This is a genomic window from Aeromonas sp. MaB10011B, from assembly GCF_017939325.1.
Taxonomy (GTDB): domain Bacteria; phylum Pseudomonadota; class Gammaproteobacteria; order Enterobacterales; family Aeromonadaceae; genus Aeromonas; species Aeromonas caviae.
Genome location: NZ_JAGKRK010000075.1, coordinates 171,226 through 227,171, shown reverse-complemented (window position 1 = coordinate 227,171; position 55,946 = coordinate 171,226). Strand labels below are relative to the sequence as shown.

Sequence of the window (55,946 nt, the reverse complement as noted above, 5' to 3'; positions counted from 1 at the left end):
GACCGTCTGTTGCAAATGACGGTCTCGCCTCAGGCTAGCAAGAAAAACCCGGCGTTGCCGACACACTGGCAAGTTCGCGCAGTGACCTATGAGGTGGCAGGCAAGGAGAAAACGGTCTTTACCTCCCTGCCCGTGGCGCGATTCAGTGCAGCTCAGGTGGCGACCCTGTACCACGAGCGCTGGGAAATCGAGCTGGGATACCGGGATATCAAAAGCGCGATGCAGCACAACGCCATCACGCTGAGAAGCAAGAAAGTGAACTTGGTCTATCAGGAGCTGTGGGGATTGCTGCTTGGATACAATCTGGTCAGGCGGGAGGCCAGCCAGGCCGCCGTAGCCCATCAGCGAGCGCCCAATGAGGTGAGCTTTAAGTTTGCCTGTCAGTTCATCGCGAACCAGATGGCAGTGATGGCGGGCGCGTTATCGCCAGCCCATACGCCACGGAGGTTGGCGGAGTTGCGGGGCTGCATAGGCGTCATGTTCATAGAAAAACGCCCCAGGCCATCGAGACCCAGGGCGGTGAAGATATCAAAGACCCGTTTTCCGGTAAATCGCAATGCGGCTCCGCTTAAGTGAACAGCATTGCGGCCTGGCCGGGGTGTTTGTCATTTCACTTCCACTTCGAATCGGGCCACAACCCGAGCCGGAATGGCTTGCTGATTCTGCTCCGATGGCCGGTAGCGCAGCTGCGCCAGCCCGGAGATGGCGATGAGATCCAGCACGCCGGGCGGCTGGGACTCCAGTACCTCTGGGCTGAACAACGTGCCATTGGAATCGATGAGGTAGCGAAGGGTCACATACCCCTTGACCGGCCTCTTCGCCGGCAGCCCCCCGACCGGGTTAAACCTGATGGCATCCCCCACCAACACCCAGTATTCGGGCAGCGTTTCCCAGGTGACATCCACCGGAGGCCGATTCAGCTTGGCGGTGGGGCTGGCACAGCCCCCGAGCAGGGCCAGGGCGGCCCACAGCAACAACCCTTTCACACGCACTGACATTCCCTCTTCGTTGTATCGCTCGACTCCATGAGCGACGCGCCAGTGTCAGGCAAAGGGGCTCATCCGGGAAGCCCCCATCTGGCAGGCAAAAAAAAAAGCCAACCCCGGAGGGCTGGCCTTGTGATCTCTCACGGCTCAGGCGCGCTTGTCGCTTACCACCAGCCAGAGGGCATGAACCATGCCGGGCAGACCGCCCAGCAGGGTCAGCACTATGTTGATGAGGAAATGGAGGCTGAAGCCTACCTGGATAAAGGCGCAGACCGGGGGGAGAAAGATGGCCAGCAGGATCTTGAGCAGATTGTTCATCGGGATTCCTCGTGTAAACAGCGCTTGGGGTTGGCCTAACCATAAACACCCAAGGCCTCAACTGCAAACCAGACAGGGGATCCGCTCTCCTCCTTTCCGCCAGGCGTTGAGGTCGTGAACCATCTGGTTGCTGCTGCCGCGCCAGAGCAGACCGGGATCCGCCAGGGCCTTCTCGAACCTGCCATCCACCAGCACGTCCAGCAAGGCCACCAGCTCCCGCTGGGCCGGGCTGAGATCGGCCAGCAGATAGCCGGTCCAGCACCAGATGTCCTTGCCGGGGCACTCGGTTCGCACCCGCTTCACCAGCGCCAGCACATGCGGCACGTTGGCGGGGTGGAGCGGATCGCCGCCGGAGAGCGACAGTCCGCGCCGCTTGATGCGGCTGTCGTTGAGATCGTGAATGATGCGATCGCTCATCGCCTCATCGAACGGCTTGCCCCCATCGAGCCGCCAGGTGCTCTGGTTGTAGCAACCGGGGCACTGGTGCTCGCAACCCGACACGAACAGGGTGGCGCGGGTGCCGGGGCCGTTGATCACATCGACCGGGTAGTACTGGTGGTAGTGCATTCGAGTTCTCTGGGTTAACGGCCAACCCCCTCCCAACCTCCCCCTTCGAAAGGGGGAGGAGCTTCTTTGCCCCCTCCCCTGCCAAGGGGAGGGCTGGGGTGGGGTCTGCTCGCTTACATATGCTTGACCCGGCGTTTGACCTCTTCCTGCTTGCCCGCGTTGAAGGGGCGCGCATCCGGGCTGCCGAGATAGCCGCACACCCGGCGGGTCACCGACACCTTGGCCGGGTCATGGTTGCCGCAGCGCGGGCAGGTGAAGCCCTTGGAGGTGCACTCGAACTCGCCGGTGAAGCCGCAGTCGTAGCACTCGTCGATGGGGGTGTTGGTCCCGTAATAGGGCACCTTGTCATAGCTGTAGTCCCAGACGTTCTCCAGCGCCTCCAGGTTGTGCTGGATGTTGGGGTACTCGCCGTAGCAGATGAAGCCGCCGCTGGCGATGGGCGGATAGGGCGCCTCGAAGTCCAACTTGTCGTAGGGGTTCACCTGCTTCTCCACGTCCAGGTGGAAGCTGTTGGTGTAGTAGCCCTTGTCGGTCACCCCGGCCACCACGCCAAACTCCTTGGCATCGATGCGGCAGAAACGGGTGCAGAGGTTCTCGCTCGGGGTGGAGTAGAGGCTGAAGCCGTAGCCGGTCTCCTCCTTCCACTCGTCGGTGGCCGCCTTGAGCCGCGCGATGATGGCGATGGCCTTCTGGCGCAGGGTCTCGCTGTCGAACAGGTGGACGTCGGTGCCATAGAGGGCGTTGATGGTCTCGTGTACCCCGATGTAACCCAGCGAAATGGAGGCGCGGCCATGTTTGAAGATCTCGCTGATGTTGTCATCGGCCTTGAGGCGCACACCGCAGGCCCCCTCCATGTAGAGGATGGGTGCGACCCGGGCCTTGACCCCGTCCAGGCGCTTGATGCGGTACATGAGCGCTGTCTTGGCCACTCGCAGGGCGGCATCCAGTTTGTCCCAGAAGTCCGCTTCATCGCGGGATTTCAGGGCAATGCGCGGCAGGTTGAGGCTCACGACCCCCAAGTTGTTGCGCCCCTCGTGGACCAGCTCGCCATTCTCTTCAAAGGCACCGAGGAAGGAGCGGCACCCCATGGGGGTCTTGAAGGAGCCGGTCACTTTGACCACCTGGTCGTGGTTGAGGATGTCCGGGTACATCCGCTTGGAGGCGCACTCCAGCGCCAGCTGCTTGATGTCGTAGTTGGGATCCCCCTGCTTGTGGTTCAGGCCATCCTTGATGGCGAACACCAGTTTCGGGAAGACGGCGGTCTTCCTGTTCTTGCCAAGGCCGGCGATGCGGTTGCCTAGGATGGCGCGCTGGATGAGGCGCGATTCCCAACTGTCCCCCAGGCCAAAGCCGAAGGTGACGAACGGCGTCTGACCGTTGGCGGTGTGCAGGGTATTGACCTCGTATTCGAGGGACTGGAAGGCGTCGTGGCACTCCTTCTCGGTGCGAGCCATGGCGTAGGCGTCCACATCCTGGATCCCCCACTCCTCGGCCACCTCCCGGTGCTTGTGCCAGCTGATGGTCACATAGGGTGCCAGCACTTCATCGATGCGGTTGATGGTGGTGCCGCCATAGATATGGCTCGCCACCTGGGCGATGATCTGGGCGGTCACCGCGGTGGCGGTGCTGATGGATTTTGGGGTGTCTATCTCCGCGTTGCCCATCTTGAAGCCGTGGGTCAGCATCCCCTGCAGATCGATCAGCATGCAGTTGAACATGGGGAAGAAGGGGGAGTAGTCGAGATCGTGGAAGTGCAGGTCGCCGCTCTCGTGGGCCTGCACCACGTCACGGGGCAGCATGTGACTGATGGCGTAATGCTTGGCGACGATGCCCGCCAGCAGGTCACGCTGGGTCGGGATCACCTTGGAGTCCTTGTTGGCGTTCTCGTTGAGCAGGGCCGCGTTGGTCTGCTCCACCAGGCCGCGGATCTCCTGGGCCAGGCGACCCCGGGCCTCGCGGGCCTGATCACGGTCGTGACGGTATTCGATGTAGGCACGGGCGATGGCCTTGTCGTCGGAGGCCATCAGGTGGTTCTCGACCCGGTTCTGGATCTCGTGGATGTCTACCTCCCCTCGCCCCTCCAGCTCCTGGCTGACAGCGGCGGCAATGCGCTCTGCCAGCGCCGGACTGGCCTGATTGACCGCGGCCGCCGCCCGGCTGACCGCATCGCGGATCAGTTGGCCATTGAATGGTGCACGACATCCATCGCGTTTGATCACTACCGGTTTCATCGATTTTCCCCGTATTGAAAGACCTGGTGGCCACCCTCGGCTCACCCTCGTTGAGTCCCCTTCTCCACGCCCGTCCCCGGCGCAAACAAGGTCAGCCAAGGCTTGAAACACCTGGGCTGACACTGAGAGGGTGACCACTTATGCACAGCTTTATAACACTATATATGGGTATTTTTTTTATGATTAACCCTATATGTGGGGTCTATTAGGCACCAAAGCGGTACCCTGTTTCTTGATCCAGAACAGGTTTTGGAAGGAGTGGGGCAGTTCACGACCAGCGCCAAAAGAGACTATCTCTGTACATCCCAGACGGGATGCGGGCTCCCGCCCGGCAAGGGATAAAAAGAGAGGGGCACGCCTTCCGACAACAATTGACCGAGGCGCCAGAGAGCGGGAGAGCACATACTGGGGAACAGTCTGTCCCTTGCGGAAAACACACGTGACCAAGGTCTTGCTCCTGCTCTCTCTCCTCTCCCTCCCGCTGCTGGCCGCCGAGATCCTGGTGATCAGCAGCTATCACCAAAGCAACCAGTGGGATCAGAGCTACAGTGCCGGCCTCGAGAAACACCTCAAGCAGGCGCATAACCTCGGCTATCTCTATCTGGACACCAAGCGCCAGCCCGGCCAGACCCGTGACGAACTGCTCGCCAAGGGAATGGCCGCCTACCGGACCCATCAGCCGGCGCAGGTGATCCTGGGGGATGACAACGCCATCAACGCCCTCGCCCGACCCATCGCCGCCCGGGGAACGCCCATGGTGTTTCTCGGGATGAACGAGAATCCGCGCTCCAAGGGGCTGGTCGGCCACCCCCTGATCACCGGCGTACTGGAACGCCCCCTGCTCAAGCGCAGCATCAGCGAGATGAGTCAGTTGATGGGAGGGCTGGAGCGTGCCCTGGTGCTGTTTGACGAAAGCGAGGTGTCCCGCACCGCCGTCGCCCACGAGTTCAAGGGGCGAGGCGAGCTGACGATCGGCCAGACCCGGGTCAGCAGCCGCCAGTTCACCGACTACGGACGCTGGCAGGAGGCAGTGCTCGCCAGCCGGGAAAATGGCTATCAGGCGCTCTTCCTCGGCCTCTACCACACTCTCACCGACGCTCAGGGCCAGCATGTAAGCGAGCAACAGGTACTGGCATGGACCAGCGCCAACAGTCCGGTGCCACTGTTCTGCTTCTGGGCCTTTGCAGTGGGCAGGGGAGCCGCCATCGGCGGTCTGGTGCTCGACGGCCACAGCCAGGGAGAGAGAGCCGCCGAACTGGCCAATGCCATCCTCTCGGGCACGGCGCCCGGCGCCCTCTCCCCCCGCGCCGCATCCCGCGGGGAATATCTGTTCAGCAAGAGCGAACTGGCACGCTGGCACCTGACGGCTCCCGATGCCTGGCAGGACAAGGTGAGCTACATCGAGTGAGCCCACCAACGACAAACCCGGCCAGTGGGCCGGGTTTGTCTGCTCAAACGTGCATCCTCAGGGCTGAATGGCCGCCTGCAACTCGGCTTCGGTCCAGATGGTGATCCCCAGCTCCTGGGCCTTGGCGAGCTTGGAGCCTGCCGCCTCCCCCGCTACCAGCACGTCGGTCTTGGCCGACACCGAGCCCGCCACCTTGGCCCCCAGGGCCTGCAGCGCCGCTTTGGCGTCGTTGCGGGACAAGGCGGTGAGGGTGCCAGTCAGCACGAAGGTCTTGCCGGCAAAAGGTTGATCGCTTGCCTCCTTCTTCTCGATGGCCGGCCAGTGGATGCCGGCGGCCAGCAGGGCCTCCAGCACCTCGATGTTGTGGGGCTGGCGCAGGAAGTAGTAGACGTGCTTGGCCACTATGTCTCCCACGTCAGGCACTTCCAGCAACTGCTCCACCGAGGCTGCGCGCAGGGCATCCAGGGTGAGGAAGTGGTTGGCAAGGTTCAAGGCGGTCGCCTCCCCTACTTCGCGGATCCCCAGGGCAAACAGGAAGCGGGGCAGGGTGGTGCTGCGGGCGGCATCGATGGCGGCCACCAGGTTGAGGGCCGATTTTTGCCCCATCCGCTCGAGACCGGCCAGCTGGATGGCGTTGAGGCTGAACAGATCCGCCGGGGTCTTCACCAGCCCCTTGTCCACCAGCTGCTCGACGATCTTGTCGCCGAGACCGTCCACGTCCATGGCGCGGCGGGCGGCGAAGTGCTTGATCGCCTCCTTGCGCTGCGCCTCGCAGAACAGGCCGCCGGAGCAGCGGGCCACCGCCTCCCCTTCCAGCCGCTCCACCGCGGAGCCACACACCGGGCACTGGGTCGGGAACAGGATTTCCCGGGCATCCGCCGGGCGCTGGGCCTCCACCACGGCCACGATCTGCGGGATCACGTCCCCCGCCCGGCGCACGATCACGGTGTCGCCGACCATGACGCCGAGGCGCGCGATCTCGTCCGCATTGTGCAAGGTGGCGTTGGAGACGGTGACGCCGCCGACGAACACGGGTTTGAGCTTGGCGACCGGGGTCACGGCGCCGGTGCGGCCGACCTGGAACTCGACGTTCTCGAGCAGGGTCATCTCCTCCTCCGCCGGGAACTTGTGGGCGGTGGCCCAGCGCGGGGCGCGGGCCACGAAGCCGAGCTCCCCTTGCAGGGCAATGTCGTCCACCTTGTAGACCACGCCGTCGATCTCGTAGGGGAGCTCGCCACGGCGGGCCAGGATGTCGTCATGGAAAGCTTGGCAACCGGCGGCGCCCTCTTTCAGCTTCACCTCGGAGCTGAGCGGCAGGCCCCAGGCCTTGAGCTGCATCAGGCGACCGTAGTGGGAATCCCCTAGGGCGTCGCCCCCAACTCCGACGCCGTAGGCATAAAAACTCAAACGGCGGTTGGCTGTAATTCGAGAGTCCAATTGCCTCAGACTCCCTGCAGCAGCATTACGTGGATTGACAAAAACTTTCTCACCTGACGCTGATGCTCGTTCGTTCAGATCAACAAAATCCTTCTTTCTCATGAAGGCTTCGCCACGAACCTCCAAACGTACAGGCCAATCCTTACCCTGAAGAGCCAGGGGGACAGATCTAATAGTTCGAACATTGTCAGTAATATTCTCCCCAACTCGGCCATCACCACGAGTTGCGGCTTGAACTAATATTCCGTTTTCATACAGCAAGCTAACTGCAAGTCCATCCAGCTTTGGCTCACAACAAAACTTCAAAGTACTAGTCGACTTTAAGCGCCCTTCAATACGATGAACAAAATCATCAAGGTCTTCATTATTAAAGACATTATCCAAACTGAGCATAGGAACTTCATGTGTCACTTGCCGGAACTCAGGCAAAGGTGCACTTCCAACACGTTGACTTGGAGAAGAAGGAGTTCGTAACGAAGGTTGCTGTTTCTCGATATCAAGCAGTTCACGCATCAGACGATCGTATTCGGCGTCCGGTACAGTGGGCTTGTCCAGCACATAGTACTGGTAGCCATAGTCGGTGAGCAGTTCACACAGTTGACGGTGGCGGGAGAGGGTATCGCTCATGGAAGAGTCTCGAAGTGTGATGGAACATTCAGTCTGGGGCACAAATAAAAATGCGGCACCGGGGTACCGCACTTTTCATGGTCAACGCCAGGAGCGCATCAGTCGCGGCTGGCCTCGTAGGCCGCCAGCTCGTGGCGATAGCGGGCGATGTCGTCGTCACTCAGCGGGCTGCGCGAGGCGTCGGTCAGCATGGCATCGAGATCGCTCGCCAGCTGATCCGCGGCCTGCAACATGTGCTCGAACGCGAAGGCCGCGTTGCTGCGCAAGGGCAGCTGCATGAAGAGGGACACACCCGGGGTGCTGAACTGCTCCATCCGGTACGGGTTGAAGGTGCCCGGCTTGACCATGTTGATCATGGAGAAGAGCACTTCGCCCTTGCCGCCGAGATCCTCGTGGCGGTGGAAGATGTCCATCTCGCCAAACTTGAAGCCAAGCGCCAGCAGGGAGGAGAGCAGGGTCGCCCCTTGCAGATCGTGGCCGGGACGCGCCATCAGGTTGATGACATAGACATCCTGCCAGATCTTCTCGACCGGGGCGGGAGCAGGCTCAGGCTCGACCGCGCGGATCGGCTCTTCGTAGACCGGCTCGTCATCGTAGGCGGGCTCTTCATAAGCCGGCTGGGCGTAGCGGGGAGCCTGCTGGGCAACCGGTGCCGGCTCGCGTGCACCGAAGGTCGGCGCCTGGGCATAGGCCGGCTCCACCAGCGGCTCTTCGTCCAGCGGCTGCATCATGGGCTCGCGCTGCGGACGGGAACGGTGTACCGGGGTACGGCGGATCACCTGGGCAGGTTTGCGCACCGGCGCGGCAGGGGCCTCTTCAACAGGGGCGGCAACCGGCTCGTCATAGTCCTCTTCTTCCTCATACACAGGCTGAGGGGGGACAGGGCGAGCGGCAGGCTTGCGCACCACGGGAGGCGGCAGATCGGCGTCGTCATCTTCATCATCGAAGGCGGGAACGGGGGCGACACGGCGGGGTTCGGGCTGACGGGCCTCGTCGCTGCGCAGTTTGGGCTCGGCACGACGGCCACCGCTCACCACACGCACCTGACCGATGCCATCGCTGTCGAAGGCGTCGTTGTCACGCTCACGGGACTTGGACTCCATCCGACCCAGGGGTTTCTCCTTGATCGGTGCCTGACGATTCTTTCTGTTGCTCCACAACCCGTGAATGAGCAATGCCGCGATGGCAATACCGCCCAGGGCAACCAAGATGTAACGCAATTCCTGCATTAGCTGCTTCTCTTTCTAGTTTTGCTCAGCCAAAGCGACGGCTTCACCGATATCGACCGACACTATGCGCGAAACCCCGGGCTCTTGCATCGTGACGCCAACCAGCTGCTCGGCCATCTCCATGGAGACCTTATTATGACTGATGTAAACGAACTGTACTGTGCTCGACATCTCTTTGACAAGAGAACAGAAGCGACCGACGTTCACTTCATCGAGCGGTGCATCCACCTCATCCAGCAGACAAAATGGTGCTGGATTGAGTCTGAAGATGGCGAAAACCAGCGCAAGGGCGGTTAACGCCTTCTCCCCCCCGGAAAGCAGGGCAATGGTAGCATTCTTCTTGCCCGGAGGTCTTGCCATGATGCTCACTCCGGCCTCCAAAAGATCATCCGAGGTCAGCTCAAGCCAGGCACTGCCCCCCCCGAACACTTTTGGGAACAGGGATTTTAAATCTTCATTGACCTTATCGAAAGTGTCGCGGAAGCGTATTTGTGTTTCTTTATCAATTCTTTTAATGGCTTGGCTCAAGGTGTCGAGGGCCTGCTCCAGATCCTGGCACTGATTTTCCAGGTAGCTTGAACGGGTTTTCGCCTCCTCATACTCCTCCAGTGCCGCCAGGTTGATGGCGCCAAGCGCCTCCACCTGCGCCTCCAGCGTCTGGATCTCCTGGCGCAGCTTGCCGCGATCAGCGGCAATCAGCACCGCCTGATCGAGGTCCACCAGGCGCACGCCCAGCTCTTCGAACTGCTCGTGCAGTCCCTGCCTGCGCGTCAGGTTGCGCTCGCGCTCGAGCCGCAGGGTCGCCAGCTTCTCCTGAATTTTCACCAGTTGCTTGTGATCGGTGCTTCTGGCCTGCTCCAGCTCGGTCAGCTGACGATCCAGCTCTGCGAGCCGTTGGTGACAGGCCAGTTGCTGCGCCTCAAGATTGCGCTGCTCGACCAGCAGGGGCGACAGATCCTGACTCGGAGCGGCCCCTGGCTCCTTGAGTTCCGCCAGCTCCAGGCCGAGACGGGCCAGCTCCTGCTCGCGCAGCGTGATGAGCTGGCGCTGGTTCTGCTGCTCCAGTTGCAACCGCTGGCAGGCCGCCTGCTGCTGCTCCCGGCGAAGGCGCGCCTCTTCCAGCGCCCGCTCCGCCCCGCTTACCTGCTCCTGGGCAAGCAGCAGCGCCTCGGCGAGTACCTCCCCCTGCTCCTGCTGCTCGCCAAGGGCCGCTTCATCCTGCTCAAGCCGCTCCCCGGCCGACGCCAGCCGCTGCGCCTCCTCAGCCTGCTCTTTATCGAGCCGGGCCAGCTCTTCCCCCAGCTGGCCCAGGCGCTGCAAGCGCTCCTGGCGCTGCCCCTCGCGCAGACTCCAGGCTTCGCGCAGTTGTTGCCACCGCTGCTCCTGCTCGCGCAGGGTGCGCTGAGCCAGCTCATGCGCTCCATGCTGCTGGGCCCGCGCTGCATCGGCGGCGACAAGCTGCTCGTCGAGTCTGTGCAGCGCCTCCCGGCCCGCGGCCAGCTCGGTGTGCAGCCGCTCACGCTCCCCGAGCAGCGCCAGCGTACCGAGGGCCATGCCCTCCCCCAGATCCGCCCAGTTGGGGCCGAACCAGTCGCCGGCGGGAGTGAGCAGCGACTCACCGGCAGAGAGGCTGTGCAGGCGGGACAGCGCCTCCTCCCTGCTCTCTGCCAGCCAGATGGCATTGAGGAAAGCCGGAATGTGCTCGCCCCCCAGTTGCGCCGCCAGGGTACCGGCCCTGGCTGGCTGAGCCGGGCCAATCCAGAGTCCGGGTTGCGCCAGGTTGCACTCGTCCGCCGGGATTGCGGTGAGCCAGCGGCCGAGCACCTTGTCCAGCCCCCGGGCCCACTCGGGGGGCACCTGCAGCCGATCCGCCAGGGTGGCGCCCGCCATCTGCTCCCCCAGGATCTGATCCAGGGTGGCGAGGCGCGCCTCCAGCTCGCGCAGCAGGCCCTGCTGGCGACCCTGCTCTGCCTTGAGTGCTTCATGGCGCGACACACCGGCCTGCCACGCCGCATCGGCTTCCTCATGGCGGGCGCGGGAGAGCGAGAGTTCCGCCGCCAGGGCATCGAGGGCCGGTTGCAGGTTCTCCCCCTCCCCGCCAAGGGGCCCGGCCTGTTCGTCTTCCAGCTTGAGGCGGGCAAGCCGGGTCTTGGCCTGCAGCTCCTGCAGGCCATTCACCTCGGCGCGGGTCTGGTTGAGCCGCCCCTGCAACTGGCCCAGCTGCTTCTGCCACTGCTGCTGACGCTGGCGCGCCTGCTCGAGCCGATCGCCCGCTGCCGCCCGCACGCTCTGCTGGTCGGTAAGCAACTGCTCACACTGCTCGAGGCGCGCCGACGCCACCTCCCCCTGCAACGTGCTGTCGCTCAGCTGTTCCAGCTGGCCGGCCAGCTGGGCCTTGAGGCCGTCGATACGCTCGCCGAGGGACTGCCGCCTCGCCTGCCAGTCGCGGCCAAGCTCGCTCTGGTGCAGTTGCTGCTGCTCGAGGCGGGCGATGGCTTGCCCGCCGAGGAAAATCTGCTGCTGGCGGCTCGCCTGCTCGGCCTGCGCCTCCTGGCGGGCCACCGACAGGGTGACGTGACGCCCCTCGTCGGCGGTGCGCTTGGCATCGAGTGCCGCCAGCGCCTGCTCGGTCTGGGCCAGTTCGGTCTTGGCTTCGCCAAGACGTGTCTCCAGCGCCCACAGTTCCGAGCCGATCAGCTCCGCACGAGCGGCACGTGATCGACTCTTGAGCTGCTTGTAGCGCTCGGCGGTCTCGGCCTGGGCCTTGAGATGTTCGAGGCGCGAGCCCAGTTCGCTACGGATATCGCCGAGACGTTCCAGGTTCTCCTGGGTATGGCGGATGCGCTGCTCGGTCTCGCGGCGCCGCTCCTTGTAGCGGGAGACCCCGGCGGCCTCTTCCATGAACAGCTTGAGATCGGCGGGGCGGGACTCCACCAGCCGGCTGACGGTGCCCTGTTCGATGATGGCGTAACTGCGAGGCCCAAGGCCGGTGCCGAGGAAAAGATCGGTCACATCCTTGCGGCGGCACTTCTGGCCGTTGATCTGGTAGTGATTGGAGCCGTCGCGCAGCACTTCGCGGCGCACCGAGATCTCGGTAAAGCGGCCGAACTCGCCGGGTACCCGGTTGTGGGGATTGTCGAACACCAGCTCCACCGAGGCGCGGCCATGGGCGCTGCGGTTGATGGAGCCGTTGAAGATGACGTCGGTCATGTTCTCGCCGCGCAGATGGCGGGCGGAGCTCTCCCCCAGCACCCAGCGCACGGCGTCGATGACGTTGGATTTGCCGCAGCCGTTGGGGCCCACCACGGCAGTCATGTCGGCGTTGAGTTCGATGCGGGTCGGCTCGACAAACGACTTGAAACCGGCGAGTTTGATCAATTTCAGACGCATGGCGGCCTATGTGGGTAACGAAATAAAGAGGAGGCGGGCAGGCGACTTTACCAAATCAAAGGCTTGTTTGTAATATGCTGGCACTTTCCCCATTCACTGATGGAGCTCACATGAGCCAATCACCCCACATGGTCAAAGATTCGGTCAGCGGTGCAGACTACTTCCTGCGCGGCTTCTCACTCATCCGCCAGCCCGGCATCCGCACCTTCGTGCTGATCCCCCTGCTGGTCAACTTTGTGCTCTTTGCCGGTGCCTTCTACGCCCTGTTGCTACAACTGGACGGCCTGTTCGCCTGGCTGCACCAGCAGATCCCGAGCTGGCTCTCCTGGCTTGATTACCTGCTCTGGCCCATCGCCCTCATCACCATACTGGTGGTCTTCTCCTTCATCTTCAGTTCGGTGGCCAACTGGATAGCGGCCCCTTTCAACGGCCTGCTGGCAGAGAAGGTGGAACAGATCCTCACCGGTGAAGCCATGAATGACACCGGCATGCTGGATGTGGTGAAAGATGTGCCCCGTACTTTCGGCCGCGAATGGACCAAGCTGAAATACTATCTGCCCAAGGCCATCGGCTGCCTGATCCTCTTCCTGATCCCGGTAGTGGGCCAGACCCTGGCACCCGTGCTCTGGTTCCTGCTCAGCGCCTGGATGATGGCGATCCAGTATGTCGATTATCCGTTCGACAACCACAAGATCGGCTTCATCACCATGCGCGACGCCCTCAAGCAACGTCGTGGAAAGTGCCTGAGCTTCGGCGCCCTGGTGACCCTCTTCTCCGCCATCCCGGTGGTGAATCTCTTCGTGATGCCGGTGGCCATCTGTGGCGCCACCGCCATGTGGGTAGACCAATACCGCAGCGAGCAACTTGGACGCTGAACCGCGTCATCATGATCAAAAGAGGGGGCGAAAGCCCCCTTTTCATTACTTAATCTAATGCATAACTAAGATAGCTTGTCGCCCCAGCGCAGGGTTGTTAGGATGCGGGCCTTTCTCGCACCCTGGGATATCTCATGTTACATGCACTCTTCTTGCTCGGCCTGGTGGCCGAAGGGATGACTGGCGCGCTGGCAGCGGGTCGGCGACGGATGGATCTGTTTGGCGTCGTGATCATCGCCTCGGCGACGGCCATCGGTGGCGGTACCATTCGGGATGTGCTGCTGGGCCACTATCCCCTGCTCTGGGTCGAGCACCCCGAATACGTGCTGCTGGTGGCGGGCGCCGCCATGGCCGGGGTCATCTCGGCCCCGCTGATGCGCTACCTTGGCAAGCTGTTCCTGGCGCTTGATGCCCTGGGGCTCGTGGTCTTCTCCATCTTCGGGGCTGCCCGGGCGCTCGAGATGGGCCACGGGGCCGGCATCGCCTGCATCATGGCCGTGGTGACCGGCGTGTTCGGGGGGGTACTGCGGGACTTGCTGTGCCAGCGTATCCCGCTGGTGTTCAAGCGCGAGCTCTATGCTGCCGTCTCGCTGATCACCGCCGCGCTCTACTGCTTTGCGCTGCACCATGGGCTGCCCAACGACTGGGCCGCTTTCGGTGCCATAGGCACCGGCTTCGTGCTGCGGCTCCTGGCGGTACGCTTCAAGTGGGGACTGCCCACCTTCAACTATCAGTACGCCACCCATTGATCGCGCCAGTTCCTGGCCATATTGCACGGATAACGAGCAACAAAAAAGCGCCATACGGCGCTTTTTTGTTGGGCATCGGCAAGAGAGGAAAGGGTCAGTTGATCCCTTCCGAGCTGAAGAAGGTCGCCTTGTCGGCGATGAAACGCACCTTGATATTCTTGCCTTCCCCTCCCCAGACACAGCTCGTGGTGCCGAGAGCATCGTCGCAACGCTCGGCCTTGCCGAGGATGGCACTCGCTTCGGCATAGCTCATCCCGACTTTCAGCTTGTCGTAGCTCTCGCGGTTGAGCTTGCCGCAACCAGTCAACAACAGGGCGATGAGCCCCCCGATCACAATCTGCTTCATCTTTCTCTCCTCTGGCTGGAGTCCAGAGCCTAGCAGCTTGGTCCCCCTCAATGCCAGCGGCAAAAAGATACAATCGGCACTCAACTCTTGAGACGATCCCGACTCACCAGCTGCGAACGGGACCCGTGTCCAAGTGCACGAAGTTGTCGGAAGGGTAATAACCCACACCGCCCACCTTGAGGTTCAGGGCGGCCTTGCGCAGGTGCGCCAGCTGCACGCCGGGGATGCGCACGTCAACCGCCTGCCCCAGGGTGTGGTAGCTGTGCTTGGCGACGCCGCGACTCTTGCGCCGCTTCTGCTGATTGGTGGCCGGGGAGCGATAACCCGAGATGAGCTGGATTTCGCCGTGGCGTCCCAGCTTGTGTTGCAGCAGAAAGAGCTGATCGAACAGCTTTCTGTCGATGTTGAACACTTCGTTGCGACGGTAGTCACGGAAAATATGGTTGAGCTCCGCCAGCCCGTCGCTCAGATAGTGGCCATCTTCCCAATAACTGGCGCGTACCCGCTCGCCGGTATTGAGGTTGAAGAAACTCAGTTCCCGTCCCGAAGTGCTGCGGCTCGCCAGCGCAGGGAACGACAGCAGGCTGGTCCCCATCAAGCAACCCGCCCCCAGCAGCAGACGGCGTCGGCTTATCTCTTGTCCCAGCATCCGTTGTCCGTCCATCTCATGGTGAAGTCACACAGGTGAATGAATTTGATACAAGGGCCGAAACTACCTGCCAGAAAAAGCGCTGTCAAACCCCATTCACCCATGAAAAAGCCCGGCACGGGCCGGGCTTTTCACTCTGTGGCGAGGATCACAGCAAGCGGCTTTGATAGCTGACTCTGTCGAATCCGTAGATATCGTTGCGCAGTTGCTGACGTCCCTCTTCATCAATCCAGCTGCTCCAGTAGACGGTAAACACCGGGATAGGGTTGCTCAGGGGCAGCCACTTGGTCTGGGTCTCTTTCAGGATGCTGGCCACCTTGTCCGGCTGATAGCGGGAGTCCGCCAGCAGCAACTCCGCCAGATCGTCGGCGTGTTCCACCCGGATGCAACCCGAGCTGAAGGCACGGGCCCCCTGCTCGAACAGCGCCTTGCGCGGGGTGGAGTGGAGATAGATGGCATCGTTGTTGGGCAGATAGAACTTGTAGCGACCCAGGGCATTGTGATCCCCCGGCTTTTGCCGCAACCGGTAAGGGAAACCCGAGGCCAGCGCATGGTGCCAGCCATCTTCGCTGAACTGCACCGGATTGCCCTCGCCGTCGATCACCTCGAACTGTTCGCGATCCAGGTAGGCAGGATCGCGCCCGAGCTTGGGCAGAATGTCCTTGCTCAGGATGGAGCGCGGCACGTGCCAGGCCGGGTTCAGCACGATGGAGCGGATCTCGCTGGCGAGGATGGGGGTGGCCCGCTGCTCCTTGCCGACGATGACCCGACTGGTGAAGACCTCGCTGCCCGACTCCACCACGCTCAGGCGGTAGTCCGGAATGTTGACCAGCACATAGCGACCGGCAAGGTGATCCACCAGATCACGGCGCCACAGGTTGCGTACCAGCAGGCTGGCGCGCACCTCGGGGCCGGTATTGAGCCAGCTGCGGGTCTGACGGCCGATGATGCCGTCGGCGGTCAGGCCGTGGCGGCGCTGGAACTGCTTGATGGCCTGTTCGGTCTCGGGATCGTAGAGGCTGTCCTGGTGAGTCGGGGCACTGTCCCCCAGTTCGTTCAGGATGGAGCGGATCTGGCCGAGCTCGGTCGAGCTCTCCCCCGCCCTCAGGGTCGGCATGGAGAGGGTGGGCCAGTGCTTGGCCATGGGCATGGCCAGCAGCTTGCGCACTTCTTCGCGCACGGCGTCGTATTCCGCCACCTGTGGCCTGAGTTGCCTGACCTGCTCCAGCAGATTGTCTCCCTGGGGAGCATGGACCAGGGGGCGGTTCAGATCCAGCTTGAGGGTCTGCATCTGTTCGCGCGCGACCAGATCCATCCCTCGCCAGGCCTGCTGGAACCGGGCCAGCTTGCCAAAGGCCTCATCGTAGAGGGCACCGCGCCGATCCGCCGGGGTCTTTTGCAACTGCTGCCAGAGGCGGTAGAAATCCGGATGCAGCTGGGCCAACACCGCTTCCTGCAACTGCTGTTCAAGCTCATGACGAGCCTGCTCGGCCACCTCGTTCTGATACCAGTCATGCTGGATGCTGGGACTGGCCACTACCGCCTGTTCCGTGCTGGCATGAACCATGCTGGCCGGCCAGCAGCCCAGCCAGATGAGATTCGCCAATGCCAACCAATACTTCTTACCCATGCTTCTTACCACGCTTGCCTCAAATCGGTTCATTGCGGCCTGTCAGGCGCGACGGTCAGGTCCCCATGATGCGTGAATGCTGGCGACTTTGCTAGCGGACGGAGGTGTAACGACGCCAGATGAGTTCCTGCTCCCCGCTGTCACCGACGGCCACTATCGCCTCGTTGAACCGCGCTACGAATTCCCCGGACAGGGTCTTCTTGCTCAACATGAAAAAGGTGGGCGTCTCATGGATCGCCATGGTGTGGGGGACGACCGCGTCCGACAGCCCCTCTCTCTTCAGACCCCAGGGCGTGGCCAGACTATCCCCGAGAAAACCGTCTATCCGCCCAAGCAGCAGCTTGCGATAGTTTTGCACATCGTTGACCTCGCTCACCTGGTTGCGGTATCGCTGCAGAACCTTGGTGATTTCCGGGCCGTAATAGTAGTCCCTGGTCACACCGAGGCGATGTCCGTGGGCCAGCCAGCTCGCCAGATCCGACTCCTCACCGGCACTGGATTTGCGTACCCAGAGCGATGTCCGGCCCGGGTTGTAGGGGATGGAGAACCAGGCATAACGCGCCCTCTCATCAGCAAAATACGCCTCCATCACGATGTCCAGCCGACCCAGCTCAAGATCGTGCAACCCCCGCTTCCAGGGACGCTCCACATAGACCAGACGACACCCCAGCCGATTCGACACGGCATTGAGGTAGTCGACCGCAAATCCACGCAGTTCCCGACGTGCTCCCTCTTGCTGGTAATAGTGGTATGGGGGCCAGTCATCGAAACCGACGCGAAGGGGGGAGGAGCAGAACGATTGCGCCCACAACGGTTGGAGGGGCAGACAGCAGAGCACAGAGAGAGAGAAGAGTCTCATGGGTCATCCTTGACGACGGGACAGGCCATCTTAATTCTGCCTGGGTGAAATGGCGACAGATCCTGCCACAACAAAGCACAATATCAGCCGTTTGCCTGATGCGCCCCAGGTGGCGGCAGACAGGTTGGCGCCGAAAAAGCCACAATCAAGAAGAGGAAGCAAACGACCCCAAAGCCCCTTGGTAAGCAGGGTGATTGAGGGTTAATATGTGAGCAAATATATTTTTGTGATCCACTATGCTTTTTTTGCAATTGGATTAGCATATGCGCGAAATCTGCCTATCAATCTGTCGGGCGTCGAGTGAGTAATATGACCTACAAAAAGTTCAGTTTTCTGGCTGCCATCCTGGCACTGAGCGGTTTCTACCTTTATACCCTCTATCTGGCCGCTCACCCCAACGTGAGCCTGGCTTACAAGCTCTATTACCTGGAAGGCAAGACCCGTTTCTGGGAGCACAACTCCAGCATGACCTACCAGCCCGGCAACGAACTCAACCTGACCAAGCCGAGCCGCTTCCTCTCAAGCGAAGGCTGGGCCAAGAAGCCCAGCGAGCAAGGCACCGAGCTGAGCGGTCAGGGCGGTCTCTATTTCGTGCTGCCCAAGCAGCAGGCCCAGCCGGAGCAGCTCACCATCCAGGCCAGGATCAACAGCCCCCAGGCTGGCGCCCTGCTCAAGGTGGCGCTGGGTCATGATTTCACCACCACGGTCAAGCTGGCCAAGGCGGGCATCAACGAGATCCGCCTCAGCCTGCCGGGCGACTCCCTGACCGCCGATCCCAAGCGTCCCAACTTCCTGGCGCTCTCCGCCCCGACACCGCTCAACGTCCAGTCCGTGCGACTGACCGTGGCTCAGTGAAGCGGAATGCCCCAAGTATCTGTTCCGTAAAATAATTCTTTCAATAAGGAAGTTCCCATGTCCCGTGCCGATTTTCGACTCTCTCTGGTCGTTCCCGTTTACAACGAGGAAGAGAGCATAGACGCCTTCATCAGCGCGATAGATACCGAACTGGCCCCGCTCAAAGACCAGCTTGAAATCGTGTTCGTCAACGATGGCAGCCGTGACCGCACCCGTGAGGTGGTCGAGCAGGCCATCACCCGGGATCCCCGTGTGACCCTGGTCAACCTGGCCCGCAACTTCGGCAAGGAAGCGGCCATGACCGCAGGCCTGCACCAGGCCAAGGGCGACGCCATCGTCCCCATGGACGTGGACCTGCAGGATCCCCCCTCTCTCATTCTGGAGTTCGTCAAGCTGTGGCAGACCGGCGACTATGACACCGTCTACGGCATCCGGGTGGATCGCAGCGCCGATACCCCGATGAAACGCCTGACCGCCGGTGGCTTCTACCGCTTCTTCAACGCCCTCTCCACCAGCACCAAGCTGCCGGAGAACGCCGGTGACTTCCGCCTCATCGATCGCAAGGTGGTCGAGGCCATCAAGCAGTTGCCGGAGCGCAACCGCTTCATGAAGGGGCTGTTCGCCTGGGCCGGTTTTCGCGCCGTCGGCGTTCCCTACGAGCGCCCGGCCCGCCATGCCGGCGAAACCAAGTTCAACTACTGGAAGCTGTGGAACTTCGCCCTTGACGGCCTGATGAGCTTCTCCAGCTGGCCGCTGCGGGTGTGGAGCTACATCGGGGTCGGTGTCTCCTTCATCGCCTTCCTCTATATCCTCAAGATCATCACCCAGGTGCTCTTCTTCGGTATCGACGTGCCCGGTTACGCCTCCCTGATGTCGGTCATGCTGTTCCTCGGCGGCATCCAGCTGCTGTCGCTGGGCATCATCGGCGAGTACATCGGCCGCATGTTCGTCGAGGTGAAACAGCGCCCCGTCTACCTCATCGAAGGGGTCTACGGCCAGTACGCCAAGCAGGATGAAGAGCAGAAGCAGGAAGTGCCCACCACCAGCAAGAAGGGCGCTGGCAAGAAGGCCGCCGCGAAAGCCGCTGATGATCAGCAGGAGCAGGCGTCTCAATGATCTCCCGCGAGGAATTCTGGCGGCTGGTTCGCTTCGGTTTTGTCGGCGGGGGGGCCACCCTCGTCGATCTGGGTACCTCCATCGCCCTGTTTCATACCTGGCCGGCCATCTCCGAGCACCTGGTCACGACCCTGGCCTTTGCCGTGGCGTTCTGGTTCTCGTTCTTCGGCCATCGCTACATCACCTTCCAGAAACAAGGTGCCGCCAGCAAGTTCCTGCTGGTTGCCCTCTTCTCTCTGGCGGTGCGTAATCTCATCCTGAGCGGTTTGCTGTTTGCCGGTCTCTCCGGCCTGTTGCCGGTGGTGATCGCTACCCTGACCGTCACCGTGCTCACCTACGTTCTCTCCCGTATCTGGGTTTTTGCCTGATGAATGATATGACCAATACCGCCCCGTCAACCGGGGCTGCACTCCCCTATCGCCCGTCACTGCGCATCAGCGGCCGCGACTGGCTGATGATCGTCGCCGCCTTCGTACTGAGCCGGGTGGCGCTCTATGGCATGGGCTATTTCGGCGTCCAGCTCTATGGCGCCACCGACATCGGGCCGCTGCAAGCCTACTGCCAGTTCGACTGCGTCTGGTTCCAGCGCATCATCGAGAATGGCTACGACCTCTATCCACGCTGGCTGAGCAAGGGCAATGCGGCGAACTGGGCCTTCATGCCCCTCTATCCCATGCTGGCCGGCGGTCTCTCCAGCCTGTTTGACATGGAGAGCCTCATCGGTCTGATGCTGGTGGCCAACATCGCCTTCTTCATCAGCCTGCCCCTGATGCTGCTGGTGCTGCGCCAGCTCAAGCTGGGGGACGACACCGCCCGCTTCGGGGTCTGGCTGCTGGCCTTCTCCCCCTTCTCCGCCTATTTCGTCTCCGGCTATACCGAGCCCATGTTCATGGCCTTGATGCTGGGAATGTTCCTGTTCGCCTACCGCGAACAGTGGCTTATGGTCGCCTTCCTCGGCATCTTCATCTCCGCCACCCGCAACCTGGGGGTGATGATGGTATTCCCGGTGTTGATCCTGGCCCTGCAGGCCTACGGCTGGCGCGAGTTCTTCCGCTTCACCGAGCGGGCCTTCAAGGTGGTGTTCACCCTCTGGCTCATTCCCCTCGGCCTCTTCTCCTACATGGTCTATCTCTATCACCTCACCGGGGATGCCCTGGCCTTCAAGCACATCCAGGTGGCCTGGGGCCGCTATATGGACAGCCCCCTGGACTGGTGGCTGAGCGGCTTCGAGCTGGGGGGGCGCAAGGCCTATCTCTCCATCATGGTGATCTTCGGCTGGTGCCTGAATGGCTACCTGTTCAGCCAGAAACGCTGGGCCGAAGCGACCCTGATGTTCATCTGCTGCACCATCCCCCTGATGACCGGCCTCAACGCCATGCCCCGCTACATGTTCGGCCTCTATCCGACCCTGCTGGCCATCGTGCTGCTGGCCCATCGCTGGCCTGCCATCCGCCCTGCGGTGCTCTGCATCAGCGGCATGGTTGCCTCCTTCATTGCGGTGGCCTTCGTCAACTTCAAGTTCTTCACCGTGTGACGCCACCCCGAATGCCTACAAGCCGGTCAACTGACCGGCTTTTTTCATGGCCGCGACACCCAGTTCACACTTTTCCATTCTTGAAAACGTAACCATTTGAACTGACGTCACAAATCGGTATTTTACCGGTCCAAGCCTGCCCCAGCGCGCCCTAGAATGAGTGCCTCAACGGACCCTGCTCCTCACACTCTGCTCAAGGAATGGCTTATGCGTCTCTCTTCGCGCCCCGCTCTTCGCCCATCACCCCTGTGGCTGGCCGTGCTCGCCACACCGCTGTTCATCGGTCAGGCGATGGCGGCCCCCGAGGTCTATCTCCATGTGGATGGCAAACCGGTGGCCGAGGCGCTGACGCTGGACAAGGGCACCGTCACCCTGACCCACAGACTGGACAAGGGGAGCCACCAGATCCGCATCAGCGATGCGGGCAACAGCTGCGGCACCAGCTTCGGGCCAACCGAGGCCAGGCCCCTTCCCTTCGGCACCGCCCAGCCCATGGACAAGTGCAGCAAGGGGACAGACTTCAATCTGAGGGTGATGCTGGCGGGGGACTACGAGTTCACCTTCAACCCCGATACCCCCAGCCTCAAGGTGTTGCGGGCAACCAAAAAGAGCGAGTTCAAACGCCAGCCTCCGGAAGAGCCCTGCATCAGCTGGGATGGCGGCCCGGTCACGACATCACTCAAGGGAGTCTGGCCCGACGGCACCCGGTTGCGGGATGCCTACTCGGGACAGGAAGCCGTGGTCAAAGGCGGCAAAATCATCCTGACACCGAGCAAGGAGAGCGGCGGCCTGCTGCTGCTCGAACCGGTCAAGGCCGCCAAGCCTGCTCCCTTCAGCTGGGATCAGGCGAGCGTCTATTTTCTGCTGACCGACCGCTTCCACAACGGCGATCCCGCCAATGATCACAGCTTCGGTCGTCAGAAGGATGGTCAGGACGAAGTGGCCACCTGGCATGGCGGTGACTTCAAGGGGCTGACCGAGAAGCTCGACTACATCAAGCAACTCGGCATCAACGCCATCTGGATCACCCCCATGGTGGAACAGGTCCACGGCTTCATCGGCGGTGGCGAACAGGGGAACTTCCCCTTCTACGCCTACCACGGCTACTGGGCGCTCGACTTCACCAAAATCGACCCCAACTACGGCGACGAAGAGAGCCTGAAAACTCTGGTGGACGAGGCCCACAAGCGCGGCATGCGGATCATCCTCGACGTGGTGATGAACCACGCAGGCTACGCCACCCTCGCCGACTTGCAGGATCTGGGGCTCACCGATCTCACCCAGAACACCGGCAAGCTGCCGAGTCGCTGGAACGAATGGCGCCCGAGCGGCGGCCTCAACTGGCATGGCTACAACCAGTTCATCGACTACCAGTCATCCCACTGGGACAAGTGGTGGGGCCCTGACTGGGTGCGCGCAGGTCTGCCCGGCTACCCACAACCCGGCACCGACGACGTCACCGGCTCGGTGGCCGGATTGCCGGACTTCCTGACCGAATCCACCAGATCGGTGGGGCTGCCACCGCTGCTCGCTGCCAAAAAAGACACCAGGGCCAAGGCCCTGCCCAACGCCACCGTGACCGATTACCTCATTGCCTGGCACACCGACTGGGTGCGCCGCTTCGGCATCGACGGCTTCCGTGCCGACACCGTCAAGCACCTGGAGCCCGCGGTCTGGGCCAGGCTCAAGCAGGCGGGCACCGACGCGCTCAAGGAGTGGAAGGCCGCCAACCCGGGCAAGGCCCTCGATGACCTTCCCTTCTACATGGTGGGCGAGGTGTGGGATCACGGGGTCGCCAAGGACTTCTGGTACCAGCACGGCTTCGATTCCCTGATCAACTTCGACTACCAGCGTGAATTCGCCCTGCCCCAGGCCCAGTGCATGGCGGGGGCAGAGCCCACCTATGCGAGCTACGCCAGCCGCATCAACCAGGATCCCGAGTTCAACGTGCTGAGCTACATCAGCTCCCACGACACCAAGCTCTTCTTCGGCGACTATCAGGACGTGGCGCTGCAACGGCGGGTGGCCAACAGCTTCATGCTGCTGCCGGGGGGCATCCAGATCTACTATGGCGATGAGTCCGGCCGGGGACTGGCCAAGGATGGCGGCGTGTTCGATCAGAGCGTGCGCTCGGACATGAACTGGCAGGAGCTGGCGAGTGGCGAGAAGGCGGAGCTGGTCAAGCACTGGCAACGGCTCGGCCAGTTCCGTGCCGCCCACCCTGCCATCGCGGCGGGCAGCCACAAGAAGATTTCCGATGTCCCCTATGGCTTCGTGCGGGAGAAAGGAGAAGACAAAGTGGTCGTGGTCTTCGCGGGTCGGCAGAAATAGCGACCTGGCCTGAATAAAAAGGGGAGCCGATGGCTCCCCTTTTTTGTCTTGCAGACGCCCGCATCAATCAGACTGGCGGGCCGCCTTTGGCCACTGCAACCTCGCCCTGAGCAGGGTTTCCTGCCACAGGGGCCAGGCCAGCAAGGCCTGCTGATAGGCGCCAGCCTGACCGGGCAGCGAAATGCCATAGCTTGCCAGTCGATAGGCCATCACCGCATAGAAGGCATCCAGAATGCTCGCCTCGTCGAAATAGAAGGGCCCCCGCGCCTGGGACCAGAGAGTCTGCAACCGGGCCAGCTCGTCGATGACCTCCACCGGCGGTTCACTCTGGGTGGGCGCCCCCAGGAAGAAGGGCAGCAGGGTGCGGATCTGACGAAAACCGGCGTGCAGCTCGGCGCACAGGCTGCGGGCCAGGGCCCGTTCGGCCTTGTCCACCGGATAAAGGTGGCGCTCCGGGCAACACTCGTGGAGATATTCGGCGATGGCCAGAGAGTCGTGAATACGCAGCTCACCGTCGTCGAGCCAGGGCACCAGGCCGGCGGGGGCCGTGCGCTTGAGCCGTTGCAGCTCCTTGGCATCTTCCAGATCGAAGACCTGCTCCTGCCACTTGAGCCCGCTCATGGCCAGCACCAGCGCCGTTCTCATTGCCCAGGTGGAGCCCGTGCCCACCGTCAAAACCAGGGATCCCATCGATTGCCTCCTGCATGGGTTGTTTACTGGCCATCCCGCCGGCCCCGTGGCACGACATCCGATGACCACCTCACATTTGCGTACTGGCGGGTTTGACCCACTTGGGTAGCAGTGCTAGTTTGATTTTTCAAAACAATCAGTTAGCAACAATGTGAGCTATGGACAGCCAATTTACCATCGTCATCGCAGATGACCACCCCCTGTTTCGGGGCGCCCTCTATCAAGCGGTGCACATGGCCATCGACGACGCCAGATTGCTGGAGGCTGACTCCATCGACAGCCTGAGCCACCTGCTCGATGAACATCCCGACGTCGACCTGCTGCTGCTGGATCTCAAGATGCCGGGGGCCAACGGCTTCGAAGGGCTGGCCTATCTGCGCGGACATCACCCGGATCTCCCCATCGTCGTGGTCTCGGCCTCCGAGGATCCCGCCATCATCCAGCAGGTGCTGCGCCTGGGCGCGCTCGGCTTCATTCCCAAGTCCGCCCCCATGAAAGAGCTGGTCAGCGCCCTCAATACGGTGATCGGGGGGGACAACTGGGTGCCCGAGGGGATCTCCCTCCATCCCGAGCCCGGCGAAGGGCCCGATTTCGCCACCAAGCTGGCCAGCCTCACCCCCCAGCAATACAAGGTGCTCATCATGTTGCGGGATGGCAGCCTCAACAAACAGATCGCCTGGGAGCTCAACGTTTCCGAGGCGACCATCAAGGCCCATATCACCGCGATTTTCCGCAAACTCGGGGTCAAGAACCGCACCCAGGCGGTCATCGCCCTCCAGCAGATGGATATCAAGGACAGTTGAGCCCCTTGCCACCATCAGAGCCCATATCACTCCGCCTTCCGCAAACTTGGGGTCAAAAACCCCACCCAGGCGGTCATCGCCCTCCAGCAGATGGATATCAAGGACAGTTGAGCCCCTTGCCACCATCAGAGCCCATGTCACTCCGCCTTCCGCAAACTCGGGGTCAAGCACCGCACCCAGGCAGTCATCGCCCTGCAGCAAATGGGCATCAAGGACGACTGAGCTCGTCCCCGGCTGGCTTGTATCGAGCCAGCCACAACCGCCCCCAGCAGACTCTCTGGCCCCCCGCGGCAGCCGGAAACGGCCTCCCTGCACCATTTGCGGCTCGACAATTAGCACGGTCGTACTTTATGCTGCCAGCCCAGAGAGAGGAGAGCCGGATGAGCAAGGGACGTCTGACCCGCGACACCATTTTGCAGACTGCATTCGAGCAGGCGAGCCAGCAGGGGCTTGAGAGCCTCACCATAGGTTCCCTCGCAACGGCCTGCGAGATGTCAAAAAGCGGTCTGTTCGCCCACTTCCAGTCCCGTGACAACCTGCAGATCGCCGTACTCACCCATTCCGCCGAGGTATTTCGGGAGCGGGTGATCCAACCGGTGCGCCAACAGGGGTACGCCACCCAGCAGGAGAAACTGCTCGCCCTGTTGCAGGCCTGGCTGGCCTGGAACCAGAGTTTTGCCGGCCGCTGCATGTTCCTCGATGCCTGGACCTCCGCCCAGGAGGGTGAGGTCCAGCAGGCGGCACGCGAGCTGGTCCGTTTCTGGCTCGACTACCTGGCACGCCAGGTAGTGCAGGGGCAGGCCAGAGGGGAGTGGCGCAGCGATCTCGACCCCTGGCGCGCCGTCTATCGCCTTTATGGCCTCTATCTCGGGGATCAGGTGTTCCATGCCCTGGGGCTCAGCGAGGATCCGGCCCGCCACTTCTGGCCGGAGGTCACCGCTCTGCTGGCCAGCTGGCGCTGACCCGACGGGCTCTTCTTTTTAAAAAGTCGCAAAAAAGCACGACCGTTCGCACATAAAAGACACAGGATGACCATGAGCAGCAAGATCTACTTCAACACACGCCGCTTCAGCCCGAGCAAGTTGCTGCTGGGCCTCGGCACCCGCCTGCATCACGTGCTCGCGCCCACCCACGCCAAGCGCACCGCCAGCAAGCTGCTGCTCACCCCGCAGCGGGCGACCCGGGACGTCGCAGCCCCGGCTGGCCTGGTCGAGCAGGCCATCCACACCAGTGAAGGGACCCTGATGAGCTACCGGCTCGGGCAGGGGCCGGTCTGGCTGCTGATGCACGGCTGGTCAGGCAGTGCCAGCCAGTTCTATCCGCTGATGAGCCACATCGCCGCCCAGGGCTATACGGCCCTCGCCTACGATCACCCCGCCCACGGCCGGAGCGAAGGGAACAGGGGTCACCTGCCCCGCTTCGTGCGCGCTTTCGACGAGATCCTCGAGCGGGTCGGCCCCGTCCAGGGCGTCATCACCCACAGCATGGGGGGCGCCGTCACCCTCAGCAGCCGTCACCCGGCAATCGATACGCTGCCGCTGCTGCTCATCTCCCCGGTGCTCGACTACGTGCCCCAGCTCTACGGCATGGTGGCGCGCTCCGGCTACTCCATCCGGCTGTTCGATGCGGTGGTCAAGGAGATAGAACACGAATACCAGCACCCGCTCAGCACGGTTGACCCCCTTGGCCGGCTCGCCCGGCGCAGCGGCGCCGCCCTCATCGTTCACGATGAGGAAGACCGCTTCGCTCCCCATGGCGACTCCCTGCGCGCGGCCCAGGATGGCAGAACCCGACTGGTGAGCACCCGGGGGCTCGGCCATGGCCGTATTCTGGCAAGCCCTCCAGCCTTCGCCGCCTTCGATCAACTGAGCCAGACGCCCTTGGCAAACTGAAAATGAAACGGGCCGCAAAAATTGAGCGTGCGGCCCATTTTTATCCGGTATACAACGTCTTATAGTTGAATTGCGCGGTGGCAACCCGCCCTGGCGATCACGATAAGGCGCACCCTCATGGCCAGACCCAATACTGCTCTTCTGCTGACTGGTGGTGGTGCCCGCGCCGCCTATCAGGTCGGCGCACTCAAGGCGGTGGCCGAACTCTACCCCCGCAACATCGGCATCCCCTTCCCCATTTTGTGCGGCACCTCGGCGGGGGCTCTCAACATCACGGCGCTGGCGTGCTACGCCTCCTGTTTCCATCTGGGGGTGCGCAAGCTGGAGTGGGTCTGGCGACGATTCGAGACCCACCACATCTTCGACTTCCACCCCTGCCAACTGCTGTGGCGCACCCTCTATCAGGGCTCGGCCGGCCTCATCACCCCCCAGAGCAACCGAGCCTTTCACCTGTTTGACAACGCCCCCCTGCGCCGTCTGCTGGATCAGCTCATCGACTATCACCGCATCGATGACAACATTCTCTACGGCAGCCTGGAGGCCATCGCCATCACGGCCTCTGACTATGATGACGGCCTCTCCACCACCTTCTTCCAGGGGCGGGCCGAACATCAGCCCTGGGAGCGCGCCAGACGACGTGGCCTGCGTACCCTGCTCACCTCGGATCATCTGCTGGCCTCGTCGGCGCTGCCCTTTGTCTTTCCCGCCACCCCCATCGGCGATCGCGTCTACGGGGATGGCTCCATCCACCAGCTGAGCCCGCTCAGCCCCGCCATCCATCTGGGGGCGGAGCGGATCCTGCTGGTGACCCTGGACTCCCCTCACAGGGAGAACCCGACTCCCCGCCAGGGGCACCTGACCAGCTCCAACATCGCGAGCCATCTGCTCAACACCGTCTTCTCCGACACCCTCAATTCGGATCTGGAGCGGCTCGGGCGCATCAACCAGACCCTTTCCCTTATTCCGGCACGGGAGCGCAGTCGACTGAAACTGCGCCAGGTGGAGACCTGCGTGATCCGCCCCAGCCAGGATCTCGACCTCATCGCCCTCGAATACCTCCCACGGTTGCCGACCCAGCTGCGCCGTCTGCTGCGAGTGCTCGGGGTCAACGGCGAAGAGAGCAGCAGCCTGGCCAGCTTCCTGATGTTTGACCCCGGCTATTGCCAGCGGCTCATCAAGCTGGGATACCAGGACGCGCTGGATCACCGCCAGCGCATCGAGGCCTTCCTCGACCTGCCGGGCAGCGGGAGGCAGCAGCAGTTTCGCGAAGAGGCCTGAGGGGCCTTATCCCATGGCAAGGAGATCCTAGCGTCCCTCCAGCAGGCGCTGCTCGGCCTGTTCCATGGCCACGGCCGTGCCGAAAAGCACCAGGGTATCTCCCGCCGCCAGCACCAGCTCGCGCCTGGGATCCAGGCTGCGCTCCCCGCGATGAATCGCCTTGATGCGCACCTCTCCCAGGGCGAGATCCCGTACCCTGTGTCCCACCGCCCAGGCCTGGTCGTGCAGCAGCACGGGATGCAGCCGCTCGAGCAGTTGATCCGTCTCCAGATTGCCCGCACTCTTGCCGCCCCAGTAGAAACCGTGCAGAAAGCGATACTGGCTGCTGCGCTCGTGCTCCATGCGCCGGATCACCCGGCCGATGGGAATGTCGCAGTTGAGCAGCAGGTGGGAGACCAGCATCAGGGCTCCCTCCTGGGATTCGGGGATCACCTCGAAGGCGCCGGCCTGCTTGTAGTGTTCAAGGAAACTGTCATCCCGGGTACGCACCAGCACCTTGATCTCCCCCGCCAGCTCCCGGATCAGCGTCAGCATGGCATCGACCCGCTTTTGATCGTCGAAGGTGATGATCACCAGCCGCGCCCGCAACAGACCGGCCGCCAGCAGGATGTCGCGCCGGCTGGCATCGCCGAACGCCACCTGCTCCCCCGCGAGCTTCGCCTCACTCACCCGCTCGGGATCGAGATCCAGGGCCAGGAAAGGTATCTCTTCGAGCTTGAGAAAGCGGGCACAGGTTTGGCCGGTGCGTCCGAACCCGGCGATGATGACGTGCTGGTGTTTGCTCAGGCCCGACTGGGCCACCTCGGCGCGAGAGAGCAGGGCACTGTCGGTGAGGGAGTGGGCAAGCCCCAGCGCCCGCAACACCAGCCAGGGGGTGAGGGCGATGGAGATGACACCGATGCCGATGAGCAGAGAGACCAGCTGGTGATCCAGCAAGCCGTGATGACTCGCCAGCGCCAGCAGCACAAAACCGAACTCCCCGACCTGGCTCAACATGATGCCAGCGGCCATGGCGTCGCGCTTGCGCTCCCCCATCAGGCGGCCCGCCAGCAATATGAGCAGCGACTTGCACAGGATTAGCCCCGTCACACAGGCCAGCACCTGCCACCAGGCGCCCGCCACCAGCGCCCAGTCCATGGTCATGCCGATGGTAATGAAGAAGAGCCCCATCAACACGTCGCGAAACGGCTTGATGTCCACTTCGAGCTGATGACGATAGTGGGACTCCCCCAGCATCATGCCCGCCAGAAAGGCACCGAGCGCCATGGAGAGCCCCATCCACTGGGTCAGGGAGGCCGCCAGCAATGCCACCAGCAGGGCACTCAGTACGAAGAGTTCGTCTGAACGTGCGCGCGCCACCTCGAAAAACAGCATGGGCAGCAGCCACTTCCCCACCGCCAGCAGCACGGATAGCGCAAACAACCCCTTGAGGGAGGCCCAGGCGACCTCCGCCAGCAGGGCGCTGCCCTGCACCTCGGGCTGGGCCAGGATGGGGATCATCACCAGCAGGGGCACCACGGCGAGATCCTGGAACAGCAGCACGCTCACCCCGAGCTGGGCTCGCCGGGTATGGAGCTGCTTGAGCTCGCCGAGCTGCTTGATCACCACGGCGGTGGAGGAGAGCGCCAGGGTGCCTGATACCACCAGCGCCTGGGCCAGGCTCAGCCCCCACCACCAGCCGAGCCCGAAAAACAGCAGTGAGGTAAGCAGCACCTGCAGGCTGCCGACCCCCAGCACCAGCTTGCGCATGGCGAGCAGACGCGGCAGGGAGAACTCGAGCCCGAGGGAGAACATCAGGAACACGATGCCAAGCTCCCCTATGGTCTGCATCATGGCCTGACCCGTGACGATGGCCACGCCGTGGGGGCCGAGCAGCATGCCGGCAAACAGATAGGCAAGGATCACCGGCTGGCCGAGGCGCCGGAAAATGGCCACCAGCACAACGGCGAAGATCAGCAGGATCAACACATCGGCGTACACCCATCCCTCTCCTTCATCTGCCCGGCGCCCTCTTCCCTGACACAGCAAGCACAGCGCCCGCTCCCCATATGGCACGGCACTCGCTCAGCGGCAGGGATTTCCCCTCCCGTTTCATCCCGTTAAGCCTAGCCAGCCCCCTTGTTTTTCATCGGACATATTTTAGGCACAGGGCTTGCAAGAGCCTGCGCAATGAATGGAGAGGTGTAAGGGCTGTAACGTGGAAAACACATCATCATTGAACGGCTTCGGACATGGCATAGAGCAGTGGGTACAGCAGATGGAGCGGCTTGCGCCGTTGACCGGGCAGGACCGCTATCAGCAGATAGAGCAGTTGCTGGGGCAACGGGATCTTGACGCCCTGCTGGCAATCTTTGCCGAGCGGGTGGCAAACATTGTCCGGATCCACTCGCTCCAGTTCGACTGTGGCCAGCCCCATCCCCTCATCTCGCACCCGCCCCAGGCCAGGCTGACCCTGCATGCCTATCGCTTCGAGCTGCGGGGACGACACGAGCAGTTGCTCGGCCAGTTGCACTACGAGCTGGAGCACCCCCTGAGCGACGGCCAGAGGCGGTTGCTTGAGCAATATCATCAGCTGTTCAGTCTCACCCTGCCCCTCTATCTGCGGCTGGATCGGCTGGAGCAGCAGGTGCGGCTCGACCACCTGACCGGGCTTGGCAATCGCGCCTACTTCGACGAGGCCATCGGCCGGGCGGTGGAGCAACACAGCCGGGAACCCCACGGCCTGGTGCTGGTGCTGCTGGATCTCGACAGATTCAAGCAGGTCAATGACACCTGGGGCCACCCGGTGGGCGACCTGGTGCTAAGCCGCTTCGCCCAGTTGCTGCAGGGGTGCATTCGCGGGACGGATCAGGCGTTTCGCCTCGGCGGGGACGAGTTTGCCCTGCTGCTGCAACCAGCGGACCCCGAGGCCTGGCGCCCGGTCTGGCTGCGGTTGCAACATGTGCTCCACAGCCACAAGGAGCTCAGCGCCTTCTCGGTGGGGTGCAGCCTGGGAGCCGCCAGCTGGCAGTCTGGCATGGATGTGCAGCGCCTCTACGAGACGGCCGATACCCATCTCTACGCCCGCAAGAAAGCCGGGGGCTCCGGCCTGCCCGAATAGGGCATCCCCCTTCCCCTCCCGGCCCCCTGTCACTCTGCGATGTCAATCCGCATCCTGGGGGACGGGGGGCCGCCACTCCCACGCCACCCCCTCTTCTGGCGCCAGAAATCCGTCGCAGACAAAGAGCCCGGCCACCAGTGCCACCTGTTCACCGTAGTAGAGGATGGGAATGCGCCCCCGCTGCCAGGAGGGCACTCCGTACTCTTGCAGCAGCTTCTTGAGCCGCCGGCTGCCCACCCGCCCCACCGGTTTCAGCATGACGCCGGGGGCGACCTGAAAACGCACCGAGAGCGGCTCGTCCCCCCTCGGTGTCCGCAACCCTTCGCCATCCGTTCTCCAGAGCCTGAACTGCCCGAGCCCGTCCGGCAGGGTGAGCGTCTCTTCCATCCCGATGGGCAGCACCTCCTCACGGGGGGCGAGATCCGGCGCCACCAGGTAGAGGCGCCCCTGATAGCGGCGACACGCCAACCCTTGCAGGCTCAGCCTGGGGTTGGCGTCATCGCGCGCCAGCGCCACCTCCTGCCACAGCAGGCCCAGCAGCTCGCGGGAGGGCATCTCTCCCCCCTGACGGCGGATCCAGTGGCGCAGCAGGTTGTTGCGCCGCACGGGGGAGAGGGAGAGGAGTCCGTCAATGCGCAGCCCTTCTCCCTCACCCACCGCCTGCCAGTCCGCCTCGGCCAGCTCGCCGATGAGCGCCTCCTGCTCGGCGCACAAGGCCATGGTGCGCGCCGTCGTCCGGGCCATGGCGGGCCAGCGGTCCTTGAGCAGGGGGATGATCTGCTGGCGCAGGAAGTTGCGGTCATAGCTCGGGTCCTCGTTGCTCTCATCCTCAACCCAGCCATAAGGAAGTGACTGCGCGGCTTGCGCCAGCTCGGCCCGGCTCATGTCGAGCAAGGGGCGCAACAGATGGCCTGCGGCAAAAGGCTGGCTCGCCACCATGCCCGCCAGCCCGCGCAGACCGGCACCCCGCTTGAGCGCCAGCAGCAGGGTCTCCAGCTGATCGTCCTGATGGTGAGCGGTGAGCAGCCACTCCCCTTCCCCCAGGTGGGCGGCGAGTCGCTCATAACGCGCCGCCCGCGCCTGGGCCTCCAGGCTCTCCCCGTTGCCCCGGCAGAGCTGCACCCGCTCCACGATGAGGGGCACCGCCAGTTGCCGGCACACCCCTTCGCAGTGAGCCACCCAGTAGTCGGCATGTGGGCTCAGGCCGTGATGAACGTGCAGGGCGTTCAGGGCGAGGCCGTGGGCGCGTGCAAAACGGGCAGCCAGCACCAGCAAGACGGTGGAGTCGAGCCCGCCGCTGAAAGCCACCAGCAGACCGCGGGAACCTTCCGGCGCGGGCAGGGTCTGACAAAAACGAGAATAAATACGAGAAATCATAGGCTTCCCCAATACGACCAGGCCGATCTTAGCAGAGTCGGGCTTATCAAGCGCTAACCCGGCTGCTAGAGTGAATCGCTCCCTGCGTGGGCAAGGAAGCCATATAACCCGAATTGGAATAAAACCATAATGAACAACAAGAAACACATCCTGGCCACCCTCGTCGGGCTGGCCCTGCTGGCCAGTTGCAGTCAGGCTCCGAGCCAACCGGACAAACACTCCGGCCTTGCGCTGGCCAACATGGACACCAGCGTCAAGCCTGGTGACGACTTCTTCCGCTACGTGAACGGCCACTGGCTCGCCACGGCCAAGATCCCCGATGACAGGCCCGCCGACGGCGCCTTCTACCTGCTGCGGGACAAATCCCTGGCGGACGTGCGGGTGCTGGTGGAGGGGCTGGATGGCAAAGCCGCCGCCGGTACCCCGGCCCAGCAGATCCACGACCTCTACCAGAGCTATCTGGATCAGGCCGCCCGCAACGCCAAGGGCACCACGCCCCTGCTGCCAATGCTGAGCGAGATAGAGCAGATCAGCACGCCGCAGGATCTCGCCCGGGCCTTCGCCCAGAGCGCCCGCACCGGTGGCGGCTCCCCCTTCGGTTTCTGGATTGACGCCGACGCCAAGGCCCCTGACAGCTATGCCGTCTACCTCTACCAGGCCGGCCTCGGCCTGCCGGATCGGGACTACTACCTCAAGCGCGACCCCAACAGCCAGGCGCTGCTGCACAAGTACGAGCAACACATCGCCGCCATGCTGACCCGCTTCGGTGAGACGGATGCCCAGGGCAAGGCGAAACGCATCCTGGCCCTCGAGACCAGGCTCGCCCAGATCCAGTGGGACAACGTGGCCCTGCGAGACAGAGAGAAGAACTACAACAAGGGACCGGTGAGCGAGCTGGGGCGCCTCGCCCCCGCCATCGACTGGGACGCCTACCTGGCCCAGGCCGGCCTTGCGGGGCAGCAGAGCCTGGTCATCGGCCAGCCGAGCTACCTCTCGGCCCTGAACGAGGTGATGCAGCAGACCCCGATCGGCGACTGGCAGGCCTACCTCAAGTGGCAGCTCATCACCGATTACGCCCCCTACCTCGACAGCCAGACCGATGCCCAGAATTTTGCCTTCTTCGGCACCGCTCTTAGCGGCACGCCCAAGCAGCGCGCCCCCTGGGAGCGGGCCCTTGGGGTGCTGGACAGCAATCTTGGGGAGGCGGTGGGCAAGCTCTATGTCGAGCGCTACTTCCCGCCAGCGGCCAAGGCCCGTATGGAGCAGCTGGTGGAGAACCTGCGCACCGCCTACGGCCAGAGCATCCAGGAGCTGGACTGGATGTCCCCGGCCACCAAGACACAGGCCCTCGAGAAGCTCGCCAAGTTCAGACCCAAGATAGGCTACCCGGACAAGTGGAAGGACTACAGCGCCATCACCATTAGCCCCGACGATCTGGTGGGCAACCTGCAGCGGGCCCGCGCCTTCGAATACGCCGACAACCTGGCGCGCCTCGGCAAGCCGGTCGATCGGGACGAGTGGCACATGTCACCCCAGACGGTGAACGCCTACTACAACCCGAGCAACAACGAGATCGTCTTCCCGGCCGCCATTTTGCAGCCCCCCTTCTTCGACATGACGGCGGACGATGCGGTCAACTACGGCGCCATCGGCGGGGTGATCGGCCACGAGATGGGCCACGGTTTTGATGATCAGGGGGCCAAATCCGACGGTGACGGCGTGATGCGCGACTGGTGGACGCCGGCGGATCTCAAGGAGTTTCGCTTCCGCACCAGCCGGCTGGTGGCCCAGTACAACCGCTTCGAGCCCATCAAGGGCCAGTACGTCAACGGCCAGTTTACCCTGGGGGAGAACATCGGCGATCTCGGCGGCCTCACCATCGCCCACAAGGCCTACCTGCTCTCCCTGGATGGCAAGGAGGCCCCGGTGCTGGACGGTTTTACCGGCGAGCAGCGCTTCTTCCTCGGCTGGGCCCAGGTGTGGAAGGGCATGTATCGCCCCGAACTGATGCAGATGCTGCTCGCCTCGGATCCCCACTCGCCGCCGGAATACCGGGTCAACGGCGTGGTACCGAACATCCCCGCCTTCTACGAGGCATTCAAGATCCAGCCCGGCGACAAGCTCTATCTGGACCCGGCCAAACGGGTCAAGATATGGTGATGACAACCCGGGCAGGGGGCGGCCGACCAGCGGCCCCCTGCCCGCTTCCGACGTGGCAGGGAAGCGTCCCCTGCCCGTCACAGACACACAAGCAGCAACAAGGGTCCTCTCCATGAAAGCCTTATTCCTTACTCTCGGCCTGCTCACCCTGCCCCTCGCCAGCCAGGCGGCGGACGGCTTCTTCAAGCAGCTGACGCTCCCCTCCGGCCAGGTGGTGACCGTCAGCGAAGGGCGCGGCGAGCCCGCCTCCACCGGCAGCTACGACGTGCGCCTCTACTCCGGTGCCAACCCGCAGTTTCCGCTGGATCAGTTCATCGACGGCAAGGTGCTGCCGCGCGATGGCAGTATCAAGGAGATTAAGCTGCTGGATCTCAACGGCGACAAGCAGCCTGAAGTCATCGTCGTGGTGGAGAGCGCCGGCAGCGGCAGCTACCTGAGCGCCGACGCCCTCACCATCAATCCCCAGGAGGGGCTGGAGAGCTTCAACCACGTGGAGGGGCTGGCCCCCAGTGACGATGTGATTGAGGCCCTCAAGACCCCCCGCGACTGACCCCCCACGCCCCGTATCACGGGGCGTTTTTTTACCCCGCGCCTCCCGATGCGGTGCCCACGGCCCCCCACAGGGCGGATGGACGACTGTTTTTTTCTGTGCCTATAATCGCCGCACCGTGCCATAACGAAACACAAGGAGGTAAAAAATGGTTATCCAAGCGTGTCCGATGTTCTCGGCTCGCCTGTTCGGCACATTCAAGTGCTCTTGCCTGCATACCATCGCGCTGCGATAGCGGGTTCGAGCAAAGCCGACTCCCTTCCATACCGAGACCTTTCTCGACTCTGCCGTTGTCGCCAGCGCTCCTGATGACAGGGATATCCTATCCCGCGATTTAAGAGAGCAAGAGCATGACAACCCTGATGAGTACCCATTCCCTGCAGATGAGTGCGGGGCACCTTCCCTTATTTGACCATCTCGAACTCGGCATTCGCGCAGGCGACCGACTCGGCCTGATTGGCGCCAACGGCTGCGGCAAGAGCACATTGCTCGCGCTGCTGGCGGGCGAGCGCACGCCCCAGGCCGGCCGGATCGTGCAGGCCGCCGCCTGCCGCTGCGAGTTCGTGGCCCAGCAACTGCCCGCCGGGCTTTCCACCCTCAGCACCCGCGCCGTGCTGCTGGATGCCCTGGGCAACGACCCCGCCGCCGAATGGCAGGTGGACAAGCTGCTGGCCGAACTGCAGCTGGAGGCCCAGGCCACGTTGCCGGTCAGTGCACTGAGCGGTGGCCAGCACAGCCGGCTGCAGATAGGGCGCGCCCTGCTGCGCCAACCCAACCTGCTGCTGCTCGATGAGCCCAGCAACCACCTGGACTTGCCCGCCCTGCTCTGGCTCGAGCAGTTTCTGCTGGGCTGGCGCGGCGCCTTCGTGCTGGTCTCCCACGACGCTCGCCTGCTGGACCGCGTCACGGATCAGACCCTGATCCTGCGAGATGGCCAGTTGCACCGCTTCGCCCTGCCCTGCAGCCAGGCCAGGGCGGCGCTGGCTGCCGAGGATGAGCAGGCCCGCCTGCGCCGGGCGGATGAGCAAAAGGAGATAGACCGCCTGAGCGCCAGCAGCAAGCGCCTCGCCATCTGGGGGCGGGAGCATGACAACGAGAAGCTGGTGCGCCAGGCCAAGTCCATGGAAAAGCGCATCGCCCGCCTGCAGGAGGAGCAGAGCCAGGTGGCGGCGCTGGCCCCCTGGCGGCTCGAGCTGCGCGGAGTGAGCCTGCCTGCCGACACCCTGCTGCGACTGGAGGCCCTCGACGTATCGCCGGCATCGGCACTGCCGCCGCTGCTGCGTGCCGAGGGGCTCTGGCTGCGAGCGGAGGACAGGGTTGCCCTGCTCGGTGCCAACGGCACCGGCAAGTCCTCCCTGCTGCGCCAGTGCTGGCGCGAACTGACTGACCTGAGTCCGCAGGCGGGCTGGTACTGCCACCCCGGCGCCAGCATCGCCTATTACGATCAGTCCCTGCAGCAGCTGGCTGACGACGCCACCCTGAGCGACGCGCTGTACCCCCTGGCCCCTCTGCCTGAGGTGACGCGGCGACAGGCGCTGATCCGGGCGGGCTTCCCCTATGCCCGCCACGGCCAGCAGGTGCACACCCTGAGCGGGGGCGAGCGGGCACGGCTGCTGTTTCTCGCCCTGTCCCTCGGCAGCCACCACATGCTCTGGCTCGACGAACCCACCAACCACCTGGATCTGGCGGGCAAGGAGGAGCTGGCCGAGGCGATTGCCGCCTTCCCGGGGGGCGTGCTGCTGGTCTCCCACGACCGGGAGCTGATCGAGCGCAGTTGCAACCGCTTCTGGCTGATACAGGACGGGCGCATCCAGGAGGCTCACAGTGCCGAGCGGGCCTATGCCGAGCTGCTGGGCGATGCCCCCTTGCCGCAGGCGGGCAGCCCGGCTCGATCAGGTGACCCGCAGACCGCGGCCGCCACGGGGGATGACGAAGAGGCGCTGCTGGCGCGCTGGTATGAGCTCGATGCCCTGCTCGCCGCCGATCTGGCCCGCAAGCCCAGGCACCAGACCCCGCGCCTGCAGCAGCAGTGGCGTGACGAGCTGGCGCGCCTTGCCGAGCGCCTCGGCTTTGCCTGACGCCAGCCCGGATCATCCATCTCTTGTTACGCAACACACGCGGCCAGCCACGGCTGGCCGCAAGGAGTCATCATGACATCAGCACCACCCCACATCAGGCTGGATCCCGTCACCGACACCGACCTGCCTCACATCTATCGCGGCCTCTCCGATCCCCGGGTCGTCGCCTACTACGGCGTCAGCTACGACAGCCTGGCGGCATGCCGGGCACAGATGGATTGGTATGCCGAGCTGACCCGCACCGGCCGTGGCGCCTGGCACCTCATTCGCGACCGGCACACGGGCGAACCGCTGGGGGCCATCGGCTACAACGATGCCGACCCGACTCACCAGCGGGCCGAGCTGGGCTACTGGCTCTATCCCGAACACTGGGGCAAGGGGGTGATGAGCGCGGCGCTGCAACTCTGGCTCCCGCTCACTTACCGCACCACCGACCTGCACCGGCTGCTGGCAGTGGTGGAGGAGCCCAACCGCCCCTCCGCCCGCCTGCTGGAGCGGGCCGGTTTTCACTACGAGGGCACGGCGCGGGAGTGCGAGCGCAAGGGGGATGGCTTCATCTCCCTGCGCCACTACGCCATCTTGCGCAGCGACCTGCCCGCCAGCCTGTGACCCGCAACAACAAGCCCCGCACTGCGGGGCTTTTTTTCGGGAGTTACTTGATGGCGCAGACACCCTCATCGGACGCCGAGCGGCGGCGTCTGCGCCGCCACAGGGAGAAGCCGCCATACCCCAGGCTCAGCACGACGGCATAGAGCACCTGGGTAGCGAGGGCCAGCAGCACCAGGGTGCAGAGCAGCACGCTGAGGCCCGCCAGCCCCTTGCCGGTCCCCGACAACAAGCGCCAGCCCGCCGCCATGCAGAGCAGATAGACCAGCACGAAGTTGCCATTGGCGTAGCGGATCAGCGCATCGAGGGGCAGGCGCAGCCAGAGAATCAGGGTGATGGAGACGAAACAGATGGCGAGCACCCAGGCAAGGGCATGCAGGGGAGCGCCCCGGGCCGAGAGGCGAGAGAGGGAGACCGGCAGTTTGCCCTCCCGCGCCATGCTCCAGATAAGGCGCGCAAAACCTTGCAGGTAGATGTTGATGCTGGCGAAGCAGGAGAGATAGCCCAGCACCGCCACCAGCCACTTGGCGGTGGGGCCGAACAGCAGGGAGAGCAGGGCCGGAATGGCGGTGGCATTGGTCGCCTCGTCCCCGTAGAGGTCATATTTGAGCACCACCAGGGAGTGCACCCAGTAGATGAGCCCCGCCAGAAGCACGCCCCCCAACAGGGCAAGGGGGTAGTCCCGCTCTGGCCGCTTGAACTCCTCCCCCATGTGGGCGAAGGCCTCGAGCCCCACGAAACACCAGAACATCACCGCCAGCGCCGAGCCCATGGCGGGCCACTCGCTCGCCGTTGGCAGAGGCTGGGCGGCATCGCGCCAGCTGAGATCCCCCTTGAACCAGATGAGCAGGGTGAGCCCCAGGATAGCCAGGGCAATGAGCAGTTGCAGATTGCCGGAGGAGCGCGCCCCCCGCAGCCCCAGCAGAAAGACCCCGAGCAGGGTGAGCAGCTGGATGCCCCAGAGGGTCCACTCCCCCATGTCGAACAGGGCGTGCCAGAAACCGGCGGCGATGGTGAGGGCGGCAGGCAGGCCCACCGGCAGCACCGCCAGAAACAGGAAAGCGGAGAAGCGCTCAGCGCCGTTGCCAAAGGCGAGGCCAATCAGATGGGGCGCGCCACCCGCGTGGGGATAACGCCGCCCGAGGCGGGCGAAGGTAAAGGCGATGGGCAGCACCAGGGCAATCAGCAGCAACCAGGCCCACAGCGACGCCCCTCCCGCCAGCGAGGCGGCGGTGGCCGGTACCACGAAGATCCCGGTACCGAGCAGGGAGGTGGCGAGCAGCCCCATCCCCTGCCAGAGCCCGAGATCCTTTTTCAACCCAGACATATCCTGTTGTCCCGTCTAGAAAAACATCCCGCCATGTTAGGCCGCCACCACCGCTTTGTTAAGCATTTGTGCCCATAAAAAAACCGCCCCGGGGGGCGGCTTTCTCACAGGGATGAACGCTGTCATCAGGCAATCAGCTTGTAGATGATGCCGGACATGGCGATGAGGCCGATGAGGGTGACGAAGCCGTTGCTGAGGTTGCCGGCATATTTGCGCATGGCCGGCACCTTGGCGATGGCGTACATCGGCATCAGGAAGAGCAGCATGGCGATGATGGGGCCGCCCAGATCTTCAATCATGCCGAGGATGCTCGGGTTGATGGTGGCCACGGCCCAGGTGGTCAGGATCATGAAGACCGCGGTCACCTTGTTCAGCTGCTTGACGTCGACGTTCTTGCCCTTCTCGCGCAGGGACTTGGCCATCAGGCCGTTCATGCCCTCTTGCGCACCCAGGTAGTGACCCAGGAAGGACTTGCTGATGGCAACCATGGCGATGAGCGGTGCCACGGTGGCGATCACCGGGTTGTCGAAGTGGTTGGCCAGGTAGGAGAGGATGGAGATGTTCTGCTCCTTGGCCGCCGCCAGGTCAGCCGGGGAGAGGCTCAGCACGCAGCTGAACACGAAGAACATCACTGTCATCACCATCATGACGTGGGCGCCCAGCAGGATGTTGCTGCACTTCTTCTCGGCGTTGGCGCCGTAGCGGCCTTTGTTGTCCACCGCGAAGGAGGAGATGATCGGGGAGTGGTTGAAGGAGAACACCATCACCGGGATGGCCAGCCACAGGGTCTTGATGAAGTCACCATTGAAGGCCTCACCCAGCGCCGGGGCTTCGGTGATGATGGCACCGTTCCAGTGCGGGATCAGGTAGACCGCCAGGCCCATCAGGGTGACCACGAACGGGAAGACCAGCACGCTCATCGCCTTGACGATGACCTGGCCGCCCAGGCGAACGATCGCCATCAGACCCAGGATCAGCACCAGGGAGAGGATGGCACGGGGAGGTGCCGTCATGCCCAGCTGGTGCACCATCAGGCTCTCGACGGTGTTGGTGATGGCCACGGAGTACATCAGCAGGATGGGGTAGATGGCGAAGAAGTAGAGCAGGGTGATGAACTTGCCTGCGGTCTTGCCGAAGTGCTCTTCCACCACCTCGGTGATGTCGCCGTCACGGGTGGAGCCGGACAGCACGAAGCGGGTCAGGCCACGGTGGGCGAAGAAGGTCAGCGGCAGGGCCAGGATCAGCATGGCGACCAGCGGCCACAGGCCCCCGACACCGGCATTGATCGGCAGGAAGAGGACACCGGCGCCGATGGCGGTACCGTACAGACCCAGCATCCAGACCACGTCGGCCTTGTTGATGCCACGGGAGGAGGCTTTGCTCAAGCTGCCTTCAACTGCAATGTTCATGTCAGACATAGGGGTGTTCCTGTCATCAAGGAAAGTGGGATCTTAACTTGTCAGTGGGCCTGGGCCCGGTTCCTTTCCCTGGAACTCCAGCTATTCGTCCTGTTTGTTCCTCCGCCCCGGCCATCCGGCCGCCACTCCCTGTGGCAACCTGATTGCAACAAACACGGGCGGGGAGTCGTAATACAGAGGGGATCGTGCTCGCTCGTTAACAACGGGATAACGCTCACCTCATCCGATGAGATGACTCTAGTTAAAAGGCCCTATTAATCACAGCGTTTTTTTGAATTAATCAACCAAAGTTTGACTGGAATCGCCTTTCCGTCGCTTCAGATCACACTTGAATCGCCATGTTGCGATTTTTTTTTAACATATAAACTTTTTGGTGTGATCCACCTCACCCTTGAAACGCGCAACAATTTTATCACAACCCCCTCATTGCCCCCCGATTGTCTCCCGTCGCCCCATGGCGTACCCTTTGTGTCCGCCCCTTTTCTGCGTACCGACCATGATCCTCTCCCGCACCGATCTCGCCGAGCTGGCCGTGTTTGCCGCCGTCGCCCGTCACCGCAGTTTCAGCAAGGCCGCCCTCGAGCTCGGGGTCTCCGCCTCGGCCCTGAGTCATGCCCTCAAAGGGCTGGAGAGTCGCCTGGCCGTCAGGCTGCTCAATCGCAGCACCCGGGCCGTGGTGCCGACCGAAGCGGGCGAACGGCTGCTGGCCCAGGTGCTGCCAACCCTGGGGCAGCTGGAGGCGGCGCTGGCGGAACTGACGCGCCACGCGGGCGAACCCGTGGGCAGGCTCAGGCTCTGTGCCCCCCGAGCAGCCATCCAGGAGGTGCTGGCCCCGGTACTCATCGACTATCTGGTGCGCTACCCGCGCATGCAGGTGGAGGTGGAGGAACTGGAGCTGATGCCCCGCCTCATCGAGGATGGCTACGACGCCGCCCTCTTTTACGGCGACCTGCTGCCCCAGGAGATGATCTCGGTTCCCCTGGGCCCGCAGCAGCGCTATCTGGTGGTGGGCTCCCCCGACTATCTGGCACGGCGTGGCACCCCTCGCCACCCCTCGGATCTGCGCCAGCACGACTGCATCGGTTATCGGCTCACGCCCCATCACCACTATCGCTGGGCCTTTGCCGCCGAGGGGGAACTGCTTGAGATCGAAGTGACGGGCCCGCTCACCACCAGCACGCCCGCGCTCTACCTGGGGGCGGCCGAGGCGGGGCTCGGGCTCGCCTACTGCCATGAAGGGGAGGTGTTCGACGCCCTGGCATCGGGGCGGCTGGTAAGCGTGCTGGATGACTGGAGCCCCAGCTTTGCCGGGTTCAACCTCTTCTATCCGGGCCGGCACCAGCTGGGGCAAGGGCTGCGAGCCCTGATCGACATGCTGAAGGAGTATCACAGGATCCGTTGATTGATGAGCTGCATTCAGCAATGCATCAAATGAAAGCCTGATTATAAATTAAACCATAAGAAACTAGACTGTCTGCTCGATTCCGGCCCTTTTCCCGAGTACAGATATGTCCGCCTACTTCCGTCTGCGTCAACGGGCCATGGCCCGCCGTTTCTGGGGTTATGCCCTCCCCTCCGTCATGGCCATGCTGGTCTCCGGCGCCTACTACCTGGTGGACGGCATCTTCGTCGGCCACTACGTGGGGGCCGCCGGCCTTGCCGGCATCAACCTGGTCTATCCGGTCATCATGGTGCTCATCGGCCTCGCCGCCATGATCGCCATGGGGGCCGCCACCGCCATCTCCTTCCAGCAGGGCGCCAGGAACCTCGCTCTGGCCCGCCAGGCTCTGGTCAGCGCCCTCTGGCTGCTGCTGATCCTGGGCACGGTAGCGCCGCTGCTGCTGCACCACTGGCACACCGATATCCTGCAGGCCCTGGGAATGGCCCCCGGCACCGACACCTGGCAGCAGGCCAGCGACTACCTCACCTGGATTGGCGGTGGCACCCTGCTGCTCGCCAGCAACCTGGCGGTGCCCTACCTGCTTCGCAACGACGGCCGCCCTCGCCTCGCCATGGTACTGGTGAGCGGCGGCGCCCTCCTCAACATCCTGCTCAACTACATCATGGTGGGCCGGCTCGGGCTCGGCCTCACCGGCACGGCCCAGGCCACCCTCCTCTCGGAGGCCATGGTCAGCCTGCTCGGCCTGGGGTACTTCTTCACCCGCCACGCCCGGTTGCGGCTGACCTGGCGCCAGCTGGTGCCCCGCTTCCCGGCCATGCCCGGCCTGCTCTTCACCGGGCTGCCGAGCCTCATCGCCCAGTTCAATCTGGGGCTGCTGTTGCTGCTGCACAACAGCCAGCTGATGGTGCACGGCACGGTCAAGGATCTGGCGGGCTTCACCGTGGCGGGGTACACGGAGGCGGTCTTCATCGTCATCCTGCAGGGACTGGCGTTTGGCATCCAGCCCCTGGTGAGCCAGGCAGCCGGGGCCGGGCGCCATCGCGACCTCCAGTTCCTGATGGCGATGGGGCTCAAGATCACCCTGGTCTATGGCCTGGGGGTCTGGCTGATTGTCCAGCTGCTGCCGCAGCCGGTCGCCATGCTCTACACCGGGGATCAGGACGCAGAGCTGCTCGCCGCCGCCATCAGCAGCCTGACCCTCAACCTCGCTGCCCTGCCCCTGGAGGGGATCGTCATGTTCGGCATCGTGCTGTTGCAGGCCATGGCCCGCACCCGCCAGGCCCTCGTCATCTCCGTGGCCAAGACGGTGCTGCTGCTGCCCCTCATCTTCCTGCTGCCCCTCTGGTGGGGGCGCGACGGGGTCTTGATGGCCCAGCCCGCCACCGTGCTGCTGCTGACGCCCCCCCTGTGCTGGCTGCTGTGGCGGGAGTGGCGGGCCCTGAGCCCTGCCGGAGGGCGTGCTTCCATCCCCATGCAACGGGCGCTGACCGCCCCCTGAGGCCCGCCCCGGCGTCCCCCCACAAACGTCGCCCATAAAAAAAGTCCCCGCATGCGGGGACTTTTTTATTGGAAGCGGCAGATCAGCAGTAGCCGTAACCCAGCAGGCGCTGGTAGCGCTGCTCCAGCAGTTGCTCGCTGTCGAGGGGGCGCAGGGCATCCAGATCCTGCTTGATGCGCGCTTTCAGGAGCTTGGCCATCTTCTCCACGTCGCGGTGGGCACCGCCGAGGGGCTCCTCGACGATGTTGTCGATGAGCTTCAGCTCCTTCAGGCGCTGGGCGGTGATGCCCATGGCATCCGCCGCCACCGAGGCCTTCTCGGCGCTCTTCCAGAGGATGGAGGCGCACCCTTCCGGGGAGATGACGGAGTAGGTGGAGTACTGCAGCATGTTGACCCGATCGCCTACACCGATGGCGAGAGCGCCGCCGGAGCCACCTTCACCGATCACGGTGCAGACCACCGGCACGGTCAGGCCGGCCATGACTTTCAGGTTGCGGGCGATGGCTTCGGACTGGCCACGCTCCTCGGCACCCACGCCGGGGTAGGCACCCGGGGTGTCGATGAAGGTGATGATCGGCATCTTGAAGCGCTCGGCCATCTCCATCAGGCGCAGGGCCTTGCGGTACCCTTCCGGGCGCGGCATGCCGAAGTTGCGCTTGATCTTCTCCTTGGTCTCGCGACCCTTCTGGTGACCGATGATCATCACGGGCTCGCCGTCGAGACGGGCGATGCCGCCGACGATGGCCTTGTCATCGGCATAGGCGCGATCCCCGGCCAGCTCGTCGAAATCGGTGAAGATCTGCTCGATGTAGTCGAGGGTGTAGGGGCGCTGGGGATGACGTGCCATCTGGGATACCTGCCAGGCACCCAGATCGCCGAAGATCTTCTTGGTCAGCTCTTCGTTTTTCTTCTCCAGCCGGCGAATGTCTTCGCTGAGATCCACGGCACTGTTGTGCTCGCTCACATGGCGCAGTTCATCGATCTGTGCCTGCAACTCGGCGATCGGCTGTTCAAAATCCAGAAAAAGACTCATAGGGACAATAGATCCTCTAATCAAAAACCAATTCAACCCGCTCTCGTCCAAGCAGGACTCGCAAGTCATCTATCAGTTGATCGGTGGGCGTCACCCGCCACTCGGTACCGAGCGTCAATCGCACCCGGGAACCGGGGCGACGATAGTTTACCTGAACCGGACAGACTCCGGCACGGGCGGGCTCCAAAATCTCGCACAAACGCGGGAAAAAGCGCTCGTCAATGCGTTGTTCATCGAGGGAGATGCGGATTGCCCTGGCAAAACGCTCCCTCGCATCGTTGATATCCAGCAACTCGCGGGCCGACATTTTAAGGCCACCGGAGAAGTCATCAAAGCTGACCTGTCCAGAAACCACTAAAATACGGTCTTTTTGCATCAATTCTTCGTATTTTTCCAGCGCTTCACTGAAAAGGGTCACATCCAGACGGCCGGATCTGTCGTCCAGGGTGAAGATCCCCATCTTGTTGCCACGCTTGGTCACCATGCTGCGCGCCGCGATCACCAACCCCGCCGCCGTGGTCACCGTATCCCGGGAGGTGGGATGCAGATCGCACAGTCGGCCCGAGGTGTAGCGCCGCAACTCGCTGCTGTACTGGTTGATGGGGTGACCGGTGAGGTAGAGCCCGAGGGTCTCGCGCTCCCCTTCCAGCCACACCTTGTCGGGCCAGTGCGGCACGTTGGCGAACGCCTTCTTGACGTCGTCGATCTCCTCCGTGAGCACGCCGAACATGTCGACCTGCCCCACCGCCTGGGCCTTGGCGTGCTGCTCGGCGGCGCGCATCGCCTCCTCCAGGGTCGCCATCAGGGCGGCGCGGTGGGGGCCGAGCCTGTCCATGGCGCCGGAGAGGATGAGCTTCTCCATCACCCGCTTGTTGAGCTTCTTGATGTCCACCCGGTTGCAGAAATCGAACAGGTCGCGGAACGGACCGTCCCGATCCCGCGCGTCCAGGATCGCCTCGATGGGCCCTTCCCCTACCCCCTTCACCGCGCCGATGCCGTAGACGATGTGGCCGTCCTCGTTGACGCTGAAGCGGTAGCGACCGGTGTTGACGTCCGGCGGGATCACGGTCAGCCCCATGCGCTGACACTCGTCCACCAGGGTCACTATCTTGTCGGTGTTGTCCATGTCCGCGGTCATCACCGCCGCCATGAACTCCGCCGGGAAATGGGTCTTGAGCCAGAGGGTCTGGTAAGAGACCAGCGCATAGGCAGCGGAGTGGGACTTGTTGAAGCCGTAGCCCGCAAACTTCTCCACCAGATCGAAGATCTTCATCGCCAGTTCGCCGTCGACGCCGTTCTTGACCGCCCCCTCCTCGAAGCCCGCCCGCTGCTTGGCCATCTCTTCGGGTTTTTTCTTGCCCATGGCCCGGCGCAGCATGTCCGCGCCACCCAGGGTATACCCCGCCAGGGTCTGGGCGATCTGCATCACCTGCTCCTGATAGAGGATGATGCCGTAGGTGGGCTCGAGTATGGGTTTGAGGCTCTCGTGCTGCCACTTCTCGTCCGGGTAGGAGATGGCCTCCTTGCCGTGCTTGCGCTCGATGAAGTTGTCCACCATGCCCGACTGGAGCGGGCCCGGGCGGAACAGGGCCACCAGCGCGATCATGTCTTCGAAGCAGTCGGGCTGCAGCCGCTTGATGAGGTCCTTCATGCCGCGGGATTCGAGCTGGAACACCGCCGTGGTCTCGAAGCGCTGCAAGAGGGCGAACGACTTCTTGTCATCGATGGGGATGGCGGCGATGTCCACCGGCGGCTTGCCCTCTTTGGCAAGACGGGGGTTTATCATGCCAAGGGCCCAATCGATGATGGTGAGCGTTCGCAGCCCCAGGAAGTCGAACTTCACCAGCCCGGCGTACTCCACGTCGTTCTTGTCGAACTGGGTGACCGGGTGATGCCCCTCGTCGTCGCAATAGAGCGGCGCGAAGTCGGTGATCTTGGTAGGCGCGATCACCACGCCACCGGCGTGCTTGCCGGCGTTGCGCACCACCCCTTCCAGGCGGCGGGCCATGTCGATGAGGTCCTTGACCTCCTCGTCCTGCTCGTAGAGCTCGGGCAGCTTGGGTTCGGCCTCGAACGCCTTGGCGAGGGTCATGCCGGGGTCGGGCGGGATCAGCTTGGAGATGCGATCGACAAAGCCGTAGGCATGGCCCAGTACCCGGCCGACGTCCCGCACCACCGCCTTGGCCGCCATGCTGCCGAAGGTGATGATCTGGGATACCGCCTCCCGGCCGTACATCTCGGAGACGTGATCGATCACCTCGTCGCGCCTGTCCATGCAGAAGTCGACGTCGAAGTCGGGCATGGAGACCCGCTCGGGGTTCAGGAAACGTTCGAACAGCAGGTCAAATTCCAGCGGATCCAGGTCGGTGATCTTGAGGGCGTAGGCCACCAGCGACCCCGCCCCCGAGCCCCGGCCCGGACCGACCGGGATGCCGTTGTCCTTGGACCACTGGATAAACTCCATCACGATGAGGAAGTAACCCGGGAAGCCCATCTGGTTGATCACTTTGAGCTCGATGTCGAGACGCTCGTCATACTCGGGACGACGCTCGGCCCGCACCGCCGGATCCGGGAACAGGAAGGCCAGCCGCTCCTCCAGCCCTTCCTTCGACTTCATGACCAGGAAGTCCTCGGTGGTCATGTCGCCGGTGGGGAAGTTGGGCAGGAAATACTCGCCAAGGCGCACCGTCACGTTGCAGCGCTTGGCGATCTCCACCGTGTTTTCCAGGGCTTCCGGGATGTCGGCAAACAGCTCCGCCATCTCCTCCTGACTGCGCAGGTACTGCTGGGGGCTGTAGCGGCGCGGTCGGCGCTTGTCCATCAGGGTGTAGCCGTCGTGGATGGCGACCCGGATCTCGTGGGCATCGAAGTCATCGGCTGTGAGGAACACCACCTCGTTGGTGGCCACCACCGGCAGTTCGAACTCGGTGGCAATGGCCACCGCCATGTGCAGGTAGACCTCCTCGTCCGGGCGGCCGGTACGCAGCAGCTCCAGGTAGTAGGCATCCGGGAAGTGGGTCTGGTAGAAGGCGAGGCAATGCTCCACCATCTGGCGGTTGCCCTTGAGCAGGAACTTGCCCACATCCCCCTCGCGCCCGCCGGAGAGGACGATCACCCCCTTGGCATGTTCGCCAAGCCAGGCCTTGTCGATGACGGGGCGCCCCTGCACATGACCGCGCTGATAGCCGCGGGAGATGAGCAGGGTGATGTTCTGGTAGCCGTCGTTGTCCATGGCGAGCAGGGTGAGGCGAAACTGCTCGTCCCCAAGCTCGTCGCTCTGCACCCAGAAATCCGCCCCGACCAGGGGCTTGATCCCCTTGCCGTGGGCAGAGCCGTAGAAGCGCACCAGGCCGCACATGTTCATCTGGTCGGTCAGGGCCAGGGCCGGCATGTTGTTGGCGGCGGCAGCGGAGACGATGGGACCGATCTTCTGCAGGCCGTCGACCATGGAGAAGTCGGAGTGCACCCTCAGGTGGATGAAACGGGGATCAGCCATGGTCACGCCCTCTCATTGCGCAAGCAGAAATCGTTCAGACAGATCGGCATCGGTTATTCGATCCCCAGGGCGCGGCGCACCGGCTTGAAGCTCTGACGGTATTCGGGCAGCGGACCCCGTTCGGCCAGAATGGCGAGGTGCTCCGCCGTCGGGTAGCCCTTGTGGCGGGCGAAACCGTACTCGGGATGGCGGCTGTCCAGCTCGGTCATCTCGGCGTCCCGGGTCACCTTGGCGAGGATGGAGGCGGCGCTGATGGCGGCCACCAGGCTGTCACCCTTGACCACGGCGCGGGCCTCCATCGGCAATCTGGGGCAGCGGTTGCCGTCGATGAAGACCAGCTCGGGCGTCACCTTGAGCCCCGCCACGGCGCGCTGCATCGCCAGCATGGTGGCGTGCAGGATGTTGAGCTCGTCGATTTCCGCCGGGCTGGCGCGGCCGATGGCATAGGCCAGCGCCTTCTCCCGGATCTCGCCAAACAGGGCGAGCCGCTTCTTCTCGGAGAGCTTCTTGGAATCGGCGAGGCCAAGGATGGGATTGGCAGGATCCAGGATCACCGCGGCGGTGACCACGTCACCCACCAGGGGGCCGCGACCCACCTCGTCCACCCCGGCAATCAGCTTGTCTTCGGGAATATCGATCGTCATCTCATAGCCTTGAATCAAAACCGGCCCCGCAGGGCCAGTATCAGCACAACATCACGCCTGACACACAGGCAGAGCCCACTAGCGTTCCAGCAGCGCGGCAACCGCTTCCGCTGCCTGCACATCCGCATTGCAGCGGATCTTCTCGTGCAACCGGGTGAAGGTGGTGATGAGCTCGCTGTTGTCATGGTCCAGCAGCTTGCTCACCTCTTCCACCAGGTTGGCCGGGGTGCACTCGTGCTGGATGAGCTCGGGCACAAGCATCTTGTCCGCCAGCAGGTTCGGCAGGGAGACATAATCCGTCTTCACCAGCCACTGGGCCAGCAAATAGCTGAAGGGTTTGAGCTTGTAACCGACCACCATGGGCTTTTTCACCAGCATGGCCTCGAGGGCTGCGGTGCCGGAGGCGAGCATCACCACGTCGGCGGCAATCATGGCCTCGCGGCCCTGGCCGTCCAGCAGCACCATGTCGAGCTCCGGGGCCACCTCGGCCTTGATGGCGAGGAACTGCTCGCGCCGTTTCTGGTTGACCAGAGGCACGATGAAACCGAGATCCGGGTTGTGCACCGTCAGGTGCTTGCACGCCTCGAGGAAGACCGGCGCCATGAAGCCCACTTCCGCCGTGCGACTCCCCGGCAGTACCGCCAGCCAGCGACGGGCGGGATCGATGCCGAGGGCCTCGCGCACCGCCCCTTGATCCGGCACCAGCGGAATGTCGTCCGCCATGGTATGGCCGACGAAACGACAGGGGGCATCGAAACGGTCGTAGAAGGCTTTCTCGAACGGCAGGAAGGCGAGCACCATGTCGGTGGCCGCCTTGATCTTGTGAATGCGGCCCTGACGCCAGGCCCAGACGGAGGGACTGACATAGTGGACCGTCTTGATACCGGCGCGGCGCAGTTTCAGCTCCACCCCGATATTGAAATCCGGTGCATCCACACCGACGAAGATGTCGGGGGGATTGGCGATGAAGTGGCGCAGCAGTTCGCGGCGCACCTGGAGGATGCGGGGCAGACGGCCCAGCACCTCGGTGATGCCCATGACGGAGAGCTCCTCCATCTCGAACAGCGCCTTCACGCCGAGAGCCTGCATCCGCGGCCCGGCGATCCCTTCGAACTGCGCATCCGGGTAGCGGGCTTGCAGTTCGCGCACCAGCCCTGCGGCCAGGATGTCGCCGGAGGTCTCTCCGGCGACGATGCCGATGCGAATGGGATCAGGCACGGATGATCCCGCGCTCGTTGTCCTTGAGGAAATCCACATAGAGCTGGATGGCAGGTTCGCTCTGGGCCATCTCGCTCAGCACGGGCAACACCTCTTCAATGGTCTTGCCGGAGCGGAAGATCTCCTTGTAGGCGCGCTTGACGGCAGAGATCGCCTCGGCGCTGAAGCCACGACGACGCAGGCCTTCGGAGTTGACCCCGAACGGCTTGGCGTAGTTGCCGGCAGCCATCACGTAGGGCGGCACGTCCTTGTTCAGGGCAGCGCAGCCGCCGACGAAGGCGTGGGAGCCGACGCGGCCGAACTGGTGAATGGCAGACAGACCGCCGAAGATCACGAAGTCACCGATGTGCACATGGCCCGCCAGGGTGGCGTTGTTGGCGAAGATGCAGTTGTCACCGATGATGCAGTCGTGGGCCACGTGAACGTTGACCATGAACAGGTTGCCGCTACCCACCTTGGTCAGGCTCTGGTCCTGGGTGGTACCGCGGTGCACGGTGCAGTTCTCGCGAAACACGTTGTTGTCGCCGATCTCGAGGAAGGTGCGCTCGCCGGCGTACTTCTTGTCTTGGCAATCCTCACCGATGGAGGTGTGCTGGAAGATCTTGTTGCCGCGACCGATCTTGGTCGGGCCCTTGATCACCACGTGGGAGCTCACCCAGGTGTTGTCACCGATTTCCACCTCGGCGCCGATGACGGTGAAGGGGCCGATTTCAACCCCTTTGCCGATGACGGCAGACTCATGGACGATGGCGGTGTCGTGGATGATGGCAGTCTGATCGATCACGGTTATACCTCGCGCTTGGCGCACATCAGTTCGGCAGTACAGACCACTTCACCGTCGACGGTGGCGACACCGGTGAACTTGGCGATGCCGCGACGCTCCTTCAGGAACTCCACATCCAACACCAGCTGATCGCCGGGGCCCACCGGGCGCTTGAAGCGGGCATTGTCGATGGAGGCAAAGTAGTAGAGCTCGTTGGGTGACGGCTTGCCCACCATGGTGAAGGCCAGGATACCGGTGGCCTGGGCCATGGCTTCCAGGATCAGCACGCCGGGGAAGACCGGCTTGGCCGGGAAGTGGCCCTGGAAGATCGGCTCGTTGAACGAAACGTTCTTGATGGCGCGCAGGGTCTTGCGCTCATCGCTGATCTCGTAGTTTTCCACCTTGTCCACCATCAGGAACGGATAACGGTGGGGCAGCAGATCCATGATTTCCTGGATGCCCAGGCTCTTCTTTTCAGTAGTCAAAACAGTACCCTATACCAATCGTGATTATTCTTGATCCAGCTTTTTCTCAAGCTTGCTCAACCGCTTGTGCATCTCTTCGATACGCATCACCCGGGCGGCGGTCTTGCGCCACTCTTTATTGGTTTGCAGGGGGATGCCGGAAGAGTAGATACCGGGCTCGGTGATGGGACGCATCACCATGGCCATGCCGGTGACGGTGGCCTGGTCGCAGATCTCCATGTGCCCGTTAAAGACGGAGGCACCACCAATGATACAGTATTTGCCGACCTTGAGACTACCGGCCATCACGGTGGAGCCCGCCACGGCAGTGCCGTAGCCGATCTCGACGTTGTGGGCGATCTGGCACTGGTTGTCGATGATGACGTTGTCAGCGATGCGGGTATCTTCCAGCGCACCGCGGTCGATGGTGGTGCAGGCACCGATCTCGACCCGGTTGCCGATGGTCACGCCGCCGAGCTGGGGGATCTTGATCCACTCGCCGCGCTCGTTGGCATAACCGAAACCATCTGCCCCGATCACGGTGCCGGCCTGTACCAGACAGTCCGTGCCCAGGGTCACGTTATGATAGAGGGTGACGTTGGCCCACAACCGGGAGCGCGCTCCCAGTCGGGTATCCTTGCCAACGAAACAGCCCGGGCCGATACGCACATCGTCACCCAGCACGACGCCGGATTCGATCACCGCATTGGCCCCGATGGCCACTCTCTCGCCCAGTTGCACGTCCGCCGCGATGACGGCGCTCGGATGGATATCCATGGCCGGCTGCGGGGTGGTGTCCAGCAGTTGGGCAACCCGTGCAAAGCCCACGTAGGGGTCCTTGAGCACCAGGGCGTTGGTGGGGCAAAACGGCAGGTCTGCCTCGGTAATGAGCACGGCAGTGGCCTTGCTCTGCTCCAGAAAATGCCGGTATTTCTTGTTGGACAGGAAGGCTATCTCCCCCTCCCCGGCTTTTTCCAGTGTCGCGACCTTGCGAATTTCCCGGGTCCCATCCCCATGGACCTCGGCCCCCAGTTGCTGGGCCAGCTGTGCGAGAGTGAATGCCATCAATTAGTTGCTCTTGCTAACCTGAGAAATAACCTGGCCGGAGATGTCCAGCTTGCTGGCTGCATAAGGGGCGGCGTTGCGCTCCAGCACCAGATCGTAGCCATTGCTCTTGGCGATGGCGTCGATGGCAGCCTGCACCTTGGTCAGGATCTTGTTGCGCTCTTCGGACTGACGGCGACCGTTGTCCTGTTCAAACGCCTGACGCTTCTGGTTGAATTCCATCTGCAGCTTGGCCAGCTTCTCCTGGCTCTGCTTCTTCTGCTCGGCGCTCATGAAGGCTTCGTCCTTCTTGAACTTCTCGACCAGTGCCTGACCGTCGGACTCCAGCTTCTGCAGTTCACGCATGCGCGGCTCGAACTCGCCCTTCAGCTTCTTGGCAACGGCTTCACGCTGGGGCAGCTTTTGGAAGACTTCGCCCATGTCGACCACGGCGATCTTGGTCTCAGCGAAGGCAGAACCCATGCCGGCAGCCATCAGTGCAAAGCTCAAACCAGCTACTTTCAACGCTTTATTCACACTTACTCCTTGGTCCCTCGGTCGAGGGCTACCTGATTTACCTGATTGTGCAAGCGATCCACGAGATCGTCTTGTTACCTGGTGAGGCACGCAAACGCGCGACCCATCATGCTTCCCCCCGCCATGGCGGGGGGGCGTCCGCTCCCCTTAGAAGGTACGGCCGATGTTGAAGGAGAAGACTTCGGTGTCGTCCCCTTCGTATTTCTTGATTGGTCTTGCCAGCACGAACACCAGCGGGCCCATGGGAGAGAGCCACTGCAGCGACAGGCCGGTCGACATCCGGATGTTGCTCGGATCGGAGTAGTCCATCAGATAGTTGCAACCACTGAAGCAACGGTTCTGATACTGGCTGTAGTCGAAGTGGGTATCCCACACGGAACCGGCATCGATGAAGAAGCTGGTCCGCAGCTGGGGCTGATAGGTCTCGGAGGCAAAGGGCGTCGGCACGATCATTTCCAGCGAGGCCACCGCCAGGGCGTTGCCCCCGACCGAGCTGTCGGTGCCCTGGATGACGTCGTTGCCGCCCAGGTTATAGTAGTAGAGCGCCTTCGGACCCACGGTGTTGCTCTTGAAGCCACGCAGGGTGTCGAAGCCGCCGGCGTAGTAGTTCTCGAAGAACGGCAGGACGTGCTCGTAGTCGCCATTGCTGCCGTAGCCGTCGCCGTAGGAGGCGCGGGCCTTGGCCAGCATGACCCACTTGTGGTCGGCATCAAACGGGAAGTAGTGAGCATCTTCGGCGTTGAGCTTGAAGTACTGCAGATCCATGCCGGGCACCGTCACCTTGGCGTTCACCCGCTGGCGATCACCGGAGGTCGGGAACTGACCCTTGTTGAGGGTGGAGCGGGTCCAGCCGGCGGTGACGTCCACGGTGTTGAACACCATGCGGTTGTCGCCATCCAGATTGCCGTTGTAGACCTTCCAGAACTCGTCCACCTGTACATAGGGGTTGGGCTGGGAGAGCTTGTTGTTCTCGTAGCCCAGGCTGAAGTCGAGACGGTTGTTCTCGTTGACCGGGAAGCCGCTGGAGAGACGGAAACCGACGGTGGTGTTCTCGTAGTCCACGATGTTGGCGTCGGCCGCACTGAACTTGTTGTAGTAGAGACGGCCGCCCAGGCTCACCCCGTCCACGGTGAAGTAGGGGTCGTTATAGCTCAGGTCGACGCTCTTGGAGTAGTCGTTGGTGCTGGCGTTGATGCCAATCTTCTTGCCGGTCCCCATGAAGTTGTCCTGCTGCAGACCTGCCTGCAGGCTCAGACCCGACTCGGTGCCGTAGCCGATACCGGCGTTGATGGACCCCGCCGGCTGCTCCTTGACCTTGAAGTCCAGATCGACCTGGTCATCGCTGCCCGGCACCCGCTTGGTGTCCACTTCCGCGGTCTCGAAGAAGCCGAGGCGGTTGAGACGGGTCTTGGACTGCTCGACGTTGTCGGAGGAGAGCCAGGTGCCCTCCATCTGGCGCATCTCGCGACGCAGCACTTCGTCCTTGGTGGTGACGTTGCCGCTGAAGTTGATGTTGCGCACATAGACCCGGGGACCCGGCTCCACGTTGACGATGAGCTCCACTTCCTTGGTCTGGTCGTTGATCTGGGGGAAGGTGACCACTTTCGGATAGGCGTAGCCGTAACGGCCGAGGAACTTGGAGAGCACCTCTTCGGTATGGGTTACCTGGCTGGCGGAGTAGACGCTGCCCGCCTCGATGGGGATGAGGCCCTTCATCTCGCCGCCGCGGTCGATGAGGTCGCCCTTGAGCTGGATGCCGGAAACCTTGTACTGCTCCCCTTCCTTGACGTTGAGGGTGACATAGACCCCCTTCTTGTCCGGGGTCATGGAGACCTGGGTGGACTCCTGGGTGAAGCGGATGTAGCCGCGGTCCATGTAGTAGGAGCGCAGTACTTCGATGTCACCGGCCAGCTTCTGCTTCTGGTAGCGCTGATCGCCGGTGAAGTTCCACCAGGGCACGTCGTCCTTGAGGGAGAGCTGGGCCAGCAGCTTCTCTTCCGGGAAGACGTTGTTGCCGACGATGTTGATCTGCTGGATCTTGGCCGCTTCCCCTTCCACGAAGGTGAACTTGAGGTCGACCCGGTTGCGCGGCAGCGGGGTGACGATGGCCTTGACCTTGGCGGAGTACTTGCCGACACCGTAGTAGAAATCTTCCAGCCCTTTCTCGAGGGAGCTCAGCACGGTGCGATCAAGCGGATCACCCACGCGGATCCCGGAGGATTCCAGGCTCTGGGTCAGTTGCTCTTCCTTGATGTCCTTGTTGCCGGAGAACTCGATGCTGGAGATGGTCGGGCGCTCCTTGACCACCACTTGCAGCACCTGACCGTCGCGATAGACCTTGACGTCCTCGAAGTTGCCGGAGGCATAGAGCTTCTTGATAGCGTTCGCCAGGGATACGGAGTCGACGGAATCACCGACCCGCACCGGCAGATTCAACAGGGCGGCACCCAGGGTCACCCGCTGCAGGCCCTCGACCTGAATGTCTTGCACCACAAAAGAGGCCGGGGCAGCCTGAGCCAGGAAGCTGGCCCCCAGCAGGCAACTCAACACCAATGCTTTTTTAACAGCCATTTTGTTCTTATGTGTCCTTGTTGATGCTCTGGCCTCAGAGGCGAGCGAAATCATTAAACAGCGCAATGCCCATCAGTAACATCAGAATGGCGGCGCCTATCCTGAACCCAACTTCCTGAATTTTTTCCGATACCGGCTTGCCGGTGATCGCCTCGATGAGGAAATAGACCAGATGGCCACCATCGAGCACCGGCAGGGGGAACAGGTTGATGATCCCCAGGTTGACGCTGATGAGCGCCAGGAATCCGAGGAAATAGACCAACCCGTAATCGGCGCTGCTGCCGGCCCCCTTGGCGATGGAGATGGGGCCGCTCAGGTTGTCCAAAGAGACGATGCCACCGATCAGCTTGCCTATCATGTCGAAGGTCAGGGTGATCAGGCTCCAGGTCTTCTGGACCCCATGCCACAGGGCTTGCAAAGGCCCATACTGTAACAGAGTTCGATACTCATCCGGTAATGGAACCAGTTGCGGCGACAAGCCCACAAAACCGACCAGCTGGCCCTTCACTTTCTTCCCGTCCGGGGTCAGGGTCAGGGTCATCTCGCTGCCCCCGCGCTCCACCGTCACCTGCAGCGGCTGCGCCGGTGACTGCTGGACACGCTCGACAAACTGGGCCCATTCGGTGATGGCCTCTCCATCGACCCCCTTGATGCGATCCCCTATCTGAAGGCCGGCCTTCTCACTGGCGCTCGACGGCACCACGGCCTCCACCACGGGCAGCACCTTGCCACCGAGGGGCACTATCCCGAGGCTCCCGATGGGAGACTCCTTGTCGGGGTCAAACTTCCAGCCTGCCAGCTGCAGGGTCTTGTCCACTGCATAGCTGGTGTTGGCCGCCTTGAGCTTGAGCTGGACCGAG

At 63.0% G+C, this 55,946-nt stretch carries 45 protein-coding genes and 2 pseudogenes (1 of these 47 running past the window's edge); 21 read left to right on the top strand and 26 right to left on the bottom strand.

From position 1 onward, the window contains the following. Nucleotides 1-576, top strand: a pseudogene (locus J9893_RS17130) (IS4-like element ISAeme15 family transposase); the annotation flags it as partial. Nucleotides 577-605: 29 nt separating this feature from the next. Here J9893_RS17130 and J9893_RS17125 read toward each other — a convergent pair. The 4 genes from J9893_RS17125 to nrdD form a co-directional block, all read right to left on the bottom strand. Next, entirely contained in the window at nt 606-998 is a 393-nt protein-coding gene (locus tag J9893_RS17125; RefSeq protein ID WP_246875623.1) for an energy transducer TonB, read from the bottom strand. 135 nt (nt 999-1,133) lie between these two features. Further along, nucleotides 1,134-1,304 (bottom strand): YqaE/Pmp3 family membrane protein, encoded by a 171-nt coding sequence (locus J9893_RS17120; RefSeq protein ID WP_010673454.1) that lies wholly within the window; start codon nt 1,302-1,304, stop codon nt 1,134-1,136. A 57-nt stretch (nt 1,305-1,361) separates the two neighbouring features. Then, the gene (gene nrdG, locus J9893_RS17115; protein ID WP_048208156.1) at nt 1,362-1,871 is read right to left on the bottom strand and encodes an anaerobic ribonucleoside-triphosphate reductase-activating protein; all 510 of its coding nucleotides are present in this window, start codon (nt 1,869-1,871) and stop codon (nt 1,362-1,364) included. Nucleotides 1,872-1,984: 113 nt separating this feature from the next. After that, entirely contained in the window at nt 1,985-4,102 is a 2,118-nt protein-coding gene (nrdD, locus tag J9893_RS17110; RefSeq protein ID WP_010673452.1) for an anaerobic ribonucleoside-triphosphate reductase, read from the bottom strand. 439 nt (nt 4,103-4,541) lie between these two features. Between nrdD and J9893_RS17105 the strand changes: the two genes are divergently transcribed. Further along, on the top strand, nt 4,542-5,510 hold the full coding sequence (locus J9893_RS17105) for a hypothetical protein (RefSeq protein ID WP_210601669.1): 969 nt from the start codon (nt 4,542-4,544) through the stop codon (nt 5,508-5,510). 57 nt (nt 5,511-5,567) lie between these two features. Here J9893_RS17105 and ligA read toward each other — a convergent pair whose 3' ends face one another. The 3 genes from ligA to J9893_RS17090 form a co-directional block, all read right to left on the bottom strand. Continuing rightward, nucleotides 5,568-7,574, bottom strand: a complete 2,007-nt coding sequence (ligA, locus tag J9893_RS17100) for an NAD-dependent DNA ligase LigA (RefSeq protein WP_210601670.1) — start codon at nt 7,572-7,574, stop codon at nt 5,568-5,570. Nucleotides 7,575-7,672: 98 nt separating this feature from the next. Beyond that, nucleotides 7,673-8,803, bottom strand: coding sequence for a cell division protein ZipA (gene zipA / locus J9893_RS17095; RefSeq protein ID WP_210601671.1), 1,131 nt, complete (start codon nt 8,801-8,803; stop codon nt 7,673-7,675). 15 nt (nt 8,804-8,818) lie between these two features. Further along, nucleotides 8,819-12,193, bottom strand: coding sequence for an AAA family ATPase (locus J9893_RS17090; RefSeq protein WP_210601672.1), 3,375 nt, complete (start codon nt 12,191-12,193; stop codon nt 8,819-8,821). Between the two features lie 110 nt (nt 12,194-12,303). On the opposite strand from J9893_RS17090, the gene cysZ reads away from it, so the two are divergent. Together cysZ and J9893_RS17080 are read left to right on the top strand one after the other, a co-directional pair. Beyond that, nucleotides 12,304-13,068 carry a sulfate transporter CysZ gene (gene cysZ / locus J9893_RS17085; RefSeq protein WP_010673447.1) on the top strand — a complete coding sequence of 255 codons (765 nt, stop codon included), beginning with the start codon at nt 12,304-12,306 and terminating at the stop codon, nt 13,066-13,068. Nucleotides 13,069-13,202: 134 nt separating this feature from the next. Beyond that, nucleotides 13,203-13,817 carry a trimeric intracellular cation channel family protein gene (locus tag J9893_RS17080; protein WP_210601673.1) on the top strand — a complete coding sequence of 205 codons (615 nt, stop codon included), beginning with the start codon at nt 13,203-13,205 and terminating at the stop codon, nt 13,815-13,817. A gap of 94 nt (nt 13,818-13,911) precedes the next feature. Here J9893_RS17080 and J9893_RS17075 read toward each other — a convergent pair whose 3' ends face one another. The 4 genes from J9893_RS17075 to J9893_RS17060 form a co-directional block, all read right to left on the bottom strand. Continuing rightward, nucleotides 13,912-14,163, bottom strand: a complete 252-nt coding sequence (locus J9893_RS17075; protein ID WP_010673445.1) for a hypothetical protein — start codon at nt 14,161-14,163, stop codon at nt 13,912-13,914. 103 nt (nt 14,164-14,266) lie between these two features. Further along, on the bottom strand, nt 14,267-14,812 hold the full coding sequence (locus J9893_RS17070) for a DUF882 domain-containing protein (protein ID WP_039039271.1): 546 nt from the start codon (nt 14,810-14,812) through the stop codon (nt 14,267-14,269). Between the two features lie 148 nt (nt 14,813-14,960). Next, the gene (locus tag J9893_RS17065; protein WP_049636288.1) at nt 14,961-16,442 is read right to left on the bottom strand and encodes a L,D-transpeptidase family protein; all 1,482 of its coding nucleotides are present in this window, start codon (nt 16,440-16,442) and stop codon (nt 14,961-14,963) included. A gap of 91 nt (nt 16,443-16,533) precedes the next feature. Next, complete coding sequence (locus tag J9893_RS17060; protein ID WP_210601674.1) at nt 16,534-17,301, bottom strand: transporter substrate-binding domain-containing protein; 768 nt, start codon at nt 17,299-17,301, stop codon at nt 16,534-16,536. A gap of 309 nt (nt 17,302-17,610) precedes the next feature. Here J9893_RS17060 and J9893_RS17055 point away from each other — a divergent pair, with 309 nt between their 5' ends. The 5 genes from J9893_RS17055 (at nt 17,611) to J9893_RS17035 (ending at nt 23,137) form a co-directional block, all read left to right on the top strand. Continuing rightward, nucleotides 17,611-18,156 (top strand): hypothetical protein, encoded by a 546-nt coding sequence (locus J9893_RS17055; protein WP_210601675.1) that lies wholly within the window; start codon nt 17,611-17,613, stop codon nt 18,154-18,156. A gap of 57 nt (nt 18,157-18,213) precedes the next feature. Beyond that, entirely contained in the window at nt 18,214-19,272 is a 1,059-nt protein-coding gene (locus J9893_RS17050; protein WP_161470570.1) for a glycosyltransferase family 2 protein, read from the top strand. After that, nucleotides 19,269-19,640 (top strand): GtrA family protein, encoded by a 372-nt coding sequence (locus J9893_RS17045; protein ID WP_010673439.1) that lies wholly within the window; start codon nt 19,269-19,271, stop codon nt 19,638-19,640. Before J9893_RS17050 ends, J9893_RS17045 begins: the two co-directional genes overlap by 4 nt. Then, nucleotides 19,640-20,806, top strand: a complete 1,167-nt coding sequence (locus J9893_RS17040; protein ID WP_029313951.1) for a membrane protein — start codon at nt 19,640-19,642, stop codon at nt 20,804-20,806. The genes J9893_RS17045 and J9893_RS17040 overlap by 1 nt, the downstream gene beginning before the upstream one ends. A 207-nt stretch (nt 20,807-21,013) precedes the next feature. Further along, the gene (locus J9893_RS17035; RefSeq protein WP_210601676.1) at nt 21,014-23,137 is read left to right on the top strand and encodes an alpha-amylase; all 2,124 of its coding nucleotides are present in this window, start codon (nt 21,014-21,016) and stop codon (nt 23,135-23,137) included. Between the two features lie 63 nt (nt 23,138-23,200). Here J9893_RS17035 and J9893_RS17030 read toward each other — a convergent pair whose 3' ends face one another. Continuing rightward, on the bottom strand, nt 23,201-23,827 hold the full coding sequence (locus tag J9893_RS17030) for a glutathione S-transferase (RefSeq protein ID WP_010673436.1): 627 nt from the start codon (nt 23,825-23,827) through the stop codon (nt 23,201-23,203). 158 nt (nt 23,828-23,985) lie between these two features. Between J9893_RS17030 and J9893_RS17025 the strand changes: the two genes are divergently transcribed. The 5 genes and pseudogenes from J9893_RS17025 (at nt 23,986) to J9893_RS17010 (ending at nt 27,800) form a co-directional block, all read left to right on the top strand. Beyond that, a complete protein-coding gene (locus tag J9893_RS17025) occupies nt 23,986-24,630 on the top strand; it encodes a response regulator transcription factor (protein WP_124813397.1) in 645 nt (214 codons plus the stop codon). Nucleotides 24,631-24,660: 30 nt separating this feature from the next. Further along, nucleotides 24,661-24,741, top strand: a pseudogene (locus tag J9893_RS22090) (DNA-binding response regulator); the annotation flags it as partial. Nucleotides 24,742-25,010: 269 nt separating this feature from the next. Further along, nucleotides 25,011-25,592: a TetR/AcrR family transcriptional regulator gene (locus J9893_RS17020; protein WP_039039448.1), complete on the top strand. Its 582-nt coding sequence runs from the start codon at nt 25,011-25,013 to the stop codon at nt 25,590-25,592. A gap of 72 nt (nt 25,593-25,664) precedes the next feature. After that, nucleotides 25,665-26,522, top strand: coding sequence for an alpha/beta fold hydrolase (locus tag J9893_RS17015; protein WP_210601677.1), 858 nt, complete (start codon nt 25,665-25,667; stop codon nt 26,520-26,522). A 117-nt stretch (nt 26,523-26,639) separates the two neighbouring features. Beyond that, entirely contained in the window at nt 26,640-27,800 is a 1,161-nt protein-coding gene (locus J9893_RS17010) for a patatin-like phospholipase family protein (RefSeq protein ID WP_010673432.1), read from the top strand. A gap of 27 nt (nt 27,801-27,827) precedes the next feature. On the opposite strand, the gene J9893_RS17005 is transcribed toward J9893_RS17010, so the two are convergent. After that, nucleotides 27,828-29,780 (bottom strand): monovalent cation:proton antiporter family protein, encoded by a 1,953-nt coding sequence (locus tag J9893_RS17005; protein ID WP_045523570.1) that lies wholly within the window; start codon nt 29,778-29,780, stop codon nt 27,828-27,830. A gap of 193 nt (nt 29,781-29,973) precedes the next feature. Between J9893_RS17005 and J9893_RS17000 the strand changes: the two genes are divergently transcribed. Beyond that, nucleotides 29,974-30,900, top strand: coding sequence for a GGDEF domain-containing protein (locus J9893_RS17000; protein ID WP_041214696.1), 927 nt, complete (start codon nt 29,974-29,976; stop codon nt 30,898-30,900). Nucleotides 30,901-30,942: 42 nt separating this feature from the next. Here J9893_RS17000 and tilS read toward each other — a convergent pair whose 3' ends face one another. Next, nucleotides 30,943-32,277 (bottom strand): tRNA lysidine(34) synthetase TilS, encoded by a 1,335-nt coding sequence (gene tilS, locus J9893_RS16995; RefSeq protein ID WP_210601678.1) that lies wholly within the window; start codon nt 32,275-32,277, stop codon nt 30,943-30,945. Nucleotides 32,278-32,406: 129 nt separating this feature from the next. On the opposite strand from tilS, the gene J9893_RS16990 reads away from it, so the two are divergent. From J9893_RS16990 to J9893_RS16975, 4 genes are all read left to right on the top strand, one after another. Then, nucleotides 32,407-34,437 carry a M13 family metallopeptidase gene (locus J9893_RS16990; RefSeq protein WP_113069827.1) on the top strand — a complete coding sequence of 677 codons (2,031 nt, stop codon included), beginning with the start codon at nt 32,407-32,409 and terminating at the stop codon, nt 34,435-34,437. A gap of 112 nt (nt 34,438-34,549) precedes the next feature. After that, entirely contained in the window at nt 34,550-34,987 is a 438-nt protein-coding gene (locus tag J9893_RS16985; protein WP_010673427.1) for a PliI family lysozyme inhibitor of I-type lysozyme, read from the top strand. Between the two features lie 350 nt (nt 34,988-35,337). After that, nucleotides 35,338-37,065 (top strand): ABC-F family ATP-binding cassette domain-containing protein, encoded by a 1,728-nt coding sequence (locus J9893_RS16980; RefSeq protein WP_210601679.1) that lies wholly within the window; start codon nt 35,338-35,340, stop codon nt 37,063-37,065. 72 nt (nt 37,066-37,137) lie between these two features. After that, the gene (locus tag J9893_RS16975; protein WP_143237913.1) at nt 37,138-37,674 is read left to right on the top strand and encodes a GNAT family N-acetyltransferase; all 537 of its coding nucleotides are present in this window, start codon (nt 37,138-37,140) and stop codon (nt 37,672-37,674) included. A gap of 43 nt (nt 37,675-37,717) precedes the next feature. On the opposite strand, the gene yjeH is transcribed toward J9893_RS16975, so the two are convergent. Beyond that, nucleotides 37,718-38,998 carry an L-methionine/branched-chain amino acid transporter gene (yjeH, locus tag J9893_RS16970; RefSeq protein ID WP_143237914.1) on the bottom strand — a complete coding sequence of 427 codons (1,281 nt, stop codon included), beginning with the start codon at nt 38,996-38,998 and terminating at the stop codon, nt 37,718-37,720. Between the two features lie 125 nt (nt 38,999-39,123). After that, nucleotides 39,124-40,416: an HAAAP family serine/threonine permease gene (locus tag J9893_RS16965; protein WP_039039437.1), complete on the bottom strand. Its 1,293-nt coding sequence runs from the start codon at nt 40,414-40,416 to the stop codon at nt 39,124-39,126. 496 nt (nt 40,417-40,912) lie between these two features. Here J9893_RS16965 and J9893_RS16960 point away from each other — a divergent pair, with 496 nt between their 5' ends. Together J9893_RS16960 and J9893_RS16955 are read left to right on the top strand one after the other, a co-directional pair. Then, a complete protein-coding gene (locus J9893_RS16960) occupies nt 40,913-41,818 on the top strand; it encodes a LysR family transcriptional regulator (RefSeq protein WP_210601716.1) in 906 nt (301 codons plus the stop codon). Nucleotides 41,819-41,924: 106 nt separating this feature from the next. Then, nucleotides 41,925-43,316: an MATE family efflux transporter gene (locus J9893_RS16955; protein WP_010673420.1), complete on the top strand. Its 1,392-nt coding sequence runs from the start codon at nt 41,925-41,927 to the stop codon at nt 43,314-43,316. A gap of 82 nt (nt 43,317-43,398) precedes the next feature. Here J9893_RS16955 and accA read toward each other — a convergent pair whose 3' ends face one another. The 10 genes from accA to rseP form a co-directional block, all read right to left on the bottom strand. Next, nucleotides 43,399-44,349 (bottom strand): acetyl-CoA carboxylase carboxyl transferase subunit alpha, encoded by a 951-nt coding sequence (gene accA / locus J9893_RS16950; RefSeq protein ID WP_134997588.1) that lies wholly within the window; start codon nt 44,347-44,349, stop codon nt 43,399-43,401. A gap of 16 nt (nt 44,350-44,365) precedes the next feature. Then, nucleotides 44,366-47,845 carry a DNA polymerase III subunit alpha gene (dnaE, locus tag J9893_RS16945; RefSeq protein ID WP_042015569.1) on the bottom strand — a complete coding sequence of 1,160 codons (3,480 nt, stop codon included), beginning with the start codon at nt 47,843-47,845 and terminating at the stop codon, nt 44,366-44,368. A gap of 53 nt (nt 47,846-47,898) precedes the next feature. Beyond that, nucleotides 47,899-48,489 carry a ribonuclease HII gene (gene rnhB / locus J9893_RS16940; protein WP_210601680.1) on the bottom strand — a complete coding sequence of 197 codons (591 nt, stop codon included), beginning with the start codon at nt 48,487-48,489 and terminating at the stop codon, nt 47,899-47,901. Between the two features lie 78 nt (nt 48,490-48,567). Beyond that, entirely contained in the window at nt 48,568-49,707 is a 1,140-nt protein-coding gene (lpxB, locus tag J9893_RS16935) for a lipid-A-disaccharide synthase (RefSeq protein ID WP_010673416.1), read from the bottom strand. Next, nucleotides 49,700-50,491: an acyl-ACP--UDP-N-acetylglucosamine O-acyltransferase gene (gene lpxA / locus J9893_RS16930; protein WP_010673415.1), complete on the bottom strand. Its 792-nt coding sequence runs from the start codon at nt 50,489-50,491 to the stop codon at nt 49,700-49,702. The genes lpxB and lpxA overlap by 8 nt, the downstream gene beginning before the upstream one ends. Nucleotides 50,492-50,493: 2 nt before the next feature. Continuing rightward, nucleotides 50,494-50,955, bottom strand: coding sequence for a 3-hydroxyacyl-ACP dehydratase FabZ (gene fabZ, locus J9893_RS16925; protein WP_010673414.1), 462 nt, complete (start codon nt 50,953-50,955; stop codon nt 50,494-50,496). Between the two features lie 24 nt (nt 50,956-50,979). Further along, nucleotides 50,980-51,999: a UDP-3-O-(3-hydroxymyristoyl)glucosamine N-acyltransferase gene (gene lpxD, locus J9893_RS16920; RefSeq protein ID WP_039039449.1), complete on the bottom strand. Its 1,020-nt coding sequence runs from the start codon at nt 51,997-51,999 to the stop codon at nt 50,980-50,982. A gap of 3 nt (nt 52,000-52,002) precedes the next feature. After that, on the bottom strand, nt 52,003-52,515 hold the full coding sequence (locus tag J9893_RS16915; protein ID WP_029313943.1) for an OmpH family outer membrane protein: 513 nt from the start codon (nt 52,513-52,515) through the stop codon (nt 52,003-52,005). A gap of 147 nt (nt 52,516-52,662) precedes the next feature. After that, a complete protein-coding gene (gene bamA / locus J9893_RS16910; RefSeq protein ID WP_041211294.1) occupies nt 52,663-55,086 on the bottom strand; it encodes an outer membrane protein assembly factor BamA in 2,424 nt (807 codons plus the stop codon). A 34-nt stretch (nt 55,087-55,120) separates the two neighbouring features. Beyond that, a protein-coding gene (gene rseP, locus J9893_RS16905) for a sigma E protease regulator RseP (protein WP_039039430.1) crosses the window boundary here: on the bottom strand, nt 55,121-55,946 show its 3' portion. Its footprint extends 527 nt past the window's final position; 826 of the gene's 1,353 nt are visible here — the last part of the coding sequence; its start codon lies off the right edge, out of view; its stop codon occupies nt 55,121-55,123.

Bases quoted from the DNA above. Each gene is read 5' to 3' on its own strand.
- nrdD (WP_010673452.1), bottom strand. From the start codon at position 4,102: ATGAAACCGGTAGTGATCAAACGCGATGGATGTCGTGCACCATTCAAT.
- J9893_RS17075 (WP_010673445.1), bottom strand. From the start codon at position 14,163: ATGAAGCAGATTGTGATCGGGGGGCTCATCGCCCTGTTGTTGACTGGT.
- J9893_RS17070 (WP_039039271.1), bottom strand. From the start codon at position 14,812: ATGCTGGGACAAGAGATAAGCCGACGCCGTCTGCTGCTGGGGGCGGGT.
- J9893_RS17065 (WP_049636288.1), bottom strand. From the start codon at position 16,442: ATGGGTAAGAAGTATTGGTTGGCATTGGCGAATCTCATCTGGCTGGGC.
- accA (WP_134997588.1), bottom strand. From the start codon at position 44,349: ATGAGTCTTTTTCTGGATTTTGAACAGCCGATCGCCGAGTTGCAGGCA.
- cysZ (WP_010673447.1), top strand. From the start codon at position 12,304: ATGAGCCAATCACCCCACATGGTCAAAGATTCGGTCAGCGGTGCAGAC.
- J9893_RS17035 (WP_210601676.1), top strand. From the start codon at position 21,014: ATGCGTCTCTCTTCGCGCCCCGCTCTTCGCCCATCACCCCTGTGGCTG.
- J9893_RS17050 (WP_161470570.1), top strand. From the start codon at position 18,214: ATGTCCCGTGCCGATTTTCGACTCTCTCTGGTCGTTCCCGTTTACAAC.
- J9893_RS16985 (WP_010673427.1), top strand. From the start codon at position 34,550: ATGAAAGCCTTATTCCTTACTCTCGGCCTGCTCACCCTGCCCCTCGCC.
- zipA (WP_210601671.1), bottom strand. From the start codon at position 8,803: ATGCAGGAATTGCGTTACATCTTGGTTGCCCTGGGCGGTATTGCCATC.
- lpxD (WP_039039449.1), bottom strand. From the start codon at position 51,999: ATGGCATTCACTCTCGCACAGCTGGCCCAGCAACTGGGGGCCGAGGTC.
- J9893_RS17080 (WP_210601673.1), top strand. From the start codon at position 13,203: ATGTTACATGCACTCTTCTTGCTCGGCCTGGTGGCCGAAGGGATGACT.
- ligA (WP_210601670.1), bottom strand. From the start codon at position 7,574: ATGAGCGATACCCTCTCCCGCCACCGTCAACTGTGTGAACTGCTCACC.
- J9893_RS17030 (WP_010673436.1), bottom strand. From the start codon at position 23,827: ATGGGATCCCTGGTTTTGACGGTGGGCACGGGCTCCACCTGGGCAATG.
- J9893_RS17040 (WP_029313951.1), top strand. From the start codon at position 19,640: ATGAATGATATGACCAATACCGCCCCGTCAACCGGGGCTGCACTCCCC.
- J9893_RS16990 (WP_113069827.1), top strand. From the start codon at position 32,407: ATGAACAACAAGAAACACATCCTGGCCACCCTCGTCGGGCTGGCCCTG.
- J9893_RS16975 (WP_143237913.1), top strand. From the start codon at position 37,138: ATGACATCAGCACCACCCCACATCAGGCTGGATCCCGTCACCGACACC.
- J9893_RS17025 (WP_124813397.1), top strand. From the start codon at position 23,986: ATGGACAGCCAATTTACCATCGTCATCGCAGATGACCACCCCCTGTTT.
- J9893_RS17010 (WP_010673432.1), top strand. From the start codon at position 26,640: ATGGCCAGACCCAATACTGCTCTTCTGCTGACTGGTGGTGGTGCCCGC.
- dnaE (WP_042015569.1), bottom strand. From the start codon at position 47,845: ATGGCTGATCCCCGTTTCATCCACCTGAGGGTGCACTCCGACTTCTCC.
- tilS (WP_210601678.1), bottom strand. From the start codon at position 32,277: ATGATTTCTCGTATTTATTCTCGTTTTTGTCAGACCCTGCCCGCGCCG.
- J9893_RS17015 (WP_210601677.1), top strand. From the start codon at position 25,665: ATGAGCAGCAAGATCTACTTCAACACACGCCGCTTCAGCCCGAGCAAG.
- J9893_RS16955 (WP_010673420.1), top strand. From the start codon at position 41,925: ATGTCCGCCTACTTCCGTCTGCGTCAACGGGCCATGGCCCGCCGTTTC.
- nrdG (WP_048208156.1), bottom strand. From the start codon at position 1,871: ATGCACTACCACCAGTACTACCCGGTCGATGTGATCAACGGCCCCGGC.
- rnhB (WP_210601680.1), bottom strand. From the start codon at position 48,489: ATGACGATCGATATTCCCGAAGACAAGCTGATTGCCGGGGTGGACGAG.
- bamA (WP_041211294.1), bottom strand. From the start codon at position 55,086: ATGGCTGTTAAAAAAGCATTGGTGTTGAGTTGCCTGCTGGGGGCCAGC.
- J9893_RS17060 (WP_210601674.1), bottom strand. From the start codon at position 17,301: ATGAGACTCTTCTCTCTCTCTGTGCTCTGCTGTCTGCCCCTCCAACCG.
- J9893_RS17125 (WP_246875623.1), bottom strand. From the start codon at position 998: ATGTCAGTGCGTGTGAAAGGGTTGTTGCTGTGGGCCGCCCTGGCCCTG.
- J9893_RS16965 (WP_039039437.1), bottom strand. From the start codon at position 40,416: ATGTCTGACATGAACATTGCAGTTGAAGGCAGCTTGAGCAAAGCCTCC.
- yjeH (WP_143237914.1), bottom strand. From the start codon at position 38,998: ATGTCTGGGTTGAAAAAGGATCTCGGGCTCTGGCAGGGGATGGGGCTG.
- J9893_RS17090 (WP_210601672.1), bottom strand. From the start codon at position 12,193: ATGCGTCTGAAATTGATCAAACTCGCCGGTTTCAAGTCGTTTGTCGAG.
- J9893_RS17055 (WP_210601675.1), top strand. From the start codon at position 17,611: ATGACCTACAAAAAGTTCAGTTTTCTGGCTGCCATCCTGGCACTGAGC.
- J9893_RS16960 (WP_210601716.1), top strand. From the start codon at position 40,913: ATGATCCTCTCCCGCACCGATCTCGCCGAGCTGGCCGTGTTTGCCGCC.
- J9893_RS17000 (WP_041214696.1), top strand. From the start codon at position 29,974: ATGGAGAGGTGTAAGGGCTGTAACGTGGAAAACACATCATCATTGAAC.
- J9893_RS17045 (WP_010673439.1), top strand. From the start codon at position 19,269: ATGATCTCCCGCGAGGAATTCTGGCGGCTGGTTCGCTTCGGTTTTGTC.
- J9893_RS16980 (WP_210601679.1), top strand. From the start codon at position 35,338: ATGACAACCCTGATGAGTACCCATTCCCTGCAGATGAGTGCGGGGCAC.
- J9893_RS17020 (WP_039039448.1), top strand. From the start codon at position 25,011: ATGAGCAAGGGACGTCTGACCCGCGACACCATTTTGCAGACTGCATTC.
- J9893_RS17120 (WP_010673454.1), bottom strand. From the start codon at position 1,304: ATGAACAATCTGCTCAAGATCCTGCTGGCCATCTTTCTCCCCCCGGTC.